At 46.0% G+C, this 57,671-nt stretch carries 42 protein-coding genes and 1 pseudogene (2 of these 43 running past the window's edge); 24 read left to right on the forward strand and 19 right to left on the reverse strand.

The features are described 5' to 3' along the window. Positions 1-1,191, reverse strand: the 5' portion of a protein-coding gene (locus NLX82_RS23305; RefSeq protein WP_076159890.1) for a PTS transporter subunit IIBC. 474 nt of this gene lie to the left of the window's left edge; the window shows 1,191 of its 1,665 coding nt (coding positions 1-1,191); it begins with the start codon at positions 1,189-1,191; its stop codon lies off the left edge, out of view. Positions 1,192-1,433: 242 nt separating this feature from the next. Here NLX82_RS23305 and NLX82_RS23310 point away from each other — a divergent pair, with 242 nt between their 5' ends. From NLX82_RS23310 to pgmB, 3 genes are all read left to right on the forward strand, one after another. Continuing rightward, on the forward strand, positions 1,434-2,441 hold the full coding sequence (locus NLX82_RS23310; protein ID WP_069079638.1) for a LacI family DNA-binding transcriptional regulator: 1,008 nt from the start codon (positions 1,434-1,436) through the stop codon (positions 2,439-2,441). A 154-nt stretch (positions 2,442-2,595) separates the two neighbouring features. Further along, positions 2,596-4,878 carry a glycoside hydrolase family 65 protein gene (locus NLX82_RS23315; protein WP_023986552.1) on the forward strand — a complete coding sequence of 761 codons (2,283 nt, stop codon included), beginning with the start codon at positions 2,596-2,598 and terminating at the stop codon, positions 4,876-4,878. 24 nt (positions 4,879-4,902) lie between these two features. Then, positions 4,903-5,562, forward strand: a complete 660-nt coding sequence (gene pgmB / locus NLX82_RS23320; protein ID WP_028541913.1) for a beta-phosphoglucomutase — start codon at positions 4,903-4,905, stop codon at positions 5,560-5,562. A 235-nt stretch (positions 5,563-5,797) separates the two neighbouring features. Here pgmB and NLX82_RS23325 read toward each other — a convergent pair whose 3' ends face one another. After that, entirely contained in the window at positions 5,798-6,586 is a 789-nt protein-coding gene (locus NLX82_RS23325) for a DNA/RNA nuclease SfsA (RefSeq protein WP_023986550.1), read from the reverse strand. A gap of 137 nt (positions 6,587-6,723) precedes the next feature. Between NLX82_RS23325 and NLX82_RS23330 the strand changes: the two are divergent. From NLX82_RS23330 to NLX82_RS23345, 4 genes and pseudogenes are all read left to right on the forward strand, one after another. Beyond that, positions 6,724-6,801: pseudogene (locus NLX82_RS23330) on the forward strand (hypothetical protein); the annotation flags it as partial. Between the two features lie 157 nt (positions 6,802-6,958). Further along, positions 6,959-7,909, forward strand: a complete 951-nt coding sequence (locus NLX82_RS23335; protein ID WP_076295720.1) for a helix-turn-helix transcriptional regulator — start codon at positions 6,959-6,961, stop codon at positions 7,907-7,909. A gap of 64 nt (positions 7,910-7,973) precedes the next feature. Next, positions 7,974-8,354, forward strand: a complete 381-nt coding sequence (locus tag NLX82_RS23340; RefSeq protein ID WP_254349130.1) for a nuclear transport factor 2 family protein — start codon at positions 7,974-7,976, stop codon at positions 8,352-8,354. 54 nt (positions 8,355-8,408) lie between these two features. Next, the gene (locus tag NLX82_RS23345; RefSeq protein WP_254349131.1) at positions 8,409-9,053 is read left to right on the forward strand and encodes a nitroreductase family protein; all 645 of its coding nucleotides are present in this window, start codon (positions 8,409-8,411) and stop codon (positions 9,051-9,053) included. Positions 9,054-9,204: 151 nt separating this feature from the next. Here the strand turns inward: NLX82_RS23345 and NLX82_RS23350 are convergent, their stop codons facing one another. Then, entirely contained in the window at positions 9,205-9,861 is a 657-nt protein-coding gene (locus NLX82_RS23350) for an alpha/beta hydrolase (RefSeq protein WP_076159878.1), read from the reverse strand. 270 nt (positions 9,862-10,131) lie between these two features. On the opposite strand from NLX82_RS23350, the gene NLX82_RS23355 reads away from it, so the two are divergent. The 3 genes from NLX82_RS23355 to NLX82_RS23365 all read left to right on the forward strand — a co-directional run bounded on the left by NLX82_RS23355 (position 10,132) and on the right by NLX82_RS23365 (position 15,242). After that, positions 10,132-11,793 (forward strand): SWIM zinc finger family protein, encoded by a 1,662-nt coding sequence (locus tag NLX82_RS23355; protein WP_254349132.1) that lies wholly within the window; start codon positions 10,132-10,134, stop codon positions 11,791-11,793. Continuing rightward, the gene (locus NLX82_RS23360) at positions 11,790-14,750 is read left to right on the forward strand and encodes a DEAD/DEAH box helicase (protein WP_254349133.1); all 2,961 of its coding nucleotides are present in this window, start codon (positions 11,790-11,792) and stop codon (positions 14,748-14,750) included. Before NLX82_RS23355 ends, NLX82_RS23360 begins: the two co-directional genes overlap by 4 nt. A 147-nt stretch (positions 14,751-14,897) precedes the next feature. Beyond that, entirely contained in the window at positions 14,898-15,242 is a 345-nt protein-coding gene (locus tag NLX82_RS23365) for a hypothetical protein (protein ID WP_023986544.1), read from the forward strand. A gap of 91 nt (positions 15,243-15,333) precedes the next feature. Here the strand turns inward: NLX82_RS23365 and NLX82_RS23370 are convergent, their stop codons facing one another. After that, complete coding sequence (locus tag NLX82_RS23370; protein ID WP_254349134.1) at positions 15,334-17,427, reverse strand: pectate lyase family protein; 2,094 nt, start codon at positions 17,425-17,427, stop codon at positions 15,334-15,336. Positions 17,428-17,801: 374 nt separating this feature from the next. On the opposite strand from NLX82_RS23370, the gene NLX82_RS23375 reads away from it, so the two are divergent. The 8 genes from NLX82_RS23375 (at position 17,802) to lacZ (ending at position 29,150) form a co-directional block, all read left to right on the forward strand. Then, entirely contained in the window at positions 17,802-18,323 is a 522-nt protein-coding gene (locus tag NLX82_RS23375; RefSeq protein ID WP_103744750.1) for a ClbS/DfsB family four-helix bundle protein, read from the forward strand. Positions 18,324-18,398: 75 nt separating this feature from the next. Further along, positions 18,399-19,034 (forward strand): uridine kinase, encoded by a 636-nt coding sequence (udk, locus tag NLX82_RS23380; protein WP_013308305.1) that lies wholly within the window; start codon positions 18,399-18,401, stop codon positions 19,032-19,034. A 260-nt stretch (positions 19,035-19,294) separates the two neighbouring features. Then, positions 19,295-20,854 carry a response regulator transcription factor gene (locus NLX82_RS23385; RefSeq protein WP_076265119.1) on the forward strand — a complete coding sequence of 520 codons (1,560 nt, stop codon included), beginning with the start codon at positions 19,295-19,297 and terminating at the stop codon, positions 20,852-20,854. A 38-nt stretch (positions 20,855-20,892) separates the two neighbouring features. Beyond that, the gene (locus NLX82_RS23390; protein ID WP_028541903.1) at positions 20,893-22,713 is read left to right on the forward strand and encodes a cache domain-containing sensor histidine kinase; all 1,821 of its coding nucleotides are present in this window, start codon (positions 20,893-20,895) and stop codon (positions 22,711-22,713) included. Positions 22,714-22,944: 231 nt separating this feature from the next. After that, positions 22,945-24,234, forward strand: a complete 1,290-nt coding sequence (locus tag NLX82_RS23395; protein WP_071559485.1) for an ABC transporter substrate-binding protein — start codon at positions 22,945-22,947, stop codon at positions 24,232-24,234. 101 nt (positions 24,235-24,335) lie between these two features. Then, complete coding sequence (locus NLX82_RS23400) at positions 24,336-25,232, forward strand: carbohydrate ABC transporter permease (protein WP_013308301.1); 897 nt, start codon at positions 24,336-24,338, stop codon at positions 25,230-25,232. After that, positions 25,229-26,053: a carbohydrate ABC transporter permease gene (locus tag NLX82_RS23405; RefSeq protein WP_028541902.1), complete on the forward strand. Its 825-nt coding sequence runs from the start codon at positions 25,229-25,231 to the stop codon at positions 26,051-26,053. The genes NLX82_RS23400 and NLX82_RS23405 overlap by 4 nt, the downstream gene beginning before the upstream one ends. A 52-nt stretch (positions 26,054-26,105) precedes the next feature. After that, the gene (lacZ, locus tag NLX82_RS23410; RefSeq protein ID WP_254349135.1) at positions 26,106-29,150 is read left to right on the forward strand and encodes a beta-galactosidase, LacZ type; all 3,045 of its coding nucleotides are present in this window, start codon (positions 26,106-26,108) and stop codon (positions 29,148-29,150) included. A 127-nt stretch (positions 29,151-29,277) separates the two neighbouring features. On the opposite strand, the gene NLX82_RS23415 is transcribed toward lacZ, so the two are convergent. The 3 genes from NLX82_RS23415 to NLX82_RS23425 all read right to left on the reverse strand — a co-directional run bounded on the left by NLX82_RS23415 (position 29,278) and on the right by NLX82_RS23425 (position 32,545). Next, positions 29,278-30,894 carry a DUF4179 domain-containing protein gene (locus NLX82_RS23415; protein WP_254349136.1) on the reverse strand — a complete coding sequence of 539 codons (1,617 nt, stop codon included), beginning with the start codon at positions 30,892-30,894 and terminating at the stop codon, positions 29,278-29,280. Next, positions 30,878-31,396 (reverse strand): RNA polymerase sigma factor, encoded by a 519-nt coding sequence (locus NLX82_RS23420; protein ID WP_160788531.1) that lies wholly within the window; start codon positions 31,394-31,396, stop codon positions 30,878-30,880. Before NLX82_RS23420 ends, NLX82_RS23415 begins: the two co-directional genes overlap by 17 nt. Positions 31,397-31,606: 210 nt before the next feature. After that, on the reverse strand, positions 31,607-32,545 hold the full coding sequence (locus NLX82_RS23425) for a YwqG family protein (protein WP_254349137.1): 939 nt from the start codon (positions 32,543-32,545) through the stop codon (positions 31,607-31,609). Between the two features lie 194 nt (positions 32,546-32,739). Between NLX82_RS23425 and NLX82_RS23430 the strand changes: the two genes are divergently transcribed. Together NLX82_RS23430 and NLX82_RS23435 are read left to right on the forward strand one after the other, a co-directional pair. Then, complete coding sequence (locus tag NLX82_RS23430) at positions 32,740-33,003, forward strand: AbrB/MazE/SpoVT family DNA-binding domain-containing protein (protein ID WP_013308294.1); 264 nt, start codon at positions 32,740-32,742, stop codon at positions 33,001-33,003. Continuing rightward, positions 33,000-33,404, forward strand: coding sequence for a type II toxin-antitoxin system death-on-curing family toxin (locus NLX82_RS23435; protein ID WP_023986534.1), 405 nt, complete (start codon positions 33,000-33,002; stop codon positions 33,402-33,404). The genes NLX82_RS23430 and NLX82_RS23435 overlap by 4 nt, the downstream gene beginning before the upstream one ends. A 38-nt stretch (positions 33,405-33,442) precedes the next feature. On the opposite strand, the gene NLX82_RS23440 is transcribed toward NLX82_RS23435, so the two are convergent. The 6 genes from NLX82_RS23440 to NLX82_RS23465 form a co-directional block, all read right to left on the reverse strand. Then, entirely contained in the window at positions 33,443-35,410 is a 1,968-nt protein-coding gene (locus tag NLX82_RS23440; RefSeq protein ID WP_068938364.1) for a BglG family transcription antiterminator, read from the reverse strand. Between the two features lie 46 nt (positions 35,411-35,456). Next, positions 35,457-38,132 (reverse strand): mannosylglycerate hydrolase, encoded by a 2,676-nt coding sequence (mngB, locus tag NLX82_RS23445; RefSeq protein WP_254349138.1) that lies wholly within the window; start codon positions 38,130-38,132, stop codon positions 35,457-35,459. Between the two features lie 44 nt (positions 38,133-38,176). After that, complete coding sequence (locus NLX82_RS23450; RefSeq protein ID WP_023986531.1) at positions 38,177-39,292, reverse strand: PTS fructose transporter subunit IIC; 1,116 nt, start codon at positions 39,290-39,292, stop codon at positions 38,177-38,179. A gap of 99 nt (positions 39,293-39,391) precedes the next feature. Next, a complete protein-coding gene (locus NLX82_RS23455; RefSeq protein WP_023986530.1) occupies positions 39,392-39,709 on the reverse strand; it encodes a PTS fructose transporter subunit IIB in 318 nt (105 codons plus the stop codon). After that, complete coding sequence (locus NLX82_RS23460) at positions 39,709-40,164, reverse strand: PTS sugar transporter subunit IIA (protein WP_025718799.1); 456 nt, start codon at positions 40,162-40,164, stop codon at positions 39,709-39,711. The genes NLX82_RS23455 and NLX82_RS23460 overlap by 1 nt, the downstream gene beginning before the upstream one ends. Before the next feature lie 112 nt (positions 40,165-40,276). After that, the gene (locus NLX82_RS23465; protein WP_254349139.1) at positions 40,277-41,170 is read right to left on the reverse strand and encodes an AraC family transcriptional regulator; all 894 of its coding nucleotides are present in this window, start codon (positions 41,168-41,170) and stop codon (positions 40,277-40,279) included. Between the two features lie 130 nt (positions 41,171-41,300). On the opposite strand from NLX82_RS23465, the gene NLX82_RS23470 reads away from it, so the two are divergent. Continuing rightward, positions 41,301-43,559, forward strand: coding sequence for a glycoside hydrolase family 127 protein (locus NLX82_RS23470; RefSeq protein ID WP_254349140.1), 2,259 nt, complete (start codon positions 41,301-41,303; stop codon positions 43,557-43,559). A 160-nt stretch (positions 43,560-43,719) separates the two neighbouring features. Here the strand turns inward: NLX82_RS23470 and NLX82_RS23475 are convergent, their stop codons facing one another. Both NLX82_RS23475 and NLX82_RS23480 read right to left on the reverse strand, forming a co-directional pair. Next, complete coding sequence (locus NLX82_RS23475; protein WP_068938368.1) at positions 43,720-44,868, reverse strand: RDD family protein; 1,149 nt, start codon at positions 44,866-44,868, stop codon at positions 43,720-43,722. Continuing rightward, a complete protein-coding gene (locus NLX82_RS23480) occupies positions 44,846-45,718 on the reverse strand; it encodes a LysR family transcriptional regulator (RefSeq protein WP_254349141.1) in 873 nt (290 codons plus the stop codon). The genes NLX82_RS23475 and NLX82_RS23480 overlap by 23 nt, the downstream gene beginning before the upstream one ends. A 135-nt stretch (positions 45,719-45,853) precedes the next feature. On the opposite strand from NLX82_RS23480, the gene NLX82_RS23485 reads away from it, so the two are divergent. Next, positions 45,854-46,843 (forward strand): zinc-binding dehydrogenase, encoded by a 990-nt coding sequence (locus NLX82_RS23485; RefSeq protein WP_254349142.1) that lies wholly within the window; start codon positions 45,854-45,856, stop codon positions 46,841-46,843. 88 nt (positions 46,844-46,931) lie between these two features. Here NLX82_RS23485 and NLX82_RS23490 read toward each other — a convergent pair whose 3' ends face one another. From NLX82_RS23490 to NLX82_RS23500, 3 genes are all read right to left on the reverse strand, one after another. Further along, complete coding sequence (locus NLX82_RS23490; RefSeq protein ID WP_053324395.1) at positions 46,932-48,323, reverse strand: MATE family efflux transporter; 1,392 nt, start codon at positions 48,321-48,323, stop codon at positions 46,932-46,934. Positions 48,324-48,598: 275 nt separating this feature from the next. Next, positions 48,599-49,969 (reverse strand): glycoside-pentoside-hexuronide (GPH):cation symporter, encoded by a 1,371-nt coding sequence (locus NLX82_RS23495; RefSeq protein WP_023986522.1) that lies wholly within the window; start codon positions 49,967-49,969, stop codon positions 48,599-48,601. Positions 49,970-49,996: 27 nt separating this feature from the next. Further along, entirely contained in the window at positions 49,997-51,940 is a 1,944-nt protein-coding gene (locus NLX82_RS23500; RefSeq protein WP_068938371.1) for a glycoside hydrolase family 127 protein, read from the reverse strand. A 192-nt stretch (positions 51,941-52,132) separates the two neighbouring features. On the opposite strand from NLX82_RS23500, the gene NLX82_RS23505 reads away from it, so the two are divergent. Next, a complete protein-coding gene (locus tag NLX82_RS23505; RefSeq protein WP_023986520.1) occupies positions 52,133-53,008 on the forward strand; it encodes a helix-turn-helix transcriptional regulator in 876 nt (291 codons plus the stop codon). A gap of 110 nt (positions 53,009-53,118) precedes the next feature. Then, positions 53,119-54,516, forward strand: coding sequence for a phytase (locus NLX82_RS23510; protein ID WP_068938372.1), 1,398 nt, complete (start codon positions 53,119-53,121; stop codon positions 54,514-54,516). A gap of 102 nt (positions 54,517-54,618) precedes the next feature. Here NLX82_RS23510 and NLX82_RS23515 read toward each other — a convergent pair whose 3' ends face one another. Beyond that, positions 54,619-57,671, reverse strand: the 3' portion of a protein-coding gene (locus NLX82_RS23515) for an alpha-L-arabinofuranosidase C-terminal domain-containing protein (protein WP_254349143.1). The gene runs 697 nt beyond the window's last position; 3,053 of the gene's 3,750 nt are visible here — the last part of the coding sequence; its start codon lies beyond the right edge, outside the window; the stop codon is at positions 54,619-54,621.

Here is a 57,671-nt window from a genome sequence, read left to right on the forward strand (position 1 = left end):
TTCAATCATACCAAACGAATGTAAACGCAAATGTATGATGTCGGCCATTCCGAACGCAATACCGGTAAGAATAGCATAAACCACATACAGCACAGGTGCTACGAACATAAACATGAATTCCAGTGGCTCCGTTACCCCTGTTAAAAAGACAGCTGCGGCTGCCGAAAAGATCATCGACTTGTACTTGCTGCGTTTATCTTTGTCTACACGGCGATACATAGCCACCGCTAGTCCCATAAGGATTCCTGCTCCACCGATCATTTGTCCTACCTTGAAGCGGGCAGGCGTCACGCCTTCCAACAAGCTATTGTAGGCTGTCGGATCGGTACCACGAAGCGCACTCAGGTCACTTGCCCAAGCCAGCCACAGCGGGTCTTGCCCGGCAACGACGCTTCCTGCCCCGGAACCCGTAAGTGTCGTGTAAACGCCACCAAGTTGAGTATAGTTAATAGGAACAGTCAGCATATGGTGAAGTCCAAAAGGAATCAGTAGTCTTTCCAGTGTACCATAGACAAATGGCGCTACAAAAGGAGCCGACTCTCCCGAAGTCGCCAACCAAATACCGAACTGATTAATCCCCCCCTGAACAAATGGCCAGATGGCAGACATGATCAAACTTACGATGACAGACCATAAAATCACGACAAAAGGAACAAAACGTTTACCGTTAAAAAAGGCTAAAGCGTCTGGCAGCTTACGGTAATTGTAGTACTTGTTAAATACCACGGCCCCGACAAATCCGGAGATGATACCGACAAACACACCCATATTAAGTGCAGGCGCCCCTAAGACAGAGGTAAAATAGCCACTAACCGGAATGGATGCACCAAAAAGAGTGTGGGTGGTGGCACCTTCCTGGGTTAGCATTTTCGAGGACACACCCAAAATCGTTCCTGTTGAAATATTAATGAGAATAAAGGCAATTAAGGCAGCAAAAGCCCCGCCCGCCCGTTCCTTAGCCCAGGAACCACCAATCGCCACTGCAAATAGAATGTGTAAATTATTGATAATACCCCAACCCAAATTCTCCATGACCCCGCCGACAGTCAACCAGAAATGGATATCGCCAGCCAACATCGCCACTACTTTACCGAGCGAAATCATAATCCCTGCTGCCGGCATGACAGCAACAACCACTAGCAGTGCTTTCCCGAGCTTTTGCCAAAAATCAAATGATAGAAGTTTTTTCATGCTCCTTCAATCTCCATCCCTTATAGTATGTACAGCGTTGTTCGTACCCTATAAACATTATGCAATCGGTTGCACAATTATTATAATGATATCGCTTTCTATTGGCAATACCCTAATTGTAAATATCTTGGTTAATGATGATGTAAAAACTCGAAAAAGCCGCGAATTTGTTGATTTTCGAGCAATATCGTATGATAGAACATAATATTTCCTGCTTGAGATAGCAAAAGGAGACGAAGACGATGGCAGTAACCATCAAAGATGTCGCAAAACGTGCTAATGTTGCTACTTCCACCGTATCCCGTGTCATTCAAGACAGCCCCAAAATCAGCGAAGCCACCAAGGCACGTGTCCGTAAAGAAATGAAGGCGCTTGGCTATGAACCCAACTATTCAGCTCAGAGTCTAGCTAACCGTGTCACACAGTCGATTGGCATTATTATGCCTGAATCGGATGTGGCAATCTTTCAAAATCCCTTCTTTCCGGAAAGCCTTCGCGGGATCAGCGAATGGGTGAATGAGCACAACTATACACTGTCCATTGTCACAGGAAAAACGAGTGATGAATTGCTATCCCGCGTGAGGCTGATGAGCCGGACCGGACGTGTTGACGGCTATATTGTTCTGTACTCCAAGCAAAAAGATAGCATCGTGGAGTATCTTCATCAAGAAAAAATACCTTACACCGTAATCGGTAAGCCTCAGCAATTTGTCAGTGAAACTACCCATGTAGACAACGATAACTACCAGGCTGCTAAGGATGTGGTCACTTATTTGACTGGGCTGAATCATCAGCGCATTGCTTATGTTGGCGGTGATCATGAACAGATCGTGAATATTGAAAGACTCCGAGGCTACCAGGATGCGCTGCGAGAGGCGGGCTTGCCTCTACCCAAGGAATACGTGGTCAGGGAGCCATTTAATCTAGAGGACATGCACACATTATTGCAGGCTACCCCGCCGCCTACCGCGATGATCGTTAGCGACGACCTTGTAGCCATGGCAGTACAGAAAATGCTCTCTCAGCTCGGCGTGTCCATGCCAGAGCAGTTATCCATGGTGAGCTTCAATAATCTAATGCTGGCTGAGCTGATGAATCCCCCTCTCACTTCCGTGGATATTGATATCTTCACTCTAGGTTATCAGGCAGCCAAAAGCCTGATTGAAAAAATCGAAGACCCCAAAGAGTTGACCAAACACATCATTGTTCCCCACCGAATTGTGGAACGCGAGTCCAGCCAGGTACTATGATTCTCTGAGGAATGAACAAGAACTGATTTTGTGGAAACCCATAAAATCAGTTTTTTTGCGTTGACAGGGCAAACGGTTGCACTATATACTGAACTCGCTCATATACTGGTTTCGTTAAAACAACGATCTCATTTTCCGAGAGGGGTACACAATCATGGTTTACAACCGATTATTTGACGTAGATAGCTGGAAGCTGACAACACACACTCTACATAGCACACACATGCGATTACAGGAAAGCATAACGTCCATAGGCAACGGTTATATGGGCATGCGCGGCAATTTTGAAGAAGCTTATTCAGGTGATCATCATCAGGGAACTTATATCTCCGGTGTATGGTTCCCCGACAAAACAAAGGTCGGCTGGTGGAAAAACGGCTATCCTGAATATTTTGGCAAGGTCATCAATGCCATGAACTTCATCGGCATCAGTCTGATCGTAAACCAAGAAGAAGTAGACTTATTTACGGCACACATCAGCGATTTTGTGCAGGAGTTGGACATGAAACAGGGCATCCTGCGACGCACCTGCACCGTGAACGATCAGGTCCGTATCACTACGGAGCGTTTTCTGAGCCTCACCACTCGTGAGCTATGCCTGATTGATTACCAAGCTACGAATATAAGCGAGCAGCCTCTAACCATAGAGCTTGTCCCCTATCTGGACGGCAATACGAAGAATGAAGACACGAACTATGATGAGGTTTTTTGGTTGGAGGAGGCCCGAGAGGTTCAAGAACAATTCATCAGCCTGTCCACAACAACTATAGATAATCCCTTCGGTATTCCGCGCTTTACCGTAAACGCTACCATGGGTATTGTGACCGAGGGACAGGATCAGCAGACGACGGAAGAGAGCTTTTTGTATGCTGCACGCCACTATCAATACAGCGTCGCTCCGGGCGACAGTATCCAGCTGCAAAAGATTGTGGCGGTTACCACCTCACGTGATATGGAAAAGGATGCACTGATTCCACAAGCTGAACGCATCGCCGTGGAGGCTGTGAACAAAGGCTACACTTCGCTCAAGCAGGAGCATGTCGCAGCTTGGGCCAGACGTTGGGACAAAGCCGATGTAGAAATCGAGGGAGATACAGAGGCCCAGCAGGGAATACGCTTTAACATTTTTCAGCTGTTCTCTACGTACTACGGCGAAGATGCCCGTCTGAACATTGGTCCCAAAGGCTTTACAGGTGAAAAATATGGCGGTGCCACCTATTGGGACACAGAAGCATATGCCGTACCTATGTACCTGGCGCTCGCAGACCCGGATGTAACCCGAAATCTGCTGCTGTACCGCTACCAACAACTTGAGGGTGCCAAGCATAACGCAGCCCAGCAAGGGCTACGGGGTGCACTATACCCTATGGTCACTTTTACAGGTGTGGAGTGCCATAACGAATGGGAGATTACCTTCGAGGAGATTCACCGTAATGGAGCCATCGCGTATGCCATTTACAACTACACCAACTATACGGGCGACCTGAGCTATTTACGGGAATATGGAATAGATGTACTGGTCGAAATTAGCCGCTTCTGGGCCGACCGGGTTCACTTTTCCAAAAGCCAGCAGCAGTATATGATCCACGGGGTTACCGGGCCGAACGAATACGAAAATAACGTCAATAACAACTGGTATACCAACACGCTGGCTGCATGGGTTCTAAAATATACATTATCGGTCTTACCTCAAATTTCAGCAGAAAAATCGGAGCATCTAGCAGTTACGGCTGATGAGCTTGCACATTGGCAGGATATCATCACTCACATGTATTATCCCTATGATGAGGAGCGGGAAGTCTTCGTACAGCACGATACCTTTATGGATAAGGATTTGCAGCCTGTATCCTCCCTTGATCCCAGCAACCTTCCACTAAATCAGAAATGGTCATGGGATAAAATCCTTCGTTCCTGCTTCATTAAGCAGGCAGATGTGCTACAAGGGCTGTATTTCTTTGGAGACCAGTTCACGCTGGAAGAAAAAGCGCGCAATTTTGCATTTTACGAGCCAATGACTGTTCATGAATCCAGTCTGTCCCCGTCCATTCACGCCGTGCTGGCTGCCGAACTCAAAATGGAGGAAAAGGCAGTCGAGATGTATAAGCGGACGGCCCGTCTGGATCTGGATAACTACAATAACGATACCGAAGACGGACTTCATATCACTTCCATGACGGGAAGCTGGCTGGCGATTGTACAGGGTTTTGCCGGGATGAGAACGTATCGTGAAACATTAAGCTTCTCCCCCTTCCTGCCACAGGGCTGGAACAAATATACGTTTAAAATCAACTATCGCGGTCGCTTGTTAAGTATTCTCGTACAAGAAAATGAAGTGATCATTACCCTGTTGGACGGAGAACCGCTGACGCTGGAGCTGTATGGAGAGCCAACGCACATTACCAGTGGGCAGTCGTTAATGACGAACAGCGTTTCATAAATCGGGCAGACAGGGGGAAACCAAATGAAAGCAGTCATTTTTGATCTGGACGGAGTCATTACAGATACCGCAGAATATCATTTTCAAGCATGGGGCAGCTTGGCGGCAGCGCTGAGCATCCCTTTTGATCGGGAATTTAATGAACAGTTAAAAGGAATCAGCCGTACGGAATCGCTCGACAAAATACTGGCGCGCGGTAACCTGTCCGATAAGTTTTCAGAAGAAGGCAAGCAAGAACTGGCCACACGGAAAAATACGGAGTATCAGCGGCTCATTTCAGCTGTAACGCCCTCGGACATTCTTCCAGGCATTAAAGCGCTACTGACAGAACTTCGTGAAGCCCGAATCGGCATCGCGCTGGCCTCTGCAAGCAAAAATGCAACGTTTATCCTGGAGCGGCTGGAGCTAGCGTACTATTTTGACAGTGTGGTGGATGTTACCGCCATTCGGCATGGCAAGCCTGACCCGGAAATTTTCCTCACCGGAGCCGCAAATCTAGGCGTTCAGCCTGCCGAATGTATCGGTATAGAGGACGCACAGGCTGGCATACAGGCGATCAAGGGTGCCGGGATGTTTGCGGTCGGTGTAGGAACACCTTCGCAAATGCAAGGTGCGGATATCGTGGTAGCCACTACTGCCGAGCTTTCTCTGAGCATGTTGGAGTCACATTTTATCAGAGGATGAAAAAGCAAAAAAAGATTATAAGGATCATAAAGACCGACTCTTAATGAATCGGTCTTTTTTGTCTGCTCCAAAAACCAGATGAGATCCGCCGCTAGGTCACCGTCTATTTTCTGTCTGTAAAGGTATACTCTTTTTAACAAACAATTAATGGTTGCTTGGTGAAGTGAATAGCAAATATCATTTTCTTCAGTAGCATCACTATATTGGAGTTTAATTGACAAAAGTGTGTCAGTAGCTATTTGTATATTTCTTCAGAAATAATATCGCCTGTTAAAAATTGATTGGTAATGTTGTAATAGCCCGTCAGGCTAACTGCATCGGGATTAATTTGTAAATCAACTTGCCAGATTTCAACTCCATTTTTGATGGAATTTTGAACAGTTTGCATAACATAACCGCTGTGTTTCCCAGAATTCCCAACTTTGAATCCATTGTTTTCATAAACTAAACAAACAATCAAAATCGCACGTTCATTTATAGATAAACTTCCACTGAGTTCACCCATGTGCTTGATAAAACGTTCAAAAGAATTAAATTCAGCGTTTTTTTTGATTACAATATGATCGCCCATCTCGACATGTAAAGTGGTTAATGGCGTTTTGACCTCTACATAAGTTTGATCCACCAGAAAATCCAGTTTTGAATTACCAAGCTTCGTTTCCCGGATGACTGTCTGGAAATCGCCAATCATATCTTTAAATTGACCACTTGTGATGAAATGTTCGATATACCGATTGGCCGCATTTTGGTTAATCCCAATCCATGACTTCGATTCAACGGATGGTAGATCCAGTGAAATGGCTTCAATGGTGAACTGTGTTTTTCTTTTAGGGTCATTACTACGCGAAACAAGACATGGGATATCATGAAAGACAATGTTTCCTATACTGCCTGTAGCAGGACAATGGCAATCGTGTAGCTCCCCATCCAGTTCAACCATCATAACAAATCGATTTTTCTTTTTTCGAATTACACCCTCAAGAAGAGGAGAAGCAAAATGAAAATGACTGCTTATATTCTCCATTACAGTTAAGCTCCTTCATTTCAGCGATTTTGGATCGTCTACAGAAACCACATGGAACTGTGTACCCCTCATAAAACTATACTGCTCGTCTCCTGACAACAGTGTGTCAGGAGGGTGATGGTAGGACGTATTTTCCGGCGGTGAGGACTGCACTATTGTTACCTTTGATGTTCAATACCGTTTTAATTATCTTTCCGTTTAAAAAGCGCGGGGCAATAATAATCTAGGATGACAACCGGGAATCATTACTTTCTATAGACCAAATTCTGATGGAGAGAACACTACTGACATACAAGTGTCAGTAGTGTTTTTTTATAGTGATTAAAAACAATTAGGTTTATAAATACAACTGAAACACAGGAGGGATGGAAATTGAATAAAACCGAACGGCAATTAGCGATTTTATTGGAGCTACAGCGTAGGAAGGTTCTAAAGGGAGAAGAACTAGCGGAGAAGTTAGAAACCAGTGTACGTACGATTTATCGAGACATTCAGGCTCTTAGTGAATCTGGCGTTCCGATTATCGGTGCACCTGGACACGGCTACTCTTTAATTGAAGGGTATTTCCTACCCCCGATTAGCTTTACGGTGGAGGAAGCGGTCTCCCTTTTACTTGGAGCCGAATTCATTGAACAGCGATTTGATAATCAATATAGTCAAAGTGCTCAGTCCTCTCGGGGAAAAATTGAAGTGATCTTACCTGACCCCATTCGTCATGAAACTGATCGAATCCGCAGTGGTATCCGTTTTCGACTTCAATCTGAAGACCCTGAATTAGGTGAAAGGGAAAAATCCAATATAAAAACGATTCGTATTGCCATGATGGAGGGAAAGAAAATACATTTCAAATATACGAAGCGAATATCGGAATCGGAGAATAGTCGTGAAACGATACGAACAGCCGCACCTTTAGGATTAGTTCTTGTGCAAGGAGGGTGGCTGCTTGTGGCTCAGTGTGATCTCAGAGGAGAGCATCGACATTTTAAAATATCTCGCATGAGTGATGTGAGTACAATGATCGAAAGTTTCGAATTACCTCGGGACTTCAATTTGCATACGTATCGTCCGGCAGATGATCGACATGTAACCATTCGAACCGTATTTAAGCCCGAGGTTGCAGATAAAGTCGATGAATCAAAAATATATTTTATGGAACATGCTGAGCTTCTTCCGAGTGGCTATTATGTAGATTTCCGTGTTCGATATGCTGAGGAATTATTGCATTGGATTTTGAGCTGGGGATCTAATGTTAAAGTATTGGAACCTGAATCCTTTCGAAGTCGTGTCAAAAAAGAAGTGGAAAGTATGTTGAAGAACTACTGACAAACTGTTGTCAGTAGAAGGCTTGTATATTGTAATTATTCCAACTGAAAGCGAGGTATTCAACATGAATACAAATGAAAACAACAATGCACTGGTGATCGCAAAAGCTTATTTTGAAGCGATGGCAAATAAAGATATCGAAAAGCTGATGACGCTGGTTTCGGACAAAGTCACTACGACCTCTCCCTTAGGTAACCTTGAAGGTAGAGAATCATTCCAAAATTTTGCAGAAGGATTTGCCCGGATGATTAACAAGCTAACACTCATTACAGCATTTGGAGATAATAAGGAGGCTGTGATCGTATATCATTCCAACACTATTCCAGTTCCGGATGCAACGGTTGCCGAATACATCGTCGTAGAGGATAACAAGATTTCCTCCGTTCAAGTGATCTACGATGGAACACCTTTTGCTGCTTACGCTGCAATTCAATCCAAACACTAAACCATTGGATCTATATAAATAATAAGCTTTGATACTTGAAAGGAAGAACCTACTGTGAACCAAAATAATACATCTAATTTTGAGAACGCGGAAGAAGTTATTGAGAAAATATTGCGTGAACGACATGCTACCAAAGAGTATAAAACAAACATCCCAGAAGAAACGTTGAATGAAATTTTTGAACTTGCCGCGACAGCTCCTTCAGCCTGGAATCTTCAACACTGGCGCTTTCTGGTTATCCAGAATCAAGAACAAAAAGATCGAATCAAACCGATCGCCTATGGACAGCAACAGATTTCAGATGCTTCTGCTGTTGTTGTCATTCTCGGTGATCTTGAGGCAAACCGAACTGGCAGAGAAATGTATAACCGTCTTTATGAGTCAGAATTCATCTCGAAAGCAGTGCGAGACATCTTGTTCTCCCAAATCGAAGGAGGCTATCAAAGCCCTCAATTCGCTAGGGATGAAGCAAACAAAAATGCAGCTCTCGCAGCTATGCAACTCATGTTAGCTGCCAAGTCGAAAGGCTACGATAGTGGTCCAATAGGTGGATTTAATCCTGCAGGACTGCTTGAAGCTCTGAATATTCCTGGGCGGTTTATCCCTGTCATGATTGTCACCCTTGGTGTAGCCGCAACCCCTGCACGTCCAACAACACGTTTCTCCCTTAATGAATTAGTTATTCATGAATCCTTTTAAGTATTCGCGACAAAGAACCATCTGTCTCAAGATGGTTCTTTTTAGTTCATTCTGCAAGAAGGTTGGAGAAAAAGTGATCTAGTGGCGCGAAGACAATGAAGGCAACCAGCCTAATATCCTATTACAACAAAAAAATGAATACCAAGGCTGGTTACATCTTCGAGCTTATCCCCGCATCCTCACGCAGCCACTGAAGCACATCTCGCTGGTTATCTGGTGAGACACCGTGATCCGTCGGGTATGTTTTGAATGTGGAGTGAGAAGTCCTGGTCTGGAAATATGCCGCCGTCTCATGGCCGATGCTCACTGGAAATACAGAATCGTATTCGCCGTGGGAAATAAATACGGACACGTCCTCTGTGCTTTGCAGCGCGTATTCCGTTTTCACAAAGTCAGGCACATAGCCGTTCAACGCTACAATCCCCTTCAACTGATTGCCAAGGGTAAGCGCAAGTGACATCGACAAAATCGCTCCCTGACTGAAGCCGAGGAAATACCGTTTGCTAGGATCAACCGGATATTTATCTGTGGCATACTGTACGAACGCCTGAAGCTGTTTAATAGACCGATCAAACTGCTCACGCAGCGGATTACCCAGACTTTTCAGCTCATAATATTGGAATCCTCCACTCATGGGAAGGTCTCCACGAATGCCGATGATAATAAATTCCTCTGACAACGGCCCTACAACTCCGAACATATCCTGCTCATTGGACCCTTTCCCATGCAGTGTAAAAATGGTTGGATACGTGCAGTCGGGATCAAGCTGGCTGGGCAGGTGAATATCATAGCTATATAAAGACGACATATTATTTCCCCCTCTTAACAATAAGTTTATTGCATACCTCCACGGATACAGTTCACTACAAACCATTCCTATACAAAATCATCAACACTAAAATATTAGTAATATTTATTTTATATTTATAATAGAAATGTACTCTTCAAAAGGAAACATGTCAACCCGTATGAAAACTTTCCAACTGCTCCCTCCACTCAATTTATATTCGTGAACTGATATAATGGAAGAGTTAAGCTACTACCCGATCAACTATTCTCTCTTAGGAGACTAATGCATATGAAACCAACTTATCTTATGGATGATATACAGTGGCAACAGCTTATTGAAAACGTGGCTGACCATTTTAATGACGTGACGATCAAACGAGGTTTCCAGTATTTTAAGCAAGGAAAGGTAAAAGAATTTGCAATGCCTGATGCCGACCATATCGCAGCTGTCGTGGATGGAAGCGAGCTATACGAGGTGGATCTTCACTTGAGTGCTTTTGCTGCCAGCAGATGCACATGCCCTGTCCACACCAACTGCAAGCATATGATCGCCGTACTACTGAATTACGCGAATGAACAGGAACGTTCTGTACATGCTTTAGTGAACGCTCATTCGGCGGGATTCACCCGATTGGCGGCAAAAGCTGACACGCGTACCACACCTCCTTCCCGGTCGAATCTTTCACCGGATCACAGGGAAGCAACAAGAAACGCTCTCAGTAAAACAGCAAGCAAGATACCAGACATGCCCATTTCAGAGTGGCATGATCTGTTCGATCAGTGTATCGCACTTAACCATGTGAACACACAAAATTCCCAATATGTCCAAAGCGCTCTAGCCTCGATCTATGCTGTGAAGCCGCCACTTTCACCCGGCATGCAACAGCTATACGGACTGCATGCTCATCTGCGTGTGCTGGAAAAGCTGGTACCTCAGTCTCCCATGCCGGGCTATCCCTCTCATACCTATATGGGGTATTACACGCAAATCGCTGCCGATGAGCTTAAAGAAGCTATCGAGCGTGATTTTGAGAGTCCACTGGAGCTGACCGATGAACCGATGCAAGAAGCCCGTATGGCAGAAACCTTAGCCTATTTACGCCAAAAAATGCTGACAGAATCGCGTAACGGTACTTATTTTTCAGACGCGTATTATCAGTTTTGGCTGCACTGGGGGCACAGGGGGCATCACGAAAGGCAGGACTCCAGCATATATACGGAGGAATTACAGCATTTACAGGCGGCTGAGGAGCTCGGCACAACTTTAGCACGGCTTCCGTGGATGTTGGCTCGCAGCTGGATGCATATTTTCCAATCGCACGATAATGAAGCCTGGGCACTGCTTCAGGAGGCGGAACGAGCTTTTCCACTAAAAATTTCTTCCAGTCAATTGCTTTTGTTCTTACAGGCGTTGCGTAAAGCCGAGGATTGGGCACGTCTCAAGGACGGACTGCGACATATCGGCCCCCTGCTTCACAGTCATCGGGATGACCATTTACAAGATTATATACATGATTGGGATCTGGTTTTACAGCACCTTCCAGAAGCGGAGCAGGACATGTGGGACACGCTGGTGGGTATGCTTCCATTTGCCGGGGGAATGTATGAAGAGGCGCTGCTTGCTCACGAAAAATGGCGGTCATGGATCGACTATCAGCTAAGCATACGCAGTGAGCCTTTGAGTTTTCGGGTGAGTGTGTTGCAGCCCATTGAAAAGAACGCGCCTGAGTTACTACTCCCCTTTTACCATCAGGCGGTAGAACGTTATGTGCTAGAAAAAAACAGGGCCAGCTATAAAGCAGCAGTCAAGCTGTTAAAGCGACTGTTCAAGCTGTACAAGAAAATGAAGCAGGAATCACGCTGGGAGCTGTTCTTTACGACCTTCACCAGCCGTCATAGCCGCCTGCGGGCGCTACAGGAAGAATTACGGAAAGGGAAATTGTTATCATGAATCAATATACCGAAACGATTACCGTCCATATCCAATTAACTACCTATGGAGACGCGCTGATCTATGGCGATTCCTCCATGAACTATAGCATTTCCGGCCAAACTCTGAAGCAGCGTTTGTTTGCTTGGCATGAGGCCTCGTTTTATGGCACCGAGCTGGAGATTCAACATGTTCAAGACACGGATATTATCCTGCTGCCCTCGGAGCAGGTGATCCCTTTTCTGGCAGAGCGCGAGCTTCTGAAGCATATCGAATGGGTCTGGGACGAGGCCCATGCCCCGTGGCTCCGGCTGATCCCTTTACTTGCTCACTGTATTGAGGCAAAAGCATATGTGCCCAGCTTCACAGCGTTCCAGGCGGGGAAGCTGCAATGGAAGTGGGATGCGGAAGCACTGGAAAACATCCAACCGGCAGAGCTTGCTTTGCTCGACCGCTTGGAGAAGGACGAGCAGGAAGGGCTGATAGCGGCGTTCTCGGCTGCCGTATTTCAGCGCTGGTACGGCACCGAAGCGGAAGCCGCCGATTTGCGAAGAGAATATCCGATTCTCTTCGCCCCCAATCGCCCGGCGGCGGGTCTGGACGCGCGGGCCTGGCTCATCGCCATCGGCTGGAAAGCCGATACCGCGCCATTTCGGCCACTTCTGCAACTGCTAGAGCCAGAGCTGGAGGACGACGAGCCGTCCTGGCAGCTCAAGCTTGTGTTGCAGGACAAGCAAGACCCGGCGTTGCTGGTGTCTGTACAGCTCGCCGATGATGGGTACGCATCCGGCTCATGGCCCGATGCCTGGACAGCACATGTCCGTGAGCGCTCTGCCGGGTGGCTAGAACGTTTGACCTCGATTTTGCCCGCCGGGCAGCGTGCCGGAAGCCGCGATGACGTGCTGAATCGCCCGCTCTCCGACGAAGCGGCGTGGCAATTCCTGACGACCGACAGCCAGCGTCTGCTGGAAAGCGGTTGGCAGGTGCTGCTGCCAGCTTGGTGGGAGGCAGCTACCCGCAAGAAGCCAAAGCTGCGGGCCAAGGTACGCCCGGGCGAAGGGGCGGGAGAGCGCACGAAGGGTAGCTCGCTGTTCGGACTGGACTCGATTGTCCAGTTCGATTGGCGTGTTGCCATCGGTGATGCCGATCTCAGCGAGTCGGAATTCGCCGAGCTGGTCGCTCGCAACGAGCGCTTGGTGCGCTTCCGCGGGCAATGGATCGCGCTCGACCCCGCGTTGCTGGTGCAGATCCGCCGGGCCATGGCCGGGATCGACAGTGCTCATGGATTGTCCTTTCAGGACATCCTGCAGCTACACCTGCTCGGCAACGCCGACGAGCCTGAAGGCGACGCCTCGGGCGAGCAGCCGGAGGATGCGGCACGCTTCCGACTGGAAGTCGAGCTGAATGCCCATCTGCTGAAGCTGATCAGCCAGCTCGGACGGCAGTCGGAATGGCCTGCATTGGACGTGCCGGACGGGCTGCAAGCCGAGCTGCGGACGTATCAGCGGGACGGGTATGCATGGCTTGCTTTTTTACGTCGCTTTGGACTGGGTGCCTGTCTGGCCGATGATATGGGACTCGGTAAAACAGTGCAGTTTATTACTTATTTACTGCACCTACAGGATATTGCCGCCGAGACGGGCGTCCGCTCCAGTTCGCTGCTGATTTGCCCGACTTCGGTGCTGGGCAACTGGCAGAAGGAACTCAGCCGCTTCGCCCCTTCATTGAAGGTGATGCTGCACTATGGAAGCAAGCGGGAGCAGGGAGACCTGTTCCGCGAAGAAGTGGAGCAGGCCGATGTCATCCTGACCTCCTTCGCTACGGCAACCCTGGATCAAGAGCTGCTACAAAGCATGACCTGGGATTCAGTCTGCCTGGATGAAGCGCAGAACATTAAAAATGCGCAAACCAAGCAATCCACAGCCGTGCGCAGCTTTCCTGCACGTCATCGGATTGCGTTGACTGGGACACCTATTGAAAATCGCTTGTCAGAGCTATGGTCCATTTATGATTTTATCAATCCAGGTTATCTGGGCAGCTCACGCGCCTTTAGCAATCGCTTCATTAATGCTATTGAGAAGGAACATAACGAGCAGCGCACGTTAGATTTGCAAAAGCTGGTTCAGCCCTTCATGCTGCGGCGCAAGAAGAAGGACCCTGCTATACAGCTTGATTTGCCTGACAAGAATGAGATGAAAACCTACATTCATCTGACCTCTGAGCAGGGCGCGCTCTATGACCAGATTGTCAAAGAGTTGATGGAACGGATGCAGAAGCTGGAAGGGATTGAGCGGAAAGGAGCCATTTTATCCGCCCTTACCCAGTTGAAGCAGCTTTGTGACCATCCTGCCCTCTTAACCAAGGAGGCGCTCCCAGATACCGCGGCTTCCGGTTATAGTCAGGCCGATCTTGAAGCGGTCATTAGCCGTTCATCCAAGCTGGAGCGCATTCTGGCTATGGTCAAGGAACTGCGGGAAGAGGGCGAGCGCTGCCTTATTTTTACACAGTATATTGGTATGGGGCAGATGCTCCAACGGGTACTCGCTCAGGAGCTGCAAGAGCCCGTGCTCTATCTGAACGGCAGCACATCCAAAACTGCGCGTGACCGAATGATTGATCAATTCCAATCTCACACGCTACCCCCTGCCGAGCAGCCATCCGTGTTTATTTTATCGCTCAAAGCCGGGGGGGTGGGCCTGAATCTGACAGCCGCCAACCACGTCTTTCACTTTGATCGCTGGTGGAACCCAGCTGTTGAAAATCAGGCCACAGACCGCGCCTACCGGATGGGGCAAACGAAGGATGTACAGGTGCACAAATTTATCTCGCTGGGCACGCTGGAGGAACGCATTGATGAAATGCTGGAGAGCAAGCAGCAGCTTAGCGACCAAATCATAACCAGTACCGAGGGCTGGATTACTGAGCTGTCTACAGACGCGTTAAAAGACCTCTTTACGCTACGACGCGATTGGGCATAAGGAGGTCCCAAATCGAACTATAATGTACATGGAATGCCATTTTGAGTTCGATATATACCTATTTTTAAGAAGTCGTAGTTTATAACACAGTCCAAAACTCCTTTGTTTGCATTTACTATCTCATCACAACAAAGGAGTTGATTTGAAGTGGCCATTCGTCCTCCACAAACATTGAAATCTACGGGCAGGAAGGTTCCTGTTACGAGATATCGCAATGTGAGTCCAACACAAACCCTGCGCCGATTTACGGTCATCTGGGCTAACACAAACGGTGTTCCTTTTAACACAACTGGATTTTTTGCTATACTCCGGCGTCTAGATGGAAGCTTTGTGCAAGCTGCAGGCTTCGATGGTTTTGGTACTGCCCGATTCAGCAGAGTCCGTACACCTACGAACCAGGCTTTTATTCTGCGTACCTTTAGAGACGATGGAACGCTATTCCGGGTTAGAACCGTACCTGCTGGCGTGTCCTCGTTTGTCGTTATTGGTTAAGTTCGTACCGAACGCAGCCTTAACGTAGGTAACCAAAAAAGCAGCCAGAAACAGAGCATATCTGTCCTGGCTGCTTTTTTATATGGCCTACCTATTCGGAATCTTCTTCCACTATTGCATTTTTCGTAACGGACGTATTGTACACCGTTTTGAGCCAGCTTTCACTCGACCAGTTCAGCTTGCCTGCACCCGCTCCATCCTTGGCCTGCAATTGAGCAACCAGGTTAGCAGGGTCTTCGGCAGTATAGCTGTATGGCAACGTTGTGAATCCATTCCACGAGAAGCTCTTGGCCTTCGCAGGATAAGGGGCTAATGGGCTATTCGCTTCTTCGCTGCCTCCTCTGAATACGGTACCGTTGTCGGAGAAGATGACGTCTTCAGCCTTGATTTTTCCTGTGTAGTCATCTTTTTTAGGATCTTTTTGATTATTACGCACTGGAGAAAACACATCAATTAAATAAGACTTTTCTAGCAACACCGCACCGTTTTCTGTTGAAATCGCACCGTTACCCACGACGTCAAAATGGTATCCTTTTGCGGCAATTGCTTTAGCCATGTCAGAAGTGATTCTTTTTTTGGCTCTGGCCAATCCAGCATCGTCCATAACGATGTTATATGCATGAGCATTACCAGCACGCAGACGAGGCATACGATCCTGAATATCCAGGTAGTAATTATGATGCAGCGTTACCTCTAGGTCTGCATTGTCGGAAGCCATTTCCGTAGCACCAATCAGATGAGCCTTCTTTTGTCCTGCTGCAATATCAATGATATCTTCTTTACTCATGCCTACTGCACTGCTTCTCAGATAAGCGTACATAGGATAGGAAGACTTGTCTGCTTCCATCGCGTTGACTTGTTGAGTTACCCAGCTGTTGGAGCTGCGGTCATCTCCTTTGAACAAAGACCAAGAAATCGTAACTCCGTTACTACCTTTTTTCACATCTACCAGACCATCATAGGCTTTGTTAAATGTGCAATGGTCAATCCATACCTTGGAACTTGTACCTTCGATGGTAACATAATCCCAGTCATTCTTATCATAGTTCCCTTTGGTTGCTTCATCCCACTCCCAAAGCTCATCAAATTCGAGGTTACGGAAAATCAAATTGGAGCTTCTTTTGATAACAAAGCCGGCATGTTTGATTTTCGCACCATTGGCAGAGAAAATCGTAACCCCATTCATATTTTCGATATAGACTTTGCTCACACCTGTCTTTTTCAGAACAGGATGCGTCTGTACAGGGTTGTTGGCACTAAAAGGCATTACTTTGGCAGCACTAGGAATTTCATTCCAACCGAGATCAAGATCGTTCATAATCTCAATCACTTTGACTTTGCTGCCTTTCTTCAGTGCTTCGTTGAGATCTACAGCGTTATAAACTTTTTTGTAGTTGGCATCTGTATCCGCAATATTGCCACCACCTGTATTACCATACGAAAAGCCAGTCAAATTATAGTTATTTTTGGAGGTTGCGTTATGATCCACTCCAGGAGTCGGTTTCTCTGTACCTGGTGTCGGATTCACAGGCGGTGTTCCTGGTTCTCCCTCAGAAGAAGCACCGGATACAATCACATTATCGAATTGGGCAGCTGTTTTAGAAGTTACCAAACCAATGGCTCCAGCAGTGAGGCTGGTGTCTGTTGCGGACAGCTCCAGTTGATCATTGACATACATTTTGATTTCCGAACCGGATAGTTCCAGCTTGACTCTGTACCATGTATTCGTGTCCAGTTTGTATTTTTTATTGGTAGCCAGTGTCTTCATAGAGCCTTTGACTTTTTTTCGAATCTCAAGAGCTCCGTCTTTCTTGTTGTACAACGATGCTGCATAGAAGTTGTTGGAATCTGTGTATCTACCTGCAACGTAGACTCGATTGGAGCCATTAAAATCATTTACATATACATCTGCTTGCACGCTATAGTTCGTCCATGAGGCATTACCTTTGACGGAATGGCTTTCGCTTCGACTAGATTGTTGGTATGTAGAACCATTCCCATCCTTGACCACAGACCAGTTCCCCGAACCTACGGTCCAGCCTTGAGCTTCTCCTTGCTCAAAATCGTCACTTATCTGTAAATTTCCATCTGCATGTGCATGACCTAGCAACGGTAATGATAAAGACAGTACCAACGTACTGCTTAACATTACACTTGCACATTTTTTTAACAAACTCGACTTCATATAACAATCCCCTTCTTGATTAGATTCATGAATACTAAAGCAAAGGTTGCACCGTTCATCGGACATGACATGCCCCAACGGTATATAACGTACTGATGAAGGGAATAATATCCCAACACCAATGAGGGCCCCAAGCGCTATACTCCAATAATTATAGGCTTTTAAATAAATATTAAAATATGTCTAATTACTTATCTTTTGTCTTAATTTTTCTATTAATTTTGCATCCTGTTTCGTGAACACGTCAAATGATGTTTCATAAAATCACAAAAAACGATATTTTTTTATTTTTGAATAAGACATACAGTTGTCATGTTGAGAATGGTACATATAAAGGAGTGAGTATCATCCATATCATTTAAAGGAGCGATTAGATGTCCAGCTACGACTACGCTTCCAAATTGGAGTTAAAAGAAGCCATTCATGCCTCCTACTTACGATTTGACGGTGAGTTCCAGGAGATCGACGAGAGCCAAAAGGATATTCGTATCCCCGAAGTAGATAAAACACCCGCAGAAATGATCGCCTACCAGCTCGGATGGCTTCATCTTGTCATGACATGGGACAGGGACGAACGGGAAGGAAAAACCGTCATCATGCCCGCTCCCAATTATAAATGGAATAGACTAGGCGAACTATATCAATCATTTTACAAGACCTATTCCCACCAATCTTTACGTGAATTACGCGATATGTTCAAGTTGACTGAGCAAAAGTGGCTGGATTGGATCGACACACTTAGCCATGAAGAGCTCTTCACTCAAGGCGTTCACAACTGGACGGGTACTAATCCGAACTGGCCCATGGCAAGATGGATTCACATCAACTCGGTGGCACCGTTTAAAACATTCAGAGCCAAGATACGGAAATGGAAGAAATACAAAGTTCAACAGTGATGAAAAAAAGTGTGCATTGTGCTACAATACTTGAGTTGTATCGGGATACATTTAGGGAAGGGTAAGTGAAACGCCATGCTTATTATTGGTATTGCCGGCGGTACAGGTTCCGGTAAATCGACGGTAGCACGCGCCGTCGTTGAGCGTCTGGGATCTAATAAAGTGACTTTCATATCTCAGGATAACTATTATAAAGACCATTCACATCTGAGTTATGATGAACGTGCTTTGGTCAATTATGATCATCCGTTTGCCTTTGACAACGAATTGCTTATTGAGCATCTCCAATGTCTGAAAAAAGGACAAGCGACACAAGCGCCAGTGTATGACTTTACGGTTCATGCACGCTCCACGGACGAGACGGTAGAGCTTCTGCCAAATCACATCGTTATGTTGGAGGGTCTGCATGTGCTGTCAGACGAAAAGCTCCGCAGCCTGCTTGACATCAAAGTATTTGTGGATACTGACCCTGATGTGCGCATTCTCCGTCGGGTTCTTCGCGATATTGAGGAACGCGGCCGCACCATCCATTCGATTCACGATCACTATTTGACTACGGTTAAGCCGATGCATGAGGCATTTATTGAGCCTTCCAAGAAATACGCTGACCTGATCCTTCCTGAGGGAGGACACAATGAGGTTGGTATTCAACTGCTGTCTATTTTGACTGAAAAATATTTGGCAGGAGATCGGACATGGGGTACTGTATAAGGTAATCCCGGTCGTTTAGGCTGTCGAGATTTTCTCGGCTGCCTTTTTTGTTGTTTTATATGCCATTTGGACTAAATTATTTTGGAATCCCCGTGTGGTTTATGTTAGCATGTAAAGATTAAATGCTTTAGATTTAAGCCAAGTTGGAAGCGTTGTCAATTATGTGCCTCAGATGATATGACGTCCACGTGATGGGGGTCTTTTTTGAATCAGGATTTTTGCAAAATCGTCGAATAGGTATAATTACGGAGAGTGCTGCCATGAATGAGCTATGCAACATTTTGATTGTCGATGATGAGATATTGGTACGGCAAGGGATTAAACACCATTTATCGTGGGAACAGTATGGATTTCGAATTGTAGGTGAGGCTTCTAACGGGAAAGAAGCATTGGAGCTGATTGAAACCTTGCGCCCTCATATTGTCATTACAGATATCGTAATGCCGATCATGGATGGCGAGGAGCTGACGCGCATAGTCAGACAGAACTATCCAGATATCGAAGTCATCGTGCTTAGCAGTTACGGTGAATTTAATTACGTGCGATCCACCTTTCAGCAAGGGGTTGCTGACTATATTTTAAAGCCCAAGCTGGACACGGATGAGTTGCTCCAAGTACTCCAGAGAACCGCTCGCAAAATTCCATCCATTCAATATCAGGCAGATGCTAATAATAGTCAAATTACAATAGATCATGTGATCGAAAAGCTGATCTCCGGGTATAGCATGGACTATGACGCTGAGTTGCTGAAGCAAGCATTTCCTTATAGCCGTTTTGCGCTCATAGGCGTGGAACAGTCAGCACCGCAGAATAAAGGACGCTCTATCTCTGCCTCGGACCTATTTTCCAAGCTATCAGATCAAGTGTCCTCTGCCTGTGAGCACATCGTACTGCGACAACTGCCGTCCGATGTCTATGCGGCTGTGTTTTTAGCCAATCTTGATCCTCGTGAAGTAGACGCCTGGATGGCTGCGGTTAGGGAAGTTGCTCAGGAGACAAAGCGGGTCGATCCACAGACAGGCTGGGCAGTTAGCCATTTATTTGATGACTTCAATCAGATTAGTGACGTCTATCAGGATGAACTGCCAAAACTGCTGAGTTACCGCTTTTATTTCCCAGGAACAGCGCTGCTAATAGAAGACGAACTCCCTCCGCCTGTACAGGTGAACAGCTCGTTCAACTTAAAACAGTTTACAGAAGAGATGAAGCGTGAGCATTTTGATACAGCTTTTCAGGATTTGAGATCCTATGTAGCCGCCATGTCCGGCAACTATACCTCTACCGCTTTTGAATTCAAATCGCTTCTCGGAAATATCGTGTTCAACATTACGATTTTGCTTGGGAATCAGGGGTATGATATGAAAGAGCTGGATGCGGCGAAATATTCCTATTTCAAAACAATTAATGATGCGCCTCATGTACATGAAGCCGTGCGCCTTCTGGAGACTTTTTTGGAGGAAGCGAACAGACAGATCATGGCTAAAACGCAGCAAGGAAGTAGCGCAAGCATGAAAAAACTGCTGGAGTATATTGAGGAGCATCATGCTGAAACACTCAATTTGACGACACTTGGGCAATATTTTCATTTTAACCCTTCCTACTTGTCCAGTTATTTTACAGCACACCATACAGAGGGTTTTAGCGAGTATCTAAACAAAATTCGGGTCGAAAAAGCCGCGGAGTTACTACGGTCGGGGACGATGTCCATTTCGGATATTAGCAGCACGGTAGGCTATTCGGACCCCAGCTATTTTACCAAAGTGTTCAAAAAAGTGAAGGGCTACTCGCCCAGTCAGTACCGCCGGGAGCATCTCTATTAGGGAGTAAGCCACATCTGCCAGCAGAAAAGAGATTGATTATGAAAAGGTATATCCATAAGATCAAATATCAAGGTCTGTTCTTCAAAATCTTTATTGTTATGGTGGTCAGCATCACTGCGGTGTCCTTGCTGACCTCTTTGGTGACGATTCGGATGTCTGAACGACTTTTTGCTGAGACATTCAGTATTACAAATGCCAAGGTACTCAGCCAGATTCAATCCAGCTTTGAATCCTTCAATGATTCTATCGTGAATGCCGTAACCCATGCTTCGGAAAATGGAACGGTCAAAAACTATCTGACTGGCGGTCAATCTGACTCGATTAACTCGGCAAGAATTTACTTCGGAATGGCACAGCAAATGAAGCAAATTAAATCGAACGTCGATGCCTATGATGTCGGTGTCGCTGTAACAGGTCTGAACGGCCGGAGCTTTTACTCCGACTCGTCCTATTGGCCTGTAACTGCGGAAGAACTTAAAAGCAATGCTATTACAGCCCGAAGTGTAGCACGACCGGCACAGCTTATGTATCAATTGGATACTGAATTATTTCAGCAACAAATGAATAATACCGCGCAAAAGCCAACACCCTATATTATCGCCTCCAAACCATTTATGGAGCGGACCAGCGGCACCCTGTACGGCATGATCTACATCGCTATCCGGGAACCTGAATTTCGCCGTTTCTACAACAATTTCACAAGCAACGGTAATGATGTGCTTATTTTGGACAAGTCGGGACTGATTGTATCGAGCAACCGCCAGGACCTGATCGGACAACGCTCCAGTGAGCTGCTAGGCTATGCCACAAAAATCAATGAACAGGGGCTTAACTACATTAATGCGGATGTGATGAATAAGGAAAGTATCCTCCTTTCCAACTATATCCCTTCATTTGATTTTTATCTGGTGAACATGATCGACAGACAAGCTGCGATTGGACAAATTATTGACGTTAAATCTGTTGTATGGATCTGCATTGCCATCGTACTGATTGCTTTGGTGATCGTTTTTCTGATATCCCGTCGACTGATTCGTTCCCTGACTCGACTGGTGAAGCAAATGTCGACCATACGCGAGAAAAATTTTGATAATTATATCCCGGTAACGGGCAGCTATGAGGTTAGACAATTAAGTCATGCTTACAACTACATGCTGGATGAACTAAATGACTATATCCGTAAGCTTTTAGAGACGCAAAAGGGTCAACGGAACGCAGAGCTTGCTGCACTACAACGGCAGATCAATCCGCATTTTCTGTACAATACACTGGCTTCGATCAAAATGCTGGTGCTCAAAGGAAATAAGGAAACAGCCGCCGAGACGATCAATGCACTCATTTCCTTACTGCAAAATACAATCAGCAATGTGAGTGAAACGATCACCATTGAGCAGGAAATGGCCAACATGCAAAATTATGTGTTCATTAACCATGTGCGCTATGGGCAGCGGGTACAAGTGAATTATTTTGTATCACCCGATTGTCTGGAGTACCATGTGCCCAAGCTCATCATTCAGCCTTTTATCGAAAACTCTTTTTTCCATGCGTTTAATGAAAAAAACGTAGGGCACATCTATATATTGGTGTCCAAAACGGAGGATACATTGATCTGTGAGGTGGTCGATGATGGAGACGGTATGGATTTGGACGGGCATACGGCGCAAGACGGACTTCCGAATCCCAAGAGCAAGCGCCAACTGTTCACAGGCATCGGCATCCAGAATGTGCACAACCGCATTACCCTTTTATATGGAGAAGAATACGGCGTGACCATCTCCAGTAAAAAGGGCGAGGGCACCAAAGTAAGAATGACCCTGCCATTGATTTTGAAATCAAACGACAACGACTCCACTAAATAAATCTATACACTGAGCTTCAACCTAAAAAAAGTACCTAAACCAAAACAAAATACAAATGTAAGCGGTACCTTTTTTGATAAATCATAATAATAAGACCAATCCATATAAAGATATTCCTAACACCGACAAAGTATGGATGGTACACTAGATTTATAAATAAGGTAACCGCTTTCATTCAAGAGGTTTAGAACTAGCAAGCAACATATAAAAAAAGAGTAGGGGTTGAACAAAATGAAAAAAATGACTTTCCTTCTGCTGATTGCAAGCTTGATCTTGCTATCCGCATGCTCCAGCAATTCCGAGAAAGCAGCGACTACCACAGATTCAGGCAAAAAAGAAATCACCGTCTGGGCTTGGGACCCGAACTTTAATATCGCAGCCCTGAAGCTGGCAAAAGATCGCTACGTTGCCAAACATCCAGATGTAACCGTAAACATTGTTGAATATGCTCAAAACGATATCGTACAAAAAATGAATGCCGGTCTTAACTCCGGTTCTACCAAAGGACTGCCGAACGTGGTTCTGATCGAGGATTATCGGGCACAGAACTTCCTGCAAGCCTATCCCGATTCTTTCCATGATATGAGCAGCACGATCAAAGCAACCGACTTCGCTGATTATAAAATCGGACCAACTAGCTACAACGGCAAGCAGTATGGTGTTCCATTCGACTCCGGTGTTATGGGACTGTATGTAAGAACGGATTATCTGGAACAAGCCGGCTACAAAGTATCGGACCTGACTAATATTGATTGGGACAAATTTATTGAAATTGGTAAAGCCGTAAAACAAAAAACAGGCAAAGAAATGCTGACTCAAGATCCAAATGACCTCGGTCTGATCCGTGGTATGATCCAAACTGCAGGTTCATGGTACCTGAAAGAAGACGGTAAAACACCAAACCTGGCTGGTAATCCAGCTCTGAAAGAAGCGCTCTTGACGTACAAATCCTTGTTCGACGCTAACATTGTCAAAATGAATGCCGACTGGAGTCAGTTCCTGGCCGCATTCAACAGCGGTGCAGTTGCTTCCGTACCTACAGGTAACTGGATTACACCTTCGATTAAAGCAGAAGCTTCGCAATCGGGTAAATGGGCCGTTGTTCCTTTCCCTAAGCTGAAAAATATACCTGAATCCGTGAATGCTTCCAGCCTCGGCGGCAGCTCCTGGTATGTCCTTAACTCGGACGGTCAAGATACCGCTGCTGATTTCCTGAAAGAGACATTCGGAACAGATCAAGAGCTGTATCAAGATATGCTGAGCAAAATTGGAATTGTCGGTTCATTGAACGCAGCTTCCAGCGGTAAAGCTTATGACGTGGAAGATCCGTACTTCGGAGGCGACAAAGTATATAAGAAATTTGCAGAATGGACTAAGCAAGTTCCAAAAGTCAATTATGGCCTGCACACGTATGCCATTGAGGATATCATGACCGTTGAAATTCAAAACTATCTGAACGGAAAAGATGTAGACGCAGTTCTGAAAGATGCTCAAGGACAGGCGGAAGCACAGCTTAAATAAGACAGTCCATCTAGCCAAGGCTAAACAATAAAACGATAAGCACTTAAAACCTTGGGCTTGCGAGTTCAAGGTTTTATTGCTGCACAGGGAGTTGACATGGTATGAAGACAGCCGCGCCCAAAATAACTACAACACGTCTCAAAGCAGGTATGACAGGATGGTTGTTCATATCCATCGCAGTGATCATGATCGCCGCTTTTTATTTCTATCCGATGATTCAGGCGCTTATCTTGTCCTTTAAGACAGGTACAGGGTCTAATCTGAGCTTTAACGGCATTGATAACTACAAGCGACTCTTCACCGATAAAATGTTTATAACCGCCGTGAAGAATACGTTTATCTATTTAATTTTCCAGGTACCTTTGATGGTCATTCTGGCTCTGTTCATTTCGGTATTGTTGAATGATAAAAACCTGAAATTCAAGGGCTTTTTCCGCACAGCTATCTTCTTGCCGTGTATCACATCCCTTGTAGCATATTCGGTTGTCTTCAAGTACTTGTTCTCGTCTGACGGTCTGGTAAACTCCTTATTGCTGAATCTGCACGTGATTGGCACGCCCATCCAATGGATTACAGATCCTTTCTGGGCCAAGGTTACGATTATTATCGCGATCACATGGCGCTGGACTGGTTATAATATGATCTTTTACCTATCCGGTCTTCAGAACATTGACAGTTCCATCTACGAAGCGGCCCGTATTGACGGAGCTTCCCCTATCCGACAGTTTTTCAGCATTACAGTTCCACTGCTTAAGCCGATTATCCTGTTCACTTCGATTACATCAACGATTGGTACACTCCAACTCTTCGATGAAATTATGAATATTACCAAGGGTGGGCCAGGGAACGCGACATCTTCAATTTCGCAATATATTTACAATCTGTCCTTCAAATATTCATCCGACTTTGGTTATGCGGCGACCGTATCTTATTCCATCGTCATTATGATCATTATCTTGTCGATTATCCAGTTCAAAGTGGCAGGTGAGAAAAAATGATGAAAACAAAAAGAGCATTTACGTACGCCTTTCTGATCCTTGTGTCGTTCGTTTCGATTTTCCCGTTCCTCTGGATGCTATCCAGCTCCACGAACCTGTCGGTCGATGTGACCAAAGGCAAGCTTCTGCCTGGCTCCCATTTGATGGATAACATGCACAATTTGCTTGAAAAAGTAGACATCGTTACCGCACTAAGTAACTCTGCAAAAGTCTCCATCTCAACTACGCTGCTGGCTATGCTAATCGCATCACTGGCCGGTTATGGCTTTGAAATTTACAGAAGTAAAGCGAAAGACGTTGTCTTCAATATCCTGCTGATGTCTATGATGATTCCGTTTGCGGCGATCATGATCCCGCTCTACCGGATGTTCGGCGGTATTTCTAATGTCATACCGTGGATCGGTATTGATACACTCTCTTCTGTCGTCATTCCGACCGTAACTACGGCGTTCCTGATCTTCTTTTTCCGTCAAAGCACCAAGATGTTTCCAAAGGATCTACTGGAAGCAGGTCGTATGGATGGATTATCCGAGCTGGGTCTGTTCTTCCGGGTGTATATGCCTACGATGAAAACAACCTATGCCGCTGCCGCAATCATCACATTCATGTCCAGCTGGAACAACTACCTCTGGCCTCTGATTGTGCTGCAAACGCCGGAGAATCAAACGATTCCGCTGTTGATCTCGAACCTTGGCTCCAGCTATGCACCGGATTACGGTGTCATCATGATCGCCATTGTCCTGTCCACACTGCCGACTGCACTGGTATTCTTCCTGATGCAGAAACACTTTGTAGCGGGCATGGTGGGTTCGGTTAAATAACAGACTTCTGTGTACGATCTTCAGTTCATTTTAAAAATAAGGAGTGTTCGCCTTGACCATCCATACCCCTAGTCTGGACTGGCTGACCGACGTAACCAAATTTGCTGTACATCGGCTGCCCGCCTATTCCGATCACAAATATTACGCTACGCTTCAGGAAGCGGAGCAGCAAGCTGATATGGCTTGGCGTCATAGCCTGAATGGGAGCTGGAAGTTTAACTATGCAACGAATCCAGCCAGCCGTCCGGTAGAGTTCTATGCCCCTGGCTTTGAGTATGGCGGCTGGAGCGATATTCAGGTACCGGGTCACATTCAGACGCAAGGCTTTGGCCAAATGCAGTACGTGAATACGATGTATCCATGGGACGGACATTCGGACGTTCGTCCACCCCATATTCCGGAGGACCACAACCCGGTCGGGAGCTATATCAAAAGCTTTGTTTTGCCGGAAAATATGGCTTCGGGCGCGCAGCCTGTGTTCATTTCCTTCCAAGGCGTCGAGTCGGCTTTCTATGTATGGCTGAACGGACAATTTGTCGGTTACAGCGAGGACAGCTTTACACCGTCTGATTTTGAACTGACACCGTTCCTGCAAGCAGGCGAAAACAAGCTGGCAGTAGAGGTATATCAAAGAAGTACGGGAGCGTGGCTGGAGGATCAGGACTTTTGGCGTTTTTCCGGTATTTTCAGAGACGTATATCTCTATACCATCCCTACTCTTCACGTACGTGACCTACATGCCAAAGCGGATCTGGATGCTTCCTACACGCAGGGCCTTCTGGAGCTGAAATTGACCTTGGAAAAGCCGGCAACGGCCTATGCAACTGTCGATGTGAAAGATGCTGCCGGCCATGTTGTAGCTTCTTTGAAAGCTGACTTTACTGATGGCACAGCTTCGCTGTCAGCAGCCTTGGAGCAAGTGCAGCGCTGGAGCGCGGAGAAACCTTATTTGTACACGTTGTTCATTCAAATTTATGATGCCAGTGGATCGCTCGTGGAAGTCATTCCACAAAAAATTGGCTTCCGTAAATTTGAGCTGATAAACAAGGTCATGCATTTGAACGGCAAACGCATCGTCTTTAAAGGTGTGAACCGCCATGAATTTAACGCTCGCACCGGACGTGCGATTTCCCGTGAAGATATGCTGTGGGATATCCGGACGCTCAAGCAGAACAATATGAACGCTGTTCGTACCTCTCATTATCCAAATCAGACTCTGTGGTATGAGCTATGCGATGAGTACGGGGTCTATGTAATTGATGAAATGAACTTGGAAACACACGGTTCCTGGCAAAAACTCGGCGCCGTCGAGCCATCGTGGAATATTCCCGCCAATCTGCCTGAGTGGCAGGATATCGTCATGGATCGCGCCATTTCCATGCTGGAACGGGACAAAAACCATGCGTCCATTCTGATTTGGTCCTGCGGCAATGAGTCATATGCAGGTGAAGTGCTGCGCAATGTAGCCAACTATTTCCGAGCCACCGACCCGAGCCGTTTGGTACACTACGAAGGCGTGTTTCACAACCGTACGTACGATGATACCAGCGATATGGAGAGCCGGATGTACGCCAAACCCGCAGATATCGAGCAATATCTAAACGACAATCCGCAAAAGCCGTATATCAGTTGCGAATACATGCATGCGATGGGCAATTCCGTAGGCGGCATGCACAAGTATACAGAGCTGGAGAACAAATATGAGCTGTATCAGGGCGGTTTTATATGGGATTATATTGATCAGGCTGTTATGAAAAAAGATCGCTACGGACGCGAGTACCTCGCGATCGGCGGCGACTTTGACGACCGTGCCACAGACTATGGCTTCTGTACGGACGGAATTGTCTATGCGGACCGGAAGGTTTCGCCGAAGATGCAGGAGGTCAAATTCCTGTATCAAAATCTGAAGCTCACCCCGGATACCAAAGGTGTAACCATTCGCAATGAAAGCCTGTTCGAGGGAACGGGCGACTATGAGCTAGTATACAGTCTACTGCATGAAGGCCAAGAAATCGCACGTAATGCCATTCATGTAGATGTGGCGGCTCAGACCGAAGCGTATATTCCATTGACGTTCCCAAGCACAGACAAGAAGCCTGGGGAATATGTCATTCACACGGCGCTCGTATTGAAGGAAGCGACGCTCTGGGCTGAGGCTGGGCATGAAGTAGCCTTCGGACAACATATTTTCATTGTGGAAGATCCAAATCCGCTGAGAGCTCCTACAGGTGGAGCCCTACGAGTGGTGCATGGCGATGTTAACATTGGCGTTCACGGTGCAGATTTCAGTATCATGTTCTCCAAAGGAGCAGGCAGCCTGACTTCACTTCGCTACGCCGGACGTGAGATGATCGCCATGCCTCCTGCCCCATTGTTCTGGCGGGCGTCCACAGACAATGATCGGGGAACTGCTCTGGGCTTTGAAGCCGGTGGCTGGTTCGCTGCAAGTCTGACACGTAAATGCGTGGACATTCAGGTCACGGAAGAGCAGACAGACCGTGTAACCGTTACATTCCGCTACACGCTGAGCATCCATGCAGACGTACAGATAACGGTAACCTACACCGTCTTTGCCGATGGCAGTCTGAACGTAAAATCAACTTATGAAGGCGTCTCAGGACTGCCTAACCTGCCGATCTTTGCTCTTTCGTTCAAGGTTCCGGCGGACTACCGCCATCTGGACTGGTACGCGATGGGACCGGAAGAGAATTACATCGACCGTGCCTTTGGCGCGAGACTAGGCGTATTCCACAACGAAGCTGCGGATAACGTATCCGGGTATGTCGTACCGCAGGAATCCGGCAACCGTACAGGCGTGCGCCGTGTCGATATTACCGACGATTCTCAGCGTGGTATTCGCATTACTGCTCCTGCCACCGCACCTGTGGAATGCAATATTTCACCGTACACAGCGTTCGAGCTGGAAAGCGCCTACCATCTGTATGAGCTGCCAAACGTCTACTACACCGTTGTTACCGTAGCCGGCAAGCAAATGGGCGTAGGCGGCGACGATAGCTGGGGAGCTCCGGTACATGAAGAATACCAAATTACAGCCGATCAAAAGCTGGAATTCGAATTTACCGTGCAACGAGTATAAATAAGCACGCTCACTGTATAGACAAGTAGGTATAACAAAAGCCCTTCCGCTGCTTCCCTCATGAGAAGCTAAAGCTGGAAGGGCTTTTGTATTTACGTATCTGCAGAATAGGCAGCGATGGCCATATCTATTTCAAAAAAACTTCAATATCACGTCCAGGATCGCTGTACTTGTAGATGCCAGGATTTAGTTCCAATTTTCCGTCTAATTCAATGTTTTTGTAACGGTCAACATTAACTCCTGTGGATACCATGCCCTTCGCAATGATCTCAGGCACTACTTCTTTGCCGTTAATTCGCATCGTTGTTTGGTTGACGCCTTTGAAGCCAGGGGAACCGGATTTCGATTCGACAATCAAGTCTTTTCCCTCTGTATAGTATGTGAAATCAATTTGATAACCGTCCGCATTAAGCTCAGCGAACTGTTTTTCTTCCTTAGGTTTATGAAGAGTGATCCAATTCTTAGACGTATCACGTTTCTCGATGACAGCATCTTTCAATATAAGTTTCATTGGAACATCAGACCAGTCCTTATACCACTCTGGAGATTCAAATTGATATAAGTGTTGATAATTTTCAGGACCAGCTCCTTTAATATTCCACCCTCCGTTAATTTTTTTATCACCTATAACCAGCTGAGCTGTTTTATAATGAACAATTCCTTTTTTAAGTGAATCACGCTCTGTTACTAGAATTTCAATATCCAAGGGGGTAACAATCAGTTGGTCTAAGGTAGTGCCTGTATTTTCTTGGAATTCAGCGCTGCTATGCAGCTTCTTGGAATAAATCGCTTCACTTGCTTTTTTTCCATCCGCTTCAAATTCGAACTTCCAAGTACCTTCAATTCTTTTTGCTTCCTCAATGTAACAAAAATGAAGGTTTGCCTTTTTCCAATCTTGTGCAGTCATGTTGAATACCTGCTCAATATGCAAGTCTGGGCTGTCGCTAGGTAGAATGGTTGGGATGGCGTCTATCTCTTTGTCGCCCACTTTCATTACCAAATGCGGGTTCCCACGTCCTAAATCGGATGGAGCTGCAGCAACTCTAAAGCGGACAACAGTCTTGTTGTTGGTTTGTCGAACGGATTCTATATAAATGTTAGGATACTGCTTGGTCCCGGTAACGAGGGTATCCCCGGCTTGATGATCCGTCTTTAAAGGAATATCCTGATTACGATAAAAAATTAGATTCTGTGCCTCAAGTGTGTAATCTTTTTTACGATCCTTTAAAGTATCGATAGTTTCATAAATGCCAAGGAGTTTCTGGCTTTTAGGATCGTAATTTAAATATCCGTGTGCTTGTTCCTTGGTATCAGAATTGCTAGTTACCATAGTTTTCTCTATAGCAAACCCAATATAACTGGTTGGATCGGTTCCTGGATCCAGAGAGATAAGCATTTTCATTTTTTCGCCATCCGTTACAACACCGTTCAAATTCATCGTAATGCCTGCACTGGATGCTTTTAGATCATACCGCTGGCCAATATCGTTATTTAGCGCATTGGTTACACTACGTCCGCCTATTCTATCCCAATTGATAGTCACACTAGCGAATACAGGGATGGCGACGAGCAGAAAACATGAGAATACGATACTCGCTGGAACAACTTTTGCTCTATGCATAGGTGCTTCCTGTGACTGTTGCAAAGTTGCTTTTCGTTTGGTTGCTTCCTGTTCTATATTTACCCACATTGCATCATATTCAGGTTGAGGAATGTTCTGTTCATTTTCAAAATACCGACTCACTGCTACTCATCTCCTTTACTTGGGATATCACCATTTTTTTTAGCAGTTTAAGCCCCCGATTTAATCTAGATTTAGCTGTTCCTTCGGGTATATTTATAACTCTAGAGATCTCCGGCACAGTCAATTCGTTTACATAACGAAGGACCACGACCATTCGAATTTTATCTGGAAGCTTGTTATATAGCTTGTGTAGCTCTGTCTTAGTTTCTTGATGATATAAGCTCTCTTCCACCGGATTAAATGAATGAGGGCGTGACAATAAAAAAGTTCGTATTTCCTTCATCAGTCCAGTTTTCCGCCTTCTAAGCACATTGCTGCACTCATTAGAAGCAATTCGTAAAATCCATGATTTGAGATCTTGTACTCTGGACCTGTCGGCCAAAAGTGCTTTGACAAACACTTCCTGGCAAACATCTTCTGCATCTGCTTGATTTTGCATCAAATAATAACAAAAATAATATATCTGCTCCTTATATAGTTCAAACAGCTCTCGATCAGTCATATACGTGCACCTCCCTTGTTGTGGTCTCATCTATTAAGACTAATAACGGAGTACAATCGTTCATTTACATCGAAAAAAGGCGGCCCTATATAGGACCACCTACAAACCTACTGTGCCATATGCTCAATTCACTGCTTTTATCAATCAAAAAACCACCCTGCTCTAACCGCCATCATTTGCCCTAAATCAGCATGAGTCTGCCGCACCGGGCTAGCTCGTAGCAAGATTGACATATGTGTTCGAGAAATCAAGGTTCTTCAAGTCTCTTTGATCGATCAAAAATTCCAAATACCCTGCGTCCCACCAGCACATACCAACCTCGTCCAAAGAAGAGACCGAGAGCAGAACATGCCAATTTTCCGAAGCCTGATCGTGCTTTTCCCGATTCGTCTGATATTCTTGCAGCTGAGGCAACACCTCGGATCGTAAATGCTCCGCATAATCCGTACTTCCCCTATGCATAGCTTGCTCGATTTCCTTATGGATCTGACTCTCACTCTTATGCCAGTTAAACAGAAGACCCTCCAGCCCGTTTCGGCGTAGATAAGCATCCCGCCGGGTGTTCCCTGCAAAAGATTGATGCTGACCCCACACCGTGTCACTTTGTTCACAAACAAGCTCATACAGCTCTTCATACTGATCTACAAGAACATCTCCTAGCTCACCCTCCGACCGCAGGGTAACAATCGGCTGAAAAGAAATTGCACAAGATGTGAAATCCCTGTCCTCGGCACATATTTCAACCTTCCCAGTCGGTGGCAAGGTTTTCTTCAAAGCGCTGCTGTCACCGTTATAGTAAAAGATTTTATGGTCAATATCATAGGCGGGCTCATCCAGCCCAAGAAAAAAGTAAAGTATGCCCTGATGAGGCAATCCCTCAAATGGTGAAAAAGGTAGCTCGCCCAAATTAATTTGAGCAATAAACGTATAATATTCTCCGTCTGAATCACACGGCCACTCCATCGTGGGTGGCAGATCTGGATAGCCGGCGATCCGACTATTTCCAATGTGTTCGTAATTTTCCTCATGCTCCACATGAAATTGTATAGCAGCTTGAGCTTCCTGATGAATCTCTTCTTTTAAATCTTCATCCAGTGAATGCCCTTCCAGTATTCGAGTCAGTTCATCCTTTAATAGTGGTTGTAGCATCTCGCTCGCCCCTTTTCATGAAGTAATAATATAGCCTGCAACCATTTAAACCCTTACCCCAGATTACCAAATAAAAGCCTGACAATCTATTTTTCTAGCAGATATAAGTTGAATTAAAAAGTATATGTTTATATACCCTGAAACCATGTATAATTGTTATAACAGTTGAATAGTATAATAAGGAGGATAAAGAGATGGGTAAGGTGATTGGAATGGAACGTAAAATTACTAAATTCGGAAATAGCTTAGGGATTACTATGACAGAAGCCATTAAGCAGCTCGGACTGGGCCAAGGAGATACAGTTCAGGTTGAAGTAGATCACAAGAGCGGACAAATCATTATACAAAAATCGAACAAAATAACTCTGCCCTCAGGGTTAAGTGATGATTTTCTTGAAAATCTTTCTCAAGTAATGGATTCATATGACGAAACCCTTAAAGGACTTAAGGATAGATGAGCAGCATTCGTTTCTTAACCATTCAAGAAGTTATAGCTATTAATGTCGCTATGATTGAAAGATACAGCAAAGGCGAACAAATCGGCGTCAAAGATACCAGTCTACTTGAGTCTGCTGTTCTACGTCCTCAATCATCAGCTTTTAGTGAAGATGCGTACCCCACAATATTCAGCAAAGCCGCTGCATTATTCGAATCCCTAGGGCAAAACCATCCTTTTCACAATGCAAACAAGCGAACAGCTTTTACTGCATTACTCATTTTTTTGCGCTACAATGGCTTTCAATTTAAAATGGATCAGAAAGCAGCCGAAGACTTTACTGTAGATATGGTTAATCATAAATTTTCGTTGAATCAGCTGGCTTTATTAATCGAGCTCCACTCTTCCAAACTACATGTGTGAACCTAAAAAAGAGATCACGAATGATCTCTTTTTTAGGTTCAATGGTAATCATTGCTCTTGACTGCAAGCACCTGACGGGCGATTAGCATAAAGGCATCAAAGGAATGGCAATGCTTTAATCGTTCCAGCGTCTCTTCCTGGCGGATCAGTTCTACAAACAAATCATAAATCCCCATGGCCTGTTCGTAGTCCTCTTTGCAGATTGAAAGCAGGAATACCACATGAACCTCATGGTTGGCATCCCAAGGAATCGGATTTTCCAGCAAGCACACGCTTACGACCGTTCGGTTAGAGCTTAGCTCCAGGGGATGGGGGATGGCCATCCCTCGATCTAGGGCAGTAGAGCCCAGCTTCTCTCTTTCTTTGACTGCTGGCAAAAACTTGTCGGTCACCACTCCTTTTTGCTTTAAAATACCACTCATTTCTTCAATCAGGGCATCTTTGCTCGGCTGATCGGATCGGGTCATAAACCATTGCTTGTCAAAATACCGTAGCAGTGAAGTTTCCTGTTCCTCATCGCTGGCCCGTACCATCCGCGTCATTGTCTCCATATCCCGTTCCGAAGGAATCGGGCTAATCACCGCGGACGGTTTATCCTTACGCTGCTGTAAGTGAATGGTCGAAACGACGAGGTCCTCATCGACGGTGGACATCTCCTCGTATTCCCGAAGTGAAACCACTCGGGATACATCCAGCTCAGCGAACAGCGAACGCAGCCTGGATTCTAGAATCCGGGCGGTTCCGTAGCCGGAGCCGCACACCAGCAACACGGTTTTGCGACGCCGATGAGGGATATTGTATTTGCGTTCCAATGCAGCCCCGATATGAAGTGCCAAATAACCGATTTCGTTATCGTTGATGTCGTACGGAAACGATTTTTGTAGTTCTTTTACCGCACCAACTGTGATTTCATAGGCAAGCGGATAATACTTGCGAATATGTCCAAGCAGTGGATTACGCATGTTCATACCATGCTCCAGCCGGGTCAGCATTGGCTTCAAATGTACAAATAAATCCTTGGACAGCCGTTCATCGTCACGCAAGTCATAGGTAAAGCGTTCGTAGACGAATGCCAACATCCCGCGCACTGCCAAAAAGAGACGGTCAGATTGGAGGCGCTCCCACTCGGTTTCGGCCATCTTTTTGCTGACGACATGCAGCAGAACATAATCGAACTCTCCTTCTGGACAGGTGATGCCAAAGGCCTCTTCCATCTCCCTCAGCATGGCGCTAGCCAATTCAATATCCCGCGGACTGCCCACCACCGCCTCAAAGCGTTCTAAACCATGTCCTTCCTTCACTCGCAGCACCATGACCGCCAAATGAGTGATGAGATCTTTCAGCGCCAAATCAGCCATTTTGGTCCCAACGCTCCGCAAATGCTTTAGAATAATTGTCCGGATCTGCGGTAGATCCAATCCTTGAAACAGCTGTTGTTGTTCCAAGGGCATGTCGCTGCGTTGTCCCTCTTCATCGCGGACGTCAGCATATTCAGCCAGGCAGTAACGAATACTCTTTTCTTCCCCAATCACCTTTACACCATGTCCCGGCTTGGTGCGCAGAGTAAGGCTATAATCCTCCAGAATCCGACGGATGATTTTAGAATCATTATTCATCGTGGCCCGGCTAATATACAGCTCATCGGCGAGATCCTCCATCTTCACGTATTCCCTCGCATTCAGCAGCTTGAACAGCTCATACCGTATGCGCTCTTCTGGAGCCCCCGGTAGCTGCTGACTTACTTCTGTTTCTTCCTGACTTTCATCCGCAAAAAAATGGTATTTCTCACGGTCATCAACCCTAATCGTATAGCCGCTACCCCTCTTGGATTCCAGATATGCTCCATATTCATTCAGCATACTGTCCAGCTTCTTAAGATCATCGCGGATGGTCCGCTCTGTTACCTCCAGCCGCTCAGCGAGCGCTTTGGTGGTCCAAGACCAGCCTTGATCATTTCCACTGACGAGCTGGTACAGCTTTTTCAAGCGTTTGTAGGGAAAAATCATGTAGATATAAGACCTCCTTTCCGATAAACCGTATTTTACTTCCACGTTAGTTCAATTCCGGGGTTACCAGTACCGTTAACAGCTTGCAATGCTGCAATTCCGGCAATTGTGCACCTTCCGTATCGGACGAAACCAATGTTTCTCCCTTCGAACGCTCATCCAGCGAAACCAACTCGTAATGGGCCGATTCGCTGTATGTGATATGTGCAGTCGCATTTTTCTCTAAATAAGGATTAAATACACGGACGATATAACCATCACTATGCTCTGCTTTCTTGAATGCACTCAAGATTACATTGGAATCCTTGCTAAAAGATAACAGGCTATAGTTTTGCTCAAATATTCTTTCTTCGTCTCGGAAGGCAAAAATTAAACGGCCGTTCAGAAAATCAGACAACTGGTAGCTGGACAATGGTGTTAAATATTCCTTGGCCGCTTGAGCAATGCCCGCCTCATCAAACCCGGACTCGTGGACATGTAGAGCAAACGTAAATGTAAGCTCACCGAGCAGCTGTGCATCTGGCGTTTCTACGATCTTTTCTCCTGAGGCACGACCCGGGCGGTATAGCAGATTCTCCTTGCCCATATAACCAAAAGTGCGGAATAACGTCAGCGCTATTGTATCATGTTCATGCCCAATGACTTCATATTCCCTTACTCCTTCAGTCATCACGGCTACCCCATGGGAACCATCGTTTAATGCAACATAGCTTTGCATAGCTTCAATGGTGATCGGCTTTTCCGTCCACTGCTCCCGTTCCCATACCTTTACTTCCTCCAGCGTAGTTGGACGGGCAATGACTCCGAACGGCTGATCTGCAATAGATAGCTTAGAGGCAATCCCAGTATCAAATAGCACCCGCAGACGGTGACTCAGCACTCGGTTGTCCACATCCACCGAGAAGCGTATCAGGCGTTCACCTTTCCGCAAGGACACCGATGCCTGGAGTGGCAACTCAGCTGAAGTCCCAGCAGCGGAACGCTCATTTAAATCATACGGAACCTTCAGTTTCATCCGAAGGGACAATTCTTCGGATACCGTACTTTTGGATGTTATTGTCTCCACATCAGCACCCAGCGAAGAAACTGTAAGATCACGTTCCGGTGGAGAATAGTTGTAGGAATCTCCGTCATCTCCGTTTTCCTCGAACACCATCTGATCTGAGTACACACGTCCCGAAATTTTATCCGTGATGCTTAATGCCCCGTTCTCCTGTACGGCTATGCTATAGAATTCATTTTCAATATGTTTTCCGTTGCTACGTTCTACTGTTGTATCCCCTGTTGCACTAAAATCAAATATAATTTGTGTGTACCCCATAGCAGGTACTTCCTGAAGCTCCACCAACAGCTTGGCACGGAATACACGCTCAGGCAGGTACACCTTTTTGCTCGGATTCAGATCAATATGCTGACCGAGCACGTAGTCTGTTTGTTCCACTTTCTCGGTAATCGTATACAAAAGCTGCTGACCGTTCGTATCCCGAATGACAAAGCTTCCTTCCGGCAAGTAAGCATCAATTTCTGTCACTCCCTTGCGCGGGTAAGGCAACGTATTAAAGATGGTGAAGGCAAAAGTCTCCTCCTGCTTAATCTTCGACGCGATCAGTCGCTTGTGCAGCTCCAATACATTCTCCGCGATATCCCGCGCCTGCTTATAACGAAAAGCCACATCCCGATTCGTCGTATCACTATTGCATCCACCAATGCTGTCGTGGGCTGCATTTTCAAACAAGAGCTTCCATATATCCTTCACGATATAATGTGGATATTCATGCCCAAGTGCATGGCTGATCGACAGTACAGGCTCCAGCGTGTTCACGATTAAATGTTCAATCTCGTTATTTTGCTGCTTAAGGTCAGCTCGTGTGGAAAAAATCGACTTATGAATACGCATATGCTTGGCTTCCATAAGCTCTCCTTCCAGTACAGGAAGGTCGTTGCTGTCCTTTTCAATCTCTTCAAGGAAACGTTCCGGCTCATTCATCACATATTCCCGTTCCGGGTCCAGCTCGTTGAATGTGCGAATCAATTCTGGCAAGTTCAGGCGGATAGGTGCTTGGTCGAAGCCGTTGGGAAAATAAACATGGCGGGTAGACGCTTTTTCTTCCAGCGCACCGATCTGGCTGTCGAGATACGCCTCAAGTTCTCCCGCTTCCTCTGGAATATTCCCACCATAGTAGTAGCCAAACGGCATCTGTACCGCAAACACCTGACTGCCATCCGACCCCTTCCACAAAAACTCGGTTTTAGGATTCGTATTATCGGCTACCCCGCGCCAGAATAGAAAATGCCGAATACCGAACTCCTGATAAATCTGCGGCATCTGCGCCGACTGGCCGAAGGCATCCGGCACATAACCGACCTTCATGGCATGACCATATTTCTGCGCCGTTTCCATACCGTAATACAGATTACGGACCATCGATTCACCGGAAATCACCAATTGATCCGTCTGCGTATACCACGGCCCGGTCATCAGGCGTTTATCGCTTACCAGACGGCGAATGCGCTCTTCATCCTCCGGGCACCAGCGGGTATAATCGTCAAGCAAGGACCCTTGGGCATCCAAAAGATAGTATTTAAAACCGTCCCCATTCTCCAACGCATCCAATACTTCTTTCACATGCTTCACCAAGTAGACTTTGGATCTGGAAGTGGTAAAATACCATTCTCGATCCCAGTGAGTATGTGGTATGACATGCACTTTCGTACGGCTCATATCTCGTTCTCCCTCCATGCTGTCTATTCTTTATCTAGTGATATTTAGTCAAATACAAGCTCAATGTCTTCTCCATTTTTCTTAACAGAGGCCTCTTTCGTTTCAGCCTGCTGCTGTTCTTCCTCACGGAAATTGACGAGCAAGGTTCCTGCCACAATGATTAATGCGCCTGTAACCCCTCCAGCCAGATATGCAAACGGAGTACCTACGGAGATGGCGCCATACAAACCGCCAATTGGAGGCATGATGACATGTGCGCCCAGCAAAGCCGTCAATGCTGCACCTGCTGCGCAGGCAATCATATTCAATGGAATCAGCTTGGCAGGGTTACGCAGTGTAAACGGGATAGCCCCTTCCGTAATTCCGATAATGCCCATGATCACGGAGCCTTTTCCAGCTTCCCGATATGTTTTGGAAAAGCGATGTTTCAGAATTAGGGTTGCAATTCCATAGCCTAGCGGTGGAATACAGATGGCAATGTTTACGAAAATATTGGGTAAATACACACCCGACAGGAATAACGCATTTCCCGCCATCCAGGCAGCTTTATTGACGGGACCCCCAAGATCGAACCCAATCATGGCTCCCAAAATTAAGGCTAGCGCCAAGGTGCTGGTTCCGCTCTCACTCATATGCTTAATCCAGTTGACCAGTCCTTCATTAATCGCGCTCAACGGCCCACCCAGGATGACGGACATGAGAATCCCGGTTAAGCCTACCGTAATGAGCGGCAAAATAATTAGCGGAACAGAACCTGCGGCCGGACCTGTGATTTTCACTTTGTTTTTCACCCAGAGGGTGACATACCCCGCGAAAAAACCTGCAACAAGAGCGCCCAAGAATCCCGCATTCGTCTCCTGTGCCAGCACGCCGCCAATCAGCCCTGCAGCAAGTGCAGGCTTGTCGGCAATTGAATAGGCGATATACCCAGCCAGAACCATGTTTAGCAGTCCAATTCCGCGCCAGCCTACATTTTCGACTAAGTATAAAATATGAAGAAATCCACTTTTGTCAGCATATGGACCAAAGTCAGTGACACCCATTGTCAGACCGATAATTTTACACACGGCAACAATCAAGGAGCCTGCAATAATAACCGGAAGCAGGTAAGAAATACCTGTCATCAGATGCTTTTTAGCTTCACTCAGCCATTTTTTCATCATGTTCTCCCCCATCATGAATACTACTGTTATTCAAAGGCTCATCGGATATCATTCAGATCATCTACGCTGCTGATTGTCCGTGTTGCCTCCCTAATCTTATTTTTGAGCAGAGATGGCCTCCACCGCTTTGGTAAGAACCGCTTCCGCATTGTTGACCGCATGACCGATTTTAACGCGAACGATTCTTTTATCTTCAAAACGCTCTGCATCCTTCACTGTCTGATCCGAGGCAATCAGTACAAAATCCGCCGCTGCAATGTCTTCCTCCGTAAGTTTGTTCACTTGGCCTAGTGCGCCTTGCTGCTCCACTTTAATATGGTGACCGAGCTGTGCCGCTGCTTTTTCCAGTGCTTTTGCCGCCATTGGAGTATGAGCCAACCCTGCGATACAGGATGTAACGCTTACAATTTTCATTATGACACCAACCCTTCTGTATACTGTTCCAGCAAATGATACACGTCGCCGCTGCTATTGGCACCCGCTACCGCCTCTTTAAAGGAATCCTCTAAGAGCAGGGTTGCGAGCGAGGAAATAATTTGTAAATGGGATACATCCACGGACCCTTTAGGCACCAAAATACTAAAAATATACTGGACAGGCTTGCCATCATGAGAGGCCCAGTCAATGCTATGTTCCAATCGGATCACGAGGACTGCTGGTCTGGTGACCACTTCGCTCTGCGTATGAGGTATGGCAAACTGATCCTGAAGCCCTGTCGAATATACTTTTTCCCTCTCCCACAAATCCTGCACCAGTTGCTCCCTATGGACGGTGACACCCAGCTTTTCAGCCTCTTGAGCAATAAACTCAAACACAGCCGATTTGGTCTCCAGCTTCTCATCCAAATAAATCTGTTCTCTAGTAATCATGGTGGATGTCTCTCCTCCCTTCTATCTATAGGTGAAACGCTTACAAGTTTATTTTAGCCGACTCTTCCTCCATGTTTTATCTATAAAATTTCCCTATCCAAGCGGAAATGCACTAGACATTGTTCATAAATGTTTTGTGATAGGCATTCCGGTATTGGGAAGGAGTCATGTGGGCTCTCTTTTTGAACAAACGCATAAAATACTTCTCATCGGTATATCCTGCCTCTTCGGCAACCTGCTTAATGCTCATATCTGTACGCGAAATCAACTCTTTGGCTTTGTTAATGCGAATACTATGAATGAACTCCAGGGGACGCATGCCTGTATTTTGCTTGAACAAACGAGAGATATAATCCTTGTTGTAATTGAATTTTCGGGCTAAATCCGTCACAGTCAACGGCTCTTCAGCATGAATTCGAGTCCACTCGATAATTTTGTTAAAACTCACATTCCCCTGTGAACTGACAGGATTGGAAAGCAAGCGGCTAAGCGCCAGTTCAGATATCTCGATCAGTAACGAGGTGAACAAATAATTTGCACTGTGATACGTAAGGTAATGTGAGTTGGCTACATGCAAAATCTGATTGACGATAATATGAATCCGATCTCCGTTGTCTGCCTGTACACATTGCGGTAAATAGATATCACGCATCACACCGTGACGCTGCAAAAGCTCATCCATAGCACTTGTTTCCTGCTTCATTTCTTCATTAGATAATACATTCGGGGTCGTGGGAACATCGAAATGAAACCAATAAAATTTCACGCCTGGCAATGACTCCCGATATCCTTTATGCGTACGACCGGGGTACAGCAATAGAATATCTCCCTCGCCTACTTCAAAATCTTCCCGTTCCTCCCGTATATATACCGTCTCTTGGACACCCAGGATCAGCTCAAAATTCTCAATGGAACGACTCATATGCTTCCAAGGTACCTCGTTAACAAACTCGCCTGCCGAGATCAGTTGAATCGGAGCATCTACATTTACTTTTAGATAGGTCATGTTATCGCCTCTTTAGATTCATGTTCGGATTTGTCCACCCATTGTATGGTTAAGCTACTGACATACCGCGATTGCAATGCTAATGTAGTGGAGAAATATACACTTTCATCTTAGCTAAGGAGCGATGATTTTGAAAGCTAAAGCTTTTGACTTGCATAAAGTAAGAATTGATTCCGGCCCACTTTTACATGCGATGGAACTGAATACGGCCTATCTGCTGAGTTTGGAACCCGACCGTTTATTATCGCGCTTTCGTGAATATGCGGGACTGGAGCCCAAAGCGGCTCACTATGAAGGCTGGGAAGCGCGTGGCATCAGCGGACATACACTCGGTCACTACCTGTCCGGCTGTGCACTGATGTTTGCCTCCACAGGCGACGAAAGACTGTTGGAACGTGTGAACTATGTGGTCGACGAACTGGAAATATGCCAAAACAGTCATGGAAACGGATACATTTCCGGCATTCCACGTGGGAAAGAGATTTTTGAGGAAGTAAAAGCCGGAGATATCCGCTCCCAGGGCTTTGATCTAAACGGCGGCTGGGTGCCGCTATATACCATGCACAAGCTTTTTGCGGGCTTGCGTGATGCACATCTGCTGGCGCATCATCCCAAGGCCCTGTCTATAGAAATCAAACTCGGCAACTGGCTGGAGGATGTACTTCAAGGGCTGGACGATGATCAGGTGCAGCAGGTGCTGCATTGCGAGTTTGGCGGTATGAACGAGGTGCTGACCGATCTGGCGGAGCATTCAGGAGAAGAACGCTTTTTGAGCCTGGCGGAACGCTTTTATCACGGAGAGGTGCTCAATGATCTCGCAGATAGCCAAGATACGCTGGTAGGGCGACATGCCAATACGCAAATTCCCAAAATCATTGGCGCTGCACGGCAATTTGAAATGACGGGCAAACCGCAATATGCGGACCTGTCTCGCTTTTTCTGGGATCGGGTTGTTCACAAGCATTCCTACGTGATCGGCGGCAATAGTTATAATGAACATTTTGGTGAACCCGGGAAGCTGAATGACCGCTTGGGCGAAGGTACCTGTGAAACCTGTAACACCTACAATATGCTGAAATTAACAAGACATATGTTCGAGTGGGACGCCTATGCAGCCTATGCCGACTACTATGAACGAGCCATGTTCAATCATATCCTGGCTTCACAGCAGCCTGTCGATGGACGTGTGTGCTATTTTGTATCACTGGAAATGGGTGGACACAAGTCCTTTAATTCTCAATATGAGGATTTCACATGCTGTGTGGGGTCCGGTATGGAAAGCCACTCCATGTACGGCACTGCGATTTATTTTCACACGCCAGAAACGATCTATGTCAATCAATATGTCCCTTCTACCGTGTCATGGGACGAGATGGGCGTACAGCTCAAACAAGACACTCTCTTTCCGCAAAATGGACGGGGAACGCTACGCGTCATCAGCAAGGAGCCCAAATCCTTCGCGATCAAGCTAAGATGCCCGCATTGGGCAGAGCAAGGGATGATGATTAAAATCAACGGGGAAGAGTACGTCACAGAGGCTTGTCCTACCAGCTACGTTGTAATTGAACGGGAATGGAACAATGGGGATACGATCGAGTATGACATTCCTATGACCGTGAGAGTCGAGGAAATGCCGGATAATCCACGCCGAATTGCTTTTATGTATGGGCCGCTAGTGCTGGCTGGGGACCTTGGTCCTGTTGAGCAGGAATCCAACGAAGAACGTCTGCTTGCGTCTGTTCTGATCGGAGCGACCGACTCATTGACAACGAAGCTGATTGCTGACGGGAACGAGCCTAATACATTCCATACGACCAACTTAGGCTATATCGGAGACTTGAAGCTTCGTCCGTTTTATCAAATGTATGATCGTTCATATACCGTCTATTGGGATCTCTTTTCCCAGGAGGAATGGGCAGCAACAGAGGCAGAATATCGTACCGCGTTAGCGTATCAGCTAGAGCTGGAACGACTTACAGTGGACGTTGTGCAGCCTGCCGAAATGCAGCCTGAACGGGATCATGCCTTTACTGGAGAGCATGTAGGTTTGGGGTCCATCTACAACCGCAAATATCGCGACACCTGGCCTGGGGGCTGGTTCTCTTTTGTCATGAAGGTGCTTTCGGATGAGCCTGTCCAATTGGCGGTCACTTATTTGAAGGACTTGAGCCGTCCTCATAGTGACTTTGACATCACTGCGGATGGTCAGATTTTAGGGGAAGGCAAGCTGGAGTCTGAGGAAATGAATAAATTCGAAACGTTCACCTATGAGCTTCCTCTATCTGTGACGAGCCAGAAGAATGAAGTGACGATTCAATTCACAGCCCATCCACAAGGTAAAGTGGCGAAAGTAGCTGGATTACGAGTGATTAGACACTCTATTGTATGATCAAATTATCTATATAAATCTACTATTTCGCCTACTCCGTTTTGATGTTCGTTTTTTAAAGGAAGCTTATAAAACAACAAGCAGACGCTCCTATAAGCTGTCTGCTTGTTCTGCTTACTGCCTTATAACTTCGATTCATCGTTATTGCTCCATGTTCACTTCACAGCATGTTCATTTCACGGAAGCTGTCTCTAATCTTGCGTAGCTCTTGCTGTGCCCTGCTGTATCGGGAAGCGTAGGTCCAGGCAAGCACCTGATGATAATGTGAAGGCGTTTCAATCGTAGTCACGTTATACATGATCGGAGTCCCGTCTACTTCTCCTTTTAGGGTAAACTCAATGGCTGGGTATCCATTCACCACCAAGTCGGAGGCAATCCCCAATTCAGAGTCCGTAATTCCTGACACCAAATGTTCCTCAATGATTCCTTTATATTCTTGAAGAGTCATACTGCTGTCAAAGTCGCTTTTCGGTTCAGACAATACAATCAAATATCTTTCGGTCAATTCATTTTTAATGGAAATATCCGCTTCCTCATTAATCATATTATCTCGTGACCAATTCCACGGAGCCGTAACCGCAAACTGGCTATCCTTACTGGTAAATACCTCAGGCTTCACGATTTGAGTAATGAGCGTAGAAATTAAAAATACAGCAAAGACAATCGAAATGATCGTCATCAGGATGATTGCTCCTGCAAAAATCCCGGTTTTCTTTCTGCCGGCCTTTCCCAAATCCCTTACCTTAACCACATATGTACTCGCAGCCATATCCCCAATCCGTTGTTTCCGAGGTGTCACCAGCACACATAACCCCGCGGGCAGTCCCAGAAAAAATAGAGGATTCGTATCTACCAGCTGTATAAGGGTGCGGATCAACGATTTCACAATGCCCGGCGGCCTTCCTTCTCCATTCACGACCTGAATTCGAAGCACAAATTTGCCCAGCGTATAGCCCGTAAGTCCTTCCAGTAACAGATAATAGCAGAAGGAGCCAATCAGGAAAAGCATCACTACCAGGCCCATATTTGGGGTTTCCGCTTCAGATACTTTTTTCGCTGTAAAATAAACCAGCCCTCCATACCCAAAGACGATAAGAATGAAGTCAACCATCCAAGCCGCCCATCTTCTGAAAAAAATAGAGGCTCCGTATGTTTCTGATAATACTGCCATCCTATCCGGTTCTCGTCGATGATAGCCGCCATTCGTCGCATATGGTCCCGGAGCGACTGTAGATGGATTGTTCGTTACACCATGTTCCTCCAAATGATACACCTCTGTTGTCAATTTAATCCCGGTTAAGTATAGCATCCTTTTTCATCCAGTGAAGCAAGCCTGACAGTGCACTGGAGTAAACCGAATCCCGCCGATGAACAAACCACACCTCTAATTTGCGATATTTTTTGGGCAAACGATGAGAAACAATACTTCCCGCCCCCTCTGCCTTTGCAATCGACGATTGTGGCAACATGGACACCCCCAGACCAGAGGCTACACCACCCAAAATGACTTCCAATGTCCCAAACTCCATAACCTGATAAGCAGCCACACCTGCTTCGCTCAGAAAGCTTTCTGCTCTTGTACGATGCGTGCAGCCTACGTCGAAGAACAGCATAGGCTTGGCAAGCAGCTCGTCCATGTCCTTTTTCCCTGGTTCCGAGATGAGTACCAGTTCCTCTTCAAAAGCTGCAACATACTCTATATGCGGATCATCGACGGGGCCATAGACGAACGCTCCATCTAATTCGTAATTTAATACCTTTTGTACGAGATCATGGGTGCTGCCTGTCATAAGCGATAGATGGACATCAGGATATTGAGCGTGATATTCCGTCAATAAAGAAGTCAGATGCGTAACCGCCGCCGTCTCAATCGACCCCAGTCGCAAAGGTCCCTCAGGCTGGTCTGAATATTGAGTGGACTTTACTGCCTCGTCCAGCAAGGTCAGTATGGTATCCGCATATTCCAGCAGATTCTCTCCTGCTGGCGTTAGCGTCATTCCCCGGTTAGATCGGCGAAATAGCGGTACGTTCAATTGTGCCTCAAGCTGCTGAATCCGCGAGGTCACATTGGACTGTACATAGTTCAAGGCTTGCGCAGCCTTTGTGATACTGCCCTCGCGAGCAACGGCCCGAAAAATTTTCAAATCACTGCTTTCCATGTATACGTCACCTGCTTGGTATGATCATTTGTGATACTCACGTTCGATTTTGTTCATTTTACCGGATGCTTGCCGCTCTGTACAATTCAATATACATGCAATTGCATCTAAATTCGCACCACGGGAGGTTTTAAAATGAAAGCCGTGATACATGCCAGCAAAAATGGCCCTGAGGGTCTGATGTATACAGACGTTACGGACAGACAGCCAGGGCACGATGAGGTGAGAGTAAAACTCAAAGCCGCAGGCTTGAACCATCGGGACCTATTCCTCATGGCAGATCGAGCTGCCAACGATGCTCCACTCATTCTCGGATCGGATGGAGCAGGTGTGATTGAGGCTGTGGGTGCTAGTGTCCCAACCTCGCTGGTAGGCACCGATGTAATTATCAATCCCTGTATCGGATGGGAGAATACGCATCATGTTCCCTTGGTTCCAGCCATTCTGGGCGGACCTTCGGACGGGACATTCGCTGAATCGGTTATCATCCCCGTCCAAAATGCCGTCAGCAAGCCAGCATACCTTTCATGGGAAGAAGCAGGGGTACTGCCTTTGTCTGCTTTGACCGCTTATCGCGCGCTCTTCACAAGAGGCCAGTTACAGCAGGGTGAGCACGTCCTCATTCCCGGTATTGGCGGTGGTGTAGCCACGTATGCCATGCTTATGGCTTTAGCGGCAGGTGCACGGGTCACCGTCACATCACGCAGCGAAGCAAAGAGTCAGGCTGCCCTCGCCCATGGCGCTAATCATGCATTCGACAGCCATAGCGAATGGAAAGAAAGTATGAACGGAGACACTGTGGATCTGGTTCTTGACAGTATCGGTCCTGCTACATTCGATAAATATTTTGATATCCTCAAGCCGAACGGTCGGATCGTTACATTTGGCGCAAGCTCAGGAGATCGAGTAGAGATTCCGCTGCGGTCTATATTTTTCCCTCAAATCAGCATCATCGGCACCTCTATGGGCAGTGGCGAGGAATTCGCAGCTATGCTTCAGTTTATGGAGCGCCATGCACTCCATCCGATTATAGATAGCGTATTTCCTCTACAAGACACACCGCAAGCCTTCCACCGTATGCAGCAGGGAGCGCAGTTAGGCAATATAGGAATCAGGATGGAGTAAGGGGTCTGAACGAAGTATAGGAATAGAAAAAAATCCACTACCGTAAAATGCCTTCATCCAGAAGTCAATTTTATGGTAGTGGACCTATTCAGTCGATCAAACGATGCTGGACCCATTTGTTGCCGCGGAAGCGCCAAAGGAAAACGATCCCTCGCACGCCCCATTCAATATCCATAGCCAACCAGACACCAACAATCCCCAGATTGAAGACTATGCCCAAAATATATCCAAGCACCACCCGACATAACCACATGGACAGCATCGAGGTGAGGGACGTAAATTTCGAATCACCTGCTGCTCTAAGCGCAGAGGGTGTAATAAAGGCTATGGACCAGAGCGGAATCTGGGCCAACGTATTAATCAGAATGACAACAAAAATGTCATCTACGATTTCGGCAGGCGGATGAAATAGCCCCACCATCGGCTCAAACAAAGGCATCAGGATTAATCCCATTACAATAAATGAACAAGACGACAGCCAAATAAACGATTTGGTAAACTTCCGGGCATCCGCGACATTTCGACGCCCCATGCATTGACCGACCACAGTTACAATCGTAAGAGCCAAAGCATTTGCAGGGATTTGGAACACATTAGCTAGGGATGAGCAAATGGCATTCGTCGCCAACGCATTTGTCCCCAGGCTCACAATGAAAATTTGGGTTAAAATTTTGCCCCCATTAAAAAACATCTGTTCCGCTGCAAAGGGAAGCCCGATAAACAGAATCTTTTTAAGCATAGCCAGATTAAAATAAAGCATATCTCTAAGCTGAACACGCAAGTCATCATCTACCCTGACCAAATAGATCAGCGCGCATACTGCTCCTGCATATCTGGACACATTGACGGCAATCGTCATGCCCAGCACACCCATATCCAATACATTAATGAATACCACATTAAGAAGCACATACGAGAGGTTCATGATGAGCGAAAGAGCCAGCGATGCCCTCGTCTTCCCAATGCCCCTCAGCGCCCCACACACTGCCTCAACGATTGCAATCCCCACAAAAGACATACAGCTTCCCAGCAGATATACCTTACCGTTAGCTAATACATCAGGCGAGGCCGAACCAAACAGAACACTTAAAATCGGATTGTACAAAACCATCATAAACAAACTGATACATAAGGCCAGCAAGGAAACGGAGGAAATGGTGCCGGAAGCAGCTTTAGAGACCATGAGGTCGTTACCGCTCCCCTTATACTGTGCCACGACAACCGTTCCCCCGGTAGACACTGCAACAAACACATTAATCAGAAAAATATTCAAAGAATCGATCATATTTACAGCACTGACTGCCGCCATCCCCGACGAGCTAATCATTGCCGTGTTTACCAAATTAAGACCCACAATAAAAGCCTGATCAATCAGAAGCGGGATAAACAGCGCAATAATCTGTCGATAATCGATAGACTCTCCTGAAAAATGCTTATTCAGAAAGCCATGTGTTCTCATCCTTACACTCAGTTGACTCATATCATCACATTCTTTTTCTCAAATTGAAAAAAACCCTTCAACAGAAGAGCCTTCATGGCGAAAAAATGTATAAAGTTGCAAGGCTAGATGTGTCTAGTTCTTGATTCTGTACACTTTTCTCTACATAGAAGTATTGCTCCAAAAGAAAATCCTGTCAATGGCTTTACTCACATTTGAATAGAAAAAAACAAAAAAACCTGCTCAGCTCAGCGAACAGGTTTTGGAGCAGCATTATAATGTTTTAATATATCATTAAACCCTTGTTAAAAGAATGTCTATGATCTTCTCGCAATTAAATCTTGTTGAATAGAAGCTTCATTCTTTTCGAATTTTTTATAAAAAAACATAGGAATGATTCCGATCAAGAAGACGATAAATGGCAGCCAGATAAAGCTAAACTGAATGCCGGACAACGCCGTAGGGGTTTGAACTTTCCCAGCGATGTAACCAGTGCTGCCCATGATCCATGCTGGCAATAATCCGCCGATTCCGCTACCTGCTTTAATACAGAATGCGCTTCCAATGGAGGTCAGGAAACCACTTGCCCGAATACCATTTTTCCATTCCCCATAATCGACTGTATCTGACAACATCGCAAACGGCATAGAACATGCAAAGCCTGATCCTAACGCACCAATAATCCAGCCGATAATAATGAGGGTTAAGTCTGTACTGCCCATTAAAATCACGACTTGACCCAGCGCAGCTAATATCAATCCGATAATCATAATCGCATTTTTACTTAATTTTCTGGCGAAAAACGGAATCAGAACCATCGAGATCAACTGCAGGGAGGTCAGTCCATTGATTAAAGGTACTAAGTCCTTACTGTCCAGATTGTACTGCAGATAAAAGATTAGCGTTGCTGAACGAATATTCAAACCAATCCAGTAACACAAGTTGGCAGCTACAACGAGCATCCAGGGCCAGTTTCGTTTGATGGCTGTAAAGCTTTTAGCAATGGGAACGGATTTCGTTTTCACTGCTGCATTTTCTCGCAAATCGGCAAACGCTATGAAAAACATAATAATCGCCATGATTCCAAATAAAACGAGCGTTAAGGAAAATCCTTTTTGATCATTCCCCTGTCCAAAGAAAGCGACCAAAGGTAACGTAAACGTCGTGGCGATGAAGAAACCCACATTCCCCCCGACCATGCGGAAGGAGTTCAAGACTACGCGTTCATTAGAATTGGTGCTCAGATTAGGCAGAATAGACGTAATCGGCGTACTGATTCCGGTATAAAGGATACCTGCTATGATATACGTAATGGCGGCATATGCAATTTTGCCCGACTCACTCCAATTGGGTGTCGTAAACGTAAGGACCATGAACACAGCGAACGGAATAGCTAACCATAGAAAATAGGGTCTGCTCTGGCCGTATTTCGACTTGGTTCGGTCAATCAGGATGCCCCAAATCGGGGCATCAATGGCATCGATAAAACGGGTGATAAATAGTAATGTCCCGGCAATCCCGATAGAAAGACCGAATACATCTGTATAAAAATATAATAGATAACTGGAAATGACACAGTATAGTAGATTGCCTGCTGTATCCGTTAATGAATAGCTGATTTTACGATGAAAAGGAACGGTACTTGCTGCCTTTTCCGGTGATTCCGTACTCACAATTCTCGTACTCATGATCTTTCCTCTCCCCATGCGAATGAATTATGATTCATAAACCCATACACGCATTTCCCCTTTAGCCCGATTGCACCAGGCGTAGTAAGGAATGGCGGTAATTTGTTGAGGAACAAATTCAGGAGGCTCCGAGCTATATAATGCGTTCGAATTTTTTACCCGGTATCCCTCTATGGTCAGCTTTACAATGCCACCCAGCAGGTTTTCGCTGAATTCTTCCGTAATGAGGCTATCCTTCGTCAATCTTAATCCTGCCAAATTCGCTCCATTATCCACTTCTTCCAGACAGAACACGACTGGGCCGCGTTGGAGAGCAATTTGCTGCTGGTTCATGGAGACAAGTGGATTGCTCCGAATGCGCTCAACTGGCATAGCCAAATGCAGAGTTACCACATCTCCGTCCTTCCAAGTACGCTGAATCTCGATATAGCCATTTTCCAGATGGTCTAATGATATAACTTCCCCATTCACCTTCACCTCTGCCTGCTTGCACCAACCCGGAATCCGTAGTGCCCATTTGAAGGAAGTCGGCTCTGTTACGTGGATCGAAAAGGTTAGATCCGCATCCCATGGATAATGATGAGTTTGTGTAATTTCAACCTCATGACCAGATAAAGTCATGTTCACCTTGCTGGCAATATACAGATGCGTATACAACGTATCATCCGTTTGGGTGTACATATTGTCCTCAACCGATGCAATCATTCGTGCCAAATTGGGCGGACAGCAGGCGCAGAAGAACCATTTTTGCCGTTCTGTTTTTACATGCTCCTGATCTTTTCTGGATTTTTGAAAAGGATTAACCTCCAGCGGATTCACGTAGAAAAACCGTTTTCCATCCAGGTCCATCCCACTAATCGTTCCGTTGTATAGCGCACGCTCCAAAACATCGGCATATTTCCGGTCTGGCGCTAAGCGCAGCATACGATTGGCCCAAAAGGCCAGCCCTACAGAGGCACAGGTCTCACAGTACATGCTGTCATTGGGAAGATCGTGATGGCAAGTGAACGCTTCCGCGTTTACAGTAGAACCGATCCCTGCGGTGATGTACATTTTATGATTCGTTACATCATCCCACAGCGTTTCACAGGCTTGTAACAGGGAAGCATCCCCTGTTTTCGCAGCCAAGTCCGCCATCGCAATATACAGATACACCGCTCTCACCGCATGGCCGACTGCCTCTTTTTGTTCCCGCACAGGTTGGTGTGCTTGCTGGTATTCGAAGCCTAAGCCAAAATTAATGTTGTTATCATCATTCCAGGTAGGCTCTGTTTGAATATGTTTTCTCTTTTCTTGTTCCTCTGCAAAGTAAATAGGATGCTGTCCCCGCTGTTCAATAAAATATTGCGCTAATTTGAGATATTGATCCTTTGCAGTTACGTCGTATAATTTGATCAAGGCCAACTCAATTTCTTCATGTCCCGGGTAGCCTTTCCGTTTCCCTTCTTCCGTACCAAAAATCTGCTGAATCAGGTCTACGTATTTCTCCATAATGTGAAGAAACTTCGTTTTGCCCGTCGTTTCATAATAAGCAACAGCCGCTTCTATAAAATGCCCTGCACAATACAGCTCATGATTATCTCTTAGGTTCGTCCAGCGATTATTGGGTTCCTTCAGCAGATAGTACGTATTCAGATACCCATCCTCAGCTTGAGCTCTTCCCAACAATTCAATCACTTCATCAGCCCGCTCTTCAAGCGCAGGATTCGGATGATCCCTTAAGCTAAAGGCAACTGTCTCCAGCCATTTGGCAATATCACTGTCCTGGAAAACGGTTCCATAATACTCCCCACTGGATTCCCCGGCTGCAATCCTAAAGTTTTCAATCGCATGACTGGGTTCTGTATCTGGTAATTCATCATTTAATGCTTTCCACTGATAAGGAATAACCTCTTCCGCCACAACCTGCTTATACTTTTTCCAAAATAAATCATCAACGATGACATGCTTAACTGGCTTTGCCGTTTTCATTGGATAAACATCCCTTCCTGGAAATAGAACGCTTTCATTTTTGAAAAAATAAGAATAAAGTAATGATAATATCGTACAAGCTAACCTGAGCTCCCCTTGCTACGTCCTTATTTTATCAACCTGAATTTATAAAAAAAATCGCGATCTTTAACTAAAACTTATACGATTTCACACACAAAGGAGCTGGCTTCCATGAGCAAAACAGACTTTCTATCATTCCTTGTCCCTCCGCTGCCTTATTTCATTGAGGGGAATTTTACTACATATCAAAAAGGGGATTGGCACCCGAATAGGTATAATCTGGGTTATTTTGACGTAATAATCATTAAAGAAGGATTGCTGCACATTGGCGAAGAGGACGAAGTGTGGAAGGTAACTGAAAATTACGCTCTCATTCTTGAACCGGATAAACATCATTTTCCCATTGAGGCATGTACAGAACAAACCTCCTTTTACTGGTTCCATTTTCAAACCAATAGCATGTGGTGCGCACAATCCTCGCCCAATCCTATTATACCCAGCACCCCCATTCCCGAGCTGCATTTTCATTCAGAACATACGACCATTCATTTGCCCAAAATTCAAAAAGTGGTGAATCCGCATGAGCTATTTTCGAAATTAGACTATTTACTAGCCTCTACTTTAAAACCTAGAAAGCTGGCACTATGGGAGGCCCAACAGACGTTTGTGAATGTTTTTCAGAGTTTGGAGTATGATCAGAATAATAAAGACAGCTCCTCTAAGTTGGCGGAACAGATCGAAATATACCTAAAACAGAATTACAAAAATACAATCACCAATAAGGATTTGGAGACCCATTTTCACGTACATCAGAACTATCTCGCCAGATGCATGAAGGTCGCCTTCCAGCGCACACCACTTGAGTATTTAATGGATTATCGCCTGGATCAAGGACGCAGTCTTTTGCTGCAAACTGACTGGTCTGTCCAACAAATTACCGAGGAAACAGGATTCTCCCAAGCAAGCTATTTCTCCAAATGCTTTAAAGAAAAGTTCGGAATGTCTCCAAAGAATTACAGACAACAATACTGGAAGCCAGTCCATTGAATGCTTACATCTCCTTTACATTCCTTTTACATTTTCATTGTATCCTTTTGATATTCTCGCTTTATACTGAGTCGGTTATATCATTTTCACTTCAGAAAAGGGGCATACATATGAAGTCAACTAAACTCGCATTATTAGCCATTTTAACGGGGGTTCTGGTATCACCAGAACTGACCCATGCGGCAGACATTCAGCCATCCGGGTATGCACCAATACGGACACAGGCAGATAAAATGGGGGCGACAATTACATGGGACAGTGATGACCACTCTGTTTTGGTCAAACTGAAAAATGGCATTGTCGGGACCTTTACAGTGGGTGAAAAGCAATATCGTCTAGCTGGACTAAGCGGAAAAGCGGACCGGGAAATTAAAATAGTGAATGGAAATGTATATCTTCCTACAAAACTTCTTACAGCGCTTGAAGCAGAGAACAACAAATATGCAGATCCAAAGGATGCAGTCCCCACCTATAAAGTAATCCCCTCTGCCGAAACAGAAGCTGTGGAGGATGGAGAAGACGCAGCCGACGACCCTGCAATCTGGCTCAACCCGGTCGATCCGGAGAAAAGTAGAATTTTAGCAACCAATAAAGGCGGCGGGATTTTAGTCTATGATCTGGAAGGCAAGCAACTGCAAAACATGAAGGTCGGAAAAATGAATAACGTGGACCTTCGTTACGGTTTCACGTTGGGCGGCAAAAAAATTGATATCGCAGGGGCAACCAATCGAACCAACAACACGATCGATATCTTTGCCATTGACGGTGCATCAGGAAAGCTGACCAACGTGGTTGGCAAACCCATTAAAGCATCTATGAAAGAAGTGTACGGATTCAGCTTATACCATAGCCTCAAGACAGATAAATTTTACGCGCTCGTGTTGGGCAAAGAGGGTGAATTTGAACAATATGAGCTGACTGATGACGGAAGTGGCAAAATTGCAGGTAAGCTTGTCCGCCAGTTCAAGCTGAATACGCAATCCGAAGGCATGGTTGCTGATGATGAATATGGTACGATCTACATCGCTGAAGAGGATTACGCCATTTGGAAGTATAGTGCCGAGCCAGACGGTCCATCCGAGCCGCTGCGACGTGTTGATATTGCAGATGGGCGTAGACTCCACGATGACATAGAAGGACTTACATTGTATTACGGTAAAGATGGCAAGGGGTATCTCATGGCCTCCAGTCAAGGAAACAGTAGCTATGCGATCTATGAACGACAAGGCGACAATGCATATATAAGCAACTTTACAATCAGCGCGAGCCCTACCGTTGACGGTACGTCTGTCACAGACGGTATTGATGTTCTTGGCTACGGATTAGGCAAGAATTTCCCTCATGGTATCTTCGTTGCACAAGATGACGAAAATCTTCAAAACGGCAAAAAGTTAAATCAGAACTTTAAAATGGTGCCTTGGGAGCGAATCGCTACGGGAGCCCCTACCCCGCTAACGATAGACGATGGCATCAACCCGCGTGAATTGGTAAACAGAAGCACGCAGTAATGCCCGTCGGGGAAATCAACTCAACATTCCGACTCTATTCATAGAAAAAAAGGGGTGTTCCAAAAGCCATAAAACGGCTGCTTGGGACACCCCTTTTTGTTTTTAAGCGGGAAAAGGTTTAAGATCCAGCACCAGTACATTTACCGAGTTGGCCGGTAAGTCTAAGAGGACAGAATCTGTATCAAGCGTGATCTGCTGTTCGGTAGGCACTACCTTCTCGTCATTCTTCTTGTTCACGTTAGGTACATGAACAAGCGAGGAATCGCCGGTTAGTGTAACCAGCTTAGCGATGGACTCAACATTCAAATCTTGTAGATTCAGCTGTATTACCTTATCTACGTTGTCAGCATTCACCAGCTTCACGTATACATGCTCAGCATCTTGGGTTACCGAGTTGAACACGTCTCTGTTGTAAGCCTCCAGCTTGTAGTCCAGCACTTTGCTGGTTGTCTCGCCGTCGGTGTATGAGCAAATCAGATTGCTGCCCGTTTCACCGCCGTAGTTCACTGTTATGGTGTAGTCCGTGTTGTCAGCCAACTCTTCATAGCTAGCTGCTCTCAAGTTACCTGCCGCTGTACTGGAAGAGTAGTCACCCAATGTGTAGCCTTCTATGCCTTGCTTGTAAACCTTCACGCCAGTAGCCTTGCCGCCATAACCGATCGCGTATTCGACAACGTCCTTTTTCTCCGCAGAAATATCCGTGAGACCCGCACCCACATAAAAACCGTCCGTGCCGGAAATACGGGAAGCGACCACCTCTACCTTGTAATTGCTCCAGCTGTCGTTCAAGATGTACAGACCATTCAAACCGCTATCCTGAGCTTTGAGGACAAGCCCCTTGCCTTCCTCCACTGTAGAGCCCCCGGAACCGGGAATGACCTGCCAGGCCGAATTCAATTCCTGGGTAAAGTCTTGATCCAGCAAAACACTGCCGTCCTGGTTGGAAGTAACAGTCACACGCTTAATCATAACTTCGGCGTTGCCTGTCGCGATTTCAATTCCACCCTGAGGAATGAGATCCGTTGGCTTGCCGTTTTTGTAAGTAGAGAAAGAAGTGCTCAATACTTTATTCCCCAAATATTTAGCATACATTTGCTGTACATAGTAGTTCGGCGTAAACCACACCGTTTCGTCATCGAACCAGATGCAGTCTGGTGTCCATCTGTAGGTTCCATCTGTCAGCACCTTGTTAAACAGCGGTGCATAGGCAGCCAACCGAACGACATCGGCATTATTTTCGAAGCCCGTCATCACCGCTGCCTCTGCTACAGCGCCTGCTAATGTATTTTTATCCGTTGAGGCGTACTCTCCGACAAAAACCTTTGATGTTGCTTTCCAATTTATACTGCCGTCCACGTTATAAGCTCTGTAGTAGTAGTTATAGCGGTCCACGTTATTCAGCAGGTACTCGTTAGAACGATAATAATGCTCGTCTGCAATAGTGTCCATATAGTCTTTTTGCTTCTCATACCAGGTTACAGTTTCTTCCGTCACCTGGTTACCATCTGCAAAAGCAACCTTAGCCGAGCCCTTCATATTACCGCTCAGGAACTTCCAGCCCTGCTGATAGGCATCGTCGTCTGCTTGAGCGCCAACCGTGGAGATGATATGCAGCTCATAACCCGGATAGTTTTTCTCCATATACTCATCAATCGACGTTTTGAACACTTCAAAGTTGGCAAAGAATTCTGTGCCCCAGTTCTCGTTACCCACACCCAAATAACGCAGATCGAACGGAGCTTCATGGCCCATTTTTTTACGCATAGCAGCCCATTCATTATGTTCAAAATCCACACTGATCGCAAAGTCGATCAGATCTGTAAAGTTCTTAATATAGTATTCTCTTAATGCGCCTCCAGCCGGATGAGCGTAATCGGAACGGGCTTGGCAGAGAACGCCACAGGCCATAACCGGAAGCGGAGCTGCATTCAGGTCTTCTGCCAACTGGAAATACTCCATATAACCAAGGCCCATGGTCATCATATAGCCCCATACATTAAAGTTTTCCTTGCGCAGCTCGATATCCCCAATCGATTCCTTCCAATCGTATACGTTTTCCCATATAAACGAACCCTCGGAAATACAACCACCTGGAAACCGCAAAAACTTCGGATGCATGCCAACCAGTGCGTTCACCAAATCTTTTCTCAGTCGGTAGTTAGGATTTCCCTGGAAGTTAGCATGTGCCGATGGGGATTGCGCTTCCTCTCCTGCGCCCCATACATCTTGTGGGAATAAAGAAACCATATCAACCGAAATGTCCCCTTCAAATGTAAGCGCCAGCTGCCCGAGAACCGTAGCTGAGCCTGTCAGCACAAGTTTGGAATCGATGCCGTACTTCTTCCACCTGTTGCCACCTTCCACCTGTATCGTAACCGAATCACTAATAGCCTTTTCATTCGAGTCTTGCAGTTGCAGTGTGATTGCGCCAGCTGAATCGGCCTTCGCCCAGATGGTAAACTCATACTTGGCACCCTCTTGGATGGACATGGCACAATTCTGGTTAGAATCGGAAAAGCCCTTGTTCCGAATCGTTGCACCATCCGCTACCGTCACATAATAAGAGTTCACTTCTTTGTCTTTTGCGCCTAAAAACTCATTTAATCCACCGCTATGTTGTGGAGTCATCTTGTCCGTATCACCAGACCAGGCAAACAACGGGTTGCGGTTCCGTCCTGTAGAGCAGCCGCATTCACCGGAAGCATGGGAATACGTATCAAACTCGAAAGATTCAAAGGAGCGATTCTGAACGAGTTCTGCATAAATCCCGCCATCTGCCGCGTTATTGATATCTTCATAGAACAAGCCGTACATCACTTCGCTGACATCCAGTACTTCCTTATTTCCATGAATGGTCAGCGTGTACGGAGGCAGCTGTTCAGGAAGAACGGATACTTCAAAGCTTTCTTCAATCTGGCTTAAGCCCTTCGTTAATAAAGCTGTGACGGTAACCCCTTGTGCGGAGGTAATCGCCTGCACCTGCCCATTGTCAGAGAGTATACTAGGTTGGCTGGATTTCCAGGTCACTTCTACTCTACCGCCCATCAGAACGGTTGGCAGAGATAAGTCCTTGGTCACAATCGTCGTTGGAAAGGACAAATATTTATCTCTAGCAAGCTTCACGATCTCTTCATCTGTCAACGAATCGCACATGA

Source organism: Paenibacillus sp. A3M_27_13 (genome assembly GCF_024213315.1).
GTDB classification, from domain to species: Bacteria; Bacillota; Bacilli; order Paenibacillales; family Paenibacillaceae; genus Paenibacillus; species Paenibacillus polymyxa_B.

Bases quoted from the DNA above. Each gene is read 5' to 3' on its own strand.
- NLX82_RS23310 (WP_069079638.1), top strand. From the start codon at position 1,434: ATGGCAGTAACCATCAAAGATGTCGCAAAACGTGCTAATGTTGCTACT.
- NLX82_RS23315 (WP_023986552.1), top strand. From the start codon at position 2,596: ATGGTTTACAACCGATTATTTGACGTAGATAGCTGGAAGCTGACAACA.
- pgmB (WP_028541913.1), top strand. From the start codon at position 4,903: ATGAAAGCAGTCATTTTTGATCTGGACGGAGTCATTACAGATACCGCA.
- NLX82_RS23325 (WP_023986550.1), bottom strand. From the start codon at position 6,586: ATGGAGAATATAAGCAGTCATTTTCATTTTGCTTCTCCTCTTCTTGAG.
- NLX82_RS23340 (WP_254349130.1), top strand. From the start codon at position 7,974: ATGAATACAAATGAAAACAACAATGCACTGGTGATCGCAAAAGCTTAT.
- NLX82_RS23350 (WP_076159878.1), bottom strand. From the start codon at position 9,861: ATGTCGTCTTTATATAGCTATGATATTCACCTGCCCAGCCAGCTTGAT.
- NLX82_RS23355 (WP_254349132.1), top strand. From the start codon at position 10,132: ATGAAACCAACTTATCTTATGGATGATATACAGTGGCAACAGCTTATT.
- NLX82_RS23360 (WP_254349133.1), top strand. From the start codon at position 11,790: ATGAATCAATATACCGAAACGATTACCGTCCATATCCAATTAACTACC.
- NLX82_RS23370 (WP_254349134.1), bottom strand. From the start codon at position 17,427: ATGAAGTCGAGTTTGTTAAAAAAATGTGCAAGTGTAATGTTAAGCAGT.
- NLX82_RS23375 (WP_103744750.1), top strand. From the start codon at position 17,802: ATGTCCAGCTACGACTACGCTTCCAAATTGGAGTTAAAAGAAGCCATT.
- udk (WP_013308305.1), top strand. From the start codon at position 18,399: ATGCTTATTATTGGTATTGCCGGCGGTACAGGTTCCGGTAAATCGACG.
- NLX82_RS23385 (WP_076265119.1), top strand. From the start codon at position 19,295: ATGAATGAGCTATGCAACATTTTGATTGTCGATGATGAGATATTGGTA.
- NLX82_RS23390 (WP_028541903.1), top strand. From the start codon at position 20,893: ATGAAAAGGTATATCCATAAGATCAAATATCAAGGTCTGTTCTTCAAA.
- NLX82_RS23395 (WP_071559485.1), top strand. From the start codon at position 22,945: ATGAAAAAAATGACTTTCCTTCTGCTGATTGCAAGCTTGATCTTGCTA.
- NLX82_RS23400 (WP_013308301.1), top strand. From the start codon at position 24,336: ATGAAGACAGCCGCGCCCAAAATAACTACAACACGTCTCAAAGCAGGT.
- NLX82_RS23405 (WP_028541902.1), top strand. From the start codon at position 25,229: ATGATGAAAACAAAAAGAGCATTTACGTACGCCTTTCTGATCCTTGTG.
- NLX82_RS23420 (WP_160788531.1), bottom strand. From the start codon at position 31,396: ATGACTGATCGAGAGCTGTTTGAACTATATAAGGAGCAGATATATTAT.
- NLX82_RS23425 (WP_254349137.1), bottom strand. From the start codon at position 32,545: ATGCTACAACCACTATTAAAGGATGAACTGACTCGAATACTGGAAGGG.
- NLX82_RS23430 (WP_013308294.1), top strand. From the start codon at position 32,740: ATGGGTAAGGTGATTGGAATGGAACGTAAAATTACTAAATTCGGAAAT.
- NLX82_RS23435 (WP_023986534.1), top strand. From the start codon at position 33,000: ATGAGCAGCATTCGTTTCTTAACCATTCAAGAAGTTATAGCTATTAAT.
- NLX82_RS23440 (WP_068938364.1), bottom strand. From the start codon at position 35,410: ATGATTTTTCCCTACAAACGCTTGAAAAAGCTGTACCAGCTCGTCAGT.
- mngB (WP_254349138.1), bottom strand. From the start codon at position 38,132: ATGAGCCGTACGAAAGTGCATGTCATACCACATACTCACTGGGATCGA.
- NLX82_RS23450 (WP_023986531.1), bottom strand. From the start codon at position 39,292: ATGAAAAAATGGCTGAGTGAAGCTAAAAAGCATCTGATGACAGGTATT.
- NLX82_RS23455 (WP_023986530.1), bottom strand. From the start codon at position 39,709: ATGAAAATTGTAAGCGTTACATCCTGTATCGCAGGGTTGGCTCATACT.
- NLX82_RS23460 (WP_025718799.1), bottom strand. From the start codon at position 40,164: ATGATTACTAGAGAACAGATTTATTTGGATGAGAAGCTGGAGACCAAA.
- NLX82_RS23465 (WP_254349139.1), bottom strand. From the start codon at position 41,170: ATGACCTATCTAAAAGTAAATGTAGATGCTCCGATTCAACTGATCTCG.
- NLX82_RS23475 (WP_068938368.1), bottom strand. From the start codon at position 44,868: ATGCTATACTTAACCGGGATTAAATTGACAACAGAGGTGTATCATTTG.
- NLX82_RS23480 (WP_254349141.1), bottom strand. From the start codon at position 45,718: ATGGAAAGCAGTGATTTGAAAATTTTTCGGGCCGTTGCTCGCGAGGGC.
- NLX82_RS23485 (WP_254349142.1), top strand. From the start codon at position 45,854: ATGAAAGCCGTGATACATGCCAGCAAAAATGGCCCTGAGGGTCTGATG.
- NLX82_RS23490 (WP_053324395.1), bottom strand. From the start codon at position 48,323: ATGAGTCAACTGAGTGTAAGGATGAGAACACATGGCTTTCTGAATAAG.
- NLX82_RS23495 (WP_023986522.1), bottom strand. From the start codon at position 49,969: ATGAGTACGAGAATTGTGAGTACGGAATCACCGGAAAAGGCAGCAAGT.
- NLX82_RS23500 (WP_068938371.1), bottom strand. From the start codon at position 51,940: ATGAAAACGGCAAAGCCAGTTAAGCATGTCATCGTTGATGATTTATTT.
- NLX82_RS23505 (WP_023986520.1), top strand. From the start codon at position 52,133: ATGAGCAAAACAGACTTTCTATCATTCCTTGTCCCTCCGCTGCCTTAT.
- NLX82_RS23510 (WP_068938372.1), top strand. From the start codon at position 53,119: ATGAAGTCAACTAAACTCGCATTATTAGCCATTTTAACGGGGGTTCTG.